Annotated in this window: 48 protein-coding genes and 1 pseudogene; 26 read left to right on the forward strand and 23 right to left on the reverse strand. The window is 71.6% G+C overall.

The window, feature by feature from the left end; translation table 11 throughout:
* Positions 1 to 717: 717 nt before the first annotated feature.
* From AOQ53_RS06100 to AOQ53_RS06110, 3 genes are all read right to left on the reverse strand, one after another.
* A complete protein-coding gene (locus tag AOQ53_RS06100) occupies positions 718 to 2,442 on the reverse strand; it encodes a BCCT family transporter (protein WP_059415653.1) in 1,725 nt (574 codons plus the stop codon).
* 82 nt (positions 2,443 to 2,524) lie between these two features.
* Positions 2,525 to 3,826: a M14 family metallopeptidase gene (locus tag AOQ53_RS06105; RefSeq protein WP_059415731.1), complete on the reverse strand. Its 1,302-nt coding sequence runs from the start codon at positions 3,824 to 3,826 to the stop codon at positions 2,525 to 2,527.
* Positions 3,827 to 3,876: 50 nt separating this feature from the next.
* A complete protein-coding gene (locus AOQ53_RS06110; protein ID WP_059415655.1) occupies positions 3,877 to 5,835 on the reverse strand; it encodes a Xaa-Pro dipeptidyl-peptidase in 1,959 nt (652 codons plus the stop codon).
* Positions 5,836 to 6,036: 201 nt separating this feature from the next.
* On the opposite strand from AOQ53_RS06110, the gene AOQ53_RS06115 reads away from it, so the two are divergent.
* Together AOQ53_RS06115 and AOQ53_RS06120 are read left to right on the forward strand one after the other, a co-directional pair.
* Entirely contained in the window at positions 6,037 to 7,569 is a 1,533-nt protein-coding gene (locus AOQ53_RS06115; protein ID WP_059415657.1) for a M1 family metallopeptidase, read from the forward strand.
* Between the two features lie 252 nt (positions 7,570 to 7,821).
* Positions 7,822 to 8,715: an arginase family protein gene (locus AOQ53_RS06120; RefSeq protein WP_059415658.1), complete on the forward strand. Its 894-nt coding sequence runs from the start codon at positions 7,822 to 7,824 to the stop codon at positions 8,713 to 8,715.
* Between the two features lie 11 nt (positions 8,716 to 8,726).
* Here AOQ53_RS06120 and AOQ53_RS06125 read toward each other — a convergent pair whose 3' ends face one another.
* Both AOQ53_RS06125 and AOQ53_RS06130 read right to left on the reverse strand, forming a co-directional pair.
* Positions 8,727 to 9,206: a macro domain-containing protein gene (locus tag AOQ53_RS06125; RefSeq protein ID WP_059415659.1), complete on the reverse strand. Its 480-nt coding sequence runs from the start codon at positions 9,204 to 9,206 to the stop codon at positions 8,727 to 8,729.
* 42 nt (positions 9,207 to 9,248) lie between these two features.
* The gene (locus tag AOQ53_RS06130) at positions 9,249 to 10,715 is read right to left on the reverse strand and encodes an amino acid permease (RefSeq protein ID WP_059415661.1); all 1,467 of its coding nucleotides are present in this window, start codon (positions 10,713 to 10,715) and stop codon (positions 9,249 to 9,251) included.
* 270 nt (positions 10,716 to 10,985) lie between these two features.
* Here AOQ53_RS06130 and AOQ53_RS06135 point away from each other — a divergent pair, with 270 nt between their 5' ends.
* A complete protein-coding gene (locus tag AOQ53_RS06135) occupies positions 10,986 to 11,702 on the forward strand; it encodes a MerR family transcriptional regulator (RefSeq protein WP_174523236.1) in 717 nt (238 codons plus the stop codon).
* Here the strand turns inward: AOQ53_RS06135 and AOQ53_RS06140 are convergent.
* From AOQ53_RS06140 to AOQ53_RS06155, 4 genes are all read right to left on the reverse strand, one after another.
* The gene (locus AOQ53_RS06140; RefSeq protein WP_059415663.1) at positions 11,688 to 13,874 is read right to left on the reverse strand and encodes a 3-hydroxyacyl-CoA dehydrogenase NAD-binding domain-containing protein; all 2,187 of its coding nucleotides are present in this window, start codon (positions 13,872 to 13,874) and stop codon (positions 11,688 to 11,690) included. The genes AOQ53_RS06135 and AOQ53_RS06140 overlap by 15 nt on opposite strands.
* 34 nt (positions 13,875 to 13,908) lie before the next feature.
* Positions 13,909 to 15,123, reverse strand: coding sequence for an acetyl-CoA C-acetyltransferase (locus AOQ53_RS06145; protein WP_059415665.1), 1,215 nt, complete (start codon positions 15,121 to 15,123; stop codon positions 13,909 to 13,911).
* A gap of 11 nt (positions 15,124 to 15,134) precedes the next feature.
* On the reverse strand, positions 15,135 to 16,280 hold the full coding sequence (locus AOQ53_RS06150; RefSeq protein WP_059415667.1) for a CaiB/BaiF CoA transferase family protein: 1,146 nt from the start codon (positions 16,278 to 16,280) through the stop codon (positions 15,135 to 15,137).
* Between the two features lie 107 nt (positions 16,281 to 16,387).
* The gene (locus AOQ53_RS06155; protein WP_059415669.1) at positions 16,388 to 16,768 is read right to left on the reverse strand and encodes an MmcQ/YjbR family DNA-binding protein; all 381 of its coding nucleotides are present in this window, start codon (positions 16,766 to 16,768) and stop codon (positions 16,388 to 16,390) included.
* A gap of 91 nt (positions 16,769 to 16,859) precedes the next feature.
* Between AOQ53_RS06155 and AOQ53_RS06160 the strand changes: the two genes are divergently transcribed.
* Complete coding sequence (locus tag AOQ53_RS06160) at positions 16,860 to 18,038, forward strand: saccharopine dehydrogenase family protein (protein ID WP_059415671.1); 1,179 nt, start codon at positions 16,860 to 16,862, stop codon at positions 18,036 to 18,038.
* A 27-nt stretch (positions 18,039 to 18,065) separates the two neighbouring features.
* Here the strand turns inward: AOQ53_RS06160 and mmpA are convergent, their stop codons facing one another.
* Entirely contained in the window at positions 18,066 to 18,212 is a 147-nt protein-coding gene (gene mmpA / locus AOQ53_RS06165; RefSeq protein ID WP_010042861.1) for a morphogenic membrane protein MmpA, read from the reverse strand.
* A gap of 178 nt (positions 18,213 to 18,390) precedes the next feature.
* Between mmpA and AOQ53_RS06170 the strand changes: the two genes are divergently transcribed.
* Positions 18,391 to 18,585 carry a hypothetical protein gene (locus AOQ53_RS06170; protein ID WP_059415674.1) on the forward strand — a complete coding sequence of 65 codons (195 nt, stop codon included), beginning with the start codon at positions 18,391 to 18,393 and terminating at the stop codon, positions 18,583 to 18,585.
* On the opposite strand, the gene AOQ53_RS06175 is transcribed toward AOQ53_RS06170, so the two are convergent.
* The 3 genes from AOQ53_RS06175 to AOQ53_RS06185 form a co-directional block, all read right to left on the reverse strand.
* Entirely contained in the window at positions 18,573 to 19,268 is a 696-nt protein-coding gene (locus AOQ53_RS06175; protein ID WP_059415676.1) for an endonuclease V, read from the reverse strand. The genes AOQ53_RS06170 and AOQ53_RS06175 overlap by 13 nt on opposite strands.
* A 120-nt stretch (positions 19,269 to 19,388) precedes the next feature.
* Positions 19,389 to 19,712 carry a hypothetical protein gene (locus AOQ53_RS06180; protein ID WP_010042867.1) on the reverse strand — a complete coding sequence of 108 codons (324 nt, stop codon included), beginning with the start codon at positions 19,710 to 19,712 and terminating at the stop codon, positions 19,389 to 19,391.
* Positions 19,713 to 19,782: 70 nt separating this feature from the next.
* Complete coding sequence (locus tag AOQ53_RS06185) at positions 19,783 to 20,895, reverse strand: WD40/YVTN/BNR-like repeat-containing protein (RefSeq protein WP_059415678.1); 1,113 nt, start codon at positions 20,893 to 20,895, stop codon at positions 19,783 to 19,785.
* 250 nt (positions 20,896 to 21,145) lie between these two features.
* Between AOQ53_RS06185 and ssgD the strand changes: the two genes are divergently transcribed.
* A complete protein-coding gene (gene ssgD / locus AOQ53_RS06190; protein WP_059415680.1) occupies positions 21,146 to 21,562 on the forward strand; it encodes a spore wall synthesis regulator SsgD in 417 nt (138 codons plus the stop codon).
* Between the two features lie 220 nt (positions 21,563 to 21,782).
* Here ssgD and AOQ53_RS06195 read toward each other — a convergent pair whose 3' ends face one another.
* Positions 21,783 to 22,430 carry a GOLPH3/VPS74 family protein gene (locus AOQ53_RS06195; protein ID WP_059415682.1) on the reverse strand — a complete coding sequence of 216 codons (648 nt, stop codon included), beginning with the start codon at positions 22,428 to 22,430 and terminating at the stop codon, positions 21,783 to 21,785.
* 296 nt (positions 22,431 to 22,726) lie between these two features.
* On the opposite strand from AOQ53_RS06195, the gene AOQ53_RS06200 reads away from it, so the two are divergent.
* Together AOQ53_RS06200 and AOQ53_RS06205 are read left to right on the forward strand one after the other, a co-directional pair.
* A complete protein-coding gene (locus tag AOQ53_RS06200; protein ID WP_059415684.1) occupies positions 22,727 to 24,352 on the forward strand; it encodes an ABC-F family ATP-binding cassette domain-containing protein in 1,626 nt (541 codons plus the stop codon).
* A gap of 10 nt (positions 24,353 to 24,362) precedes the next feature.
* On the forward strand, positions 24,363 to 26,654 hold the full coding sequence (locus AOQ53_RS06205) for an ATP-binding cassette domain-containing protein (RefSeq protein WP_059415686.1): 2,292 nt from the start codon (positions 24,363 to 24,365) through the stop codon (positions 26,652 to 26,654).
* Here AOQ53_RS06205 and AOQ53_RS06210 read toward each other — a convergent pair.
* The gene (locus AOQ53_RS06210) at positions 26,638 to 27,834 is read right to left on the reverse strand and encodes an ABC transporter substrate-binding protein (protein ID WP_059415687.1); all 1,197 of its coding nucleotides are present in this window, start codon (positions 27,832 to 27,834) and stop codon (positions 26,638 to 26,640) included. The genes AOQ53_RS06205 and AOQ53_RS06210 overlap by 17 nt on opposite strands.
* Positions 27,835 to 27,868: 34 nt before the next feature.
* A complete protein-coding gene (locus AOQ53_RS06215) occupies positions 27,869 to 28,246 on the reverse strand; it encodes a hypothetical protein (RefSeq protein ID WP_059415688.1) in 378 nt (125 codons plus the stop codon).
* A gap of 255 nt (positions 28,247 to 28,501) precedes the next feature.
* Here AOQ53_RS06215 and AOQ53_RS06220 point away from each other — a divergent pair, with 255 nt between their 5' ends.
* The 3 genes from AOQ53_RS06220 (at position 28,502) to AOQ53_RS06230 (ending at position 31,991) form a co-directional block, all read left to right on the forward strand.
* On the forward strand, positions 28,502 to 29,377 hold the full coding sequence (locus AOQ53_RS06220; RefSeq protein ID WP_236711609.1) for an Orn/Lys/Arg family decarboxylase: 876 nt from the start codon (positions 28,502 to 28,504) through the stop codon (positions 29,375 to 29,377).
* A gap of 653 nt (positions 29,378 to 30,030) precedes the next feature.
* A complete protein-coding gene (gene ddaH, locus AOQ53_RS06225; RefSeq protein WP_059415690.1) occupies positions 30,031 to 30,807 on the forward strand; it encodes a dimethylargininase in 777 nt (258 codons plus the stop codon).
* Positions 30,808 to 31,013: 206 nt separating this feature from the next.
* Positions 31,014 to 31,991, forward strand: a complete 978-nt coding sequence (locus AOQ53_RS06230) for an acyl-ACP desaturase (protein ID WP_059415691.1) — start codon at positions 31,014 to 31,016, stop codon at positions 31,989 to 31,991.
* 147 nt (positions 31,992 to 32,138) lie between these two features.
* On the opposite strand, the gene AOQ53_RS06235 is transcribed toward AOQ53_RS06230, so the two are convergent.
* Positions 32,139 to 32,384, reverse strand: a complete 246-nt coding sequence (locus AOQ53_RS06235) for a WhiB family transcriptional regulator (RefSeq protein WP_059415692.1) — start codon at positions 32,382 to 32,384, stop codon at positions 32,139 to 32,141.
* A gap of 224 nt (positions 32,385 to 32,608) precedes the next feature.
* Between AOQ53_RS06235 and AOQ53_RS06240 the strand changes: the two genes are divergently transcribed.
* Entirely contained in the window at positions 32,609 to 33,394 is a 786-nt protein-coding gene (locus AOQ53_RS06240; RefSeq protein WP_059415693.1) for a VOC family protein, read from the forward strand.
* Between the two features lie 35 nt (positions 33,395 to 33,429).
* On the opposite strand, the gene AOQ53_RS06245 is transcribed toward AOQ53_RS06240, so the two are convergent.
* Positions 33,430 to 34,467 (reverse strand): LacI family DNA-binding transcriptional regulator, encoded by a 1,038-nt coding sequence (locus AOQ53_RS06245; RefSeq protein ID WP_059415694.1) that lies wholly within the window; start codon positions 34,465 to 34,467, stop codon positions 33,430 to 33,432.
* A 104-nt stretch (positions 34,468 to 34,571) separates the two neighbouring features.
* The gene (locus AOQ53_RS06250; protein ID WP_059415695.1) at positions 34,572 to 35,549 is read right to left on the reverse strand and encodes a multicopper oxidase domain-containing protein; all 978 of its coding nucleotides are present in this window, start codon (positions 35,547 to 35,549) and stop codon (positions 34,572 to 34,574) included.
* A 189-nt stretch (positions 35,550 to 35,738) separates the two neighbouring features.
* Here AOQ53_RS06250 and AOQ53_RS06255 point away from each other — a divergent pair, with 189 nt between their 5' ends.
* Together AOQ53_RS06255 and AOQ53_RS06260 are read left to right on the forward strand one after the other, a co-directional pair.
* Entirely contained in the window at positions 35,739 to 38,216 is a 2,478-nt protein-coding gene (locus AOQ53_RS06255) for a ThuA domain-containing protein (RefSeq protein ID WP_174523237.1), read from the forward strand.
* A 47-nt stretch (positions 38,217 to 38,263) separates the two neighbouring features.
* On the forward strand, positions 38,264 to 40,405 hold the full coding sequence (locus tag AOQ53_RS06260) for an OmpL47-type beta-barrel domain-containing protein (RefSeq protein ID WP_236711611.1): 2,142 nt from the start codon (positions 38,264 to 38,266) through the stop codon (positions 40,403 to 40,405).
* Here the strand turns inward: AOQ53_RS06260 and ligD are convergent.
* Entirely contained in the window at positions 40,392 to 41,423 is a 1,032-nt protein-coding gene (gene ligD, locus AOQ53_RS06265) for a non-homologous end-joining DNA ligase (protein WP_059415697.1), read from the reverse strand. The two genes, AOQ53_RS06260 and ligD, sit on opposite strands and share 14 nt — an antisense overlap.
* A gap of 74 nt (positions 41,424 to 41,497) precedes the next feature.
* Between ligD and AOQ53_RS06270 the strand changes: the two genes are divergently transcribed.
* Positions 41,498 to 42,562 (forward strand): ATP-dependent DNA ligase, encoded by a 1,065-nt coding sequence (locus AOQ53_RS06270; protein WP_059415699.1) that lies wholly within the window; start codon positions 41,498 to 41,500, stop codon positions 42,560 to 42,562.
* A 42-nt stretch (positions 42,563 to 42,604) separates the two neighbouring features.
* Here AOQ53_RS06270 and AOQ53_RS06275 read toward each other — a convergent pair whose 3' ends face one another.
* Positions 42,605 to 43,795: a zinc-dependent alcohol dehydrogenase gene (locus tag AOQ53_RS06275; protein WP_059415700.1), complete on the reverse strand. Its 1,191-nt coding sequence runs from the start codon at positions 43,793 to 43,795 to the stop codon at positions 42,605 to 42,607.
* A 176-nt stretch (positions 43,796 to 43,971) separates the two neighbouring features.
* On the opposite strand from AOQ53_RS06275, the gene AOQ53_RS06280 reads away from it, so the two are divergent.
* A complete protein-coding gene (locus AOQ53_RS06280; RefSeq protein ID WP_059415702.1) occupies positions 43,972 to 44,976 on the forward strand; it encodes a DUF3048 domain-containing protein in 1,005 nt (334 codons plus the stop codon).
* 17 nt (positions 44,977 to 44,993) lie between these two features.
* Here AOQ53_RS06280 and AOQ53_RS06285 read toward each other — a convergent pair whose 3' ends face one another.
* Positions 44,994 to 45,458: a MarR family winged helix-turn-helix transcriptional regulator gene (locus AOQ53_RS06285; RefSeq protein ID WP_059415704.1), complete on the reverse strand. Its 465-nt coding sequence runs from the start codon at positions 45,456 to 45,458 to the stop codon at positions 44,994 to 44,996.
* Positions 45,459 to 45,666: 208 nt separating this feature from the next.
* On the opposite strand from AOQ53_RS06285, the gene AOQ53_RS06290 reads away from it, so the two are divergent.
* From AOQ53_RS06290 to AOQ53_RS06325, 8 genes are all read left to right on the forward strand, one after another.
* Positions 45,667 to 46,422, forward strand: a complete 756-nt coding sequence (locus AOQ53_RS06290; protein ID WP_059415706.1) for a CoA transferase subunit A — start codon at positions 45,667 to 45,669, stop codon at positions 46,420 to 46,422.
* Positions 46,422 to 47,066, forward strand: coding sequence for a CoA transferase subunit B (locus AOQ53_RS06295; protein ID WP_059415707.1), 645 nt, complete (start codon positions 46,422 to 46,424; stop codon positions 47,064 to 47,066). Before AOQ53_RS06290 ends, AOQ53_RS06295 begins: the two co-directional genes overlap by 1 nt.
* Positions 47,063 to 48,304 carry a thiolase family protein gene (locus AOQ53_RS06300; RefSeq protein WP_059415709.1) on the forward strand — a complete coding sequence of 414 codons (1,242 nt, stop codon included), beginning with the start codon at positions 47,063 to 47,065 and terminating at the stop codon, positions 48,302 to 48,304. The genes AOQ53_RS06295 and AOQ53_RS06300 overlap by 4 nt, the downstream gene beginning before the upstream one ends.
* A gap of 17 nt (positions 48,305 to 48,321) precedes the next feature.
* Positions 48,322 to 49,095, forward strand: a complete 774-nt coding sequence (pcaH, locus tag AOQ53_RS06305; RefSeq protein WP_059415737.1) for a protocatechuate 3,4-dioxygenase subunit beta — start codon at positions 48,322 to 48,324, stop codon at positions 49,093 to 49,095.
* A gap of 6 nt (positions 49,096 to 49,101) precedes the next feature.
* A complete protein-coding gene (gene pcaG / locus AOQ53_RS06310) occupies positions 49,102 to 49,707 on the forward strand; it encodes a protocatechuate 3,4-dioxygenase subunit alpha (RefSeq protein ID WP_059415711.1) in 606 nt (201 codons plus the stop codon).
* Positions 49,704 to 50,999 carry a 3-carboxy-cis,cis-muconate cycloisomerase gene (gene pcaB / locus AOQ53_RS06315; protein WP_059415713.1) on the forward strand — a complete coding sequence of 432 codons (1,296 nt, stop codon included), beginning with the start codon at positions 49,704 to 49,706 and terminating at the stop codon, positions 50,997 to 50,999. The genes pcaG and pcaB overlap by 4 nt, the downstream gene beginning before the upstream one ends.
* Complete coding sequence (gene pcaDC, locus AOQ53_RS06320; protein ID WP_059415715.1) at positions 50,996 to 52,114, forward strand: bifunctional 3-oxoadipate enol-lactonase/4-carboxymuconolactone decarboxylase PcaDC; 1,119 nt, start codon at positions 50,996 to 50,998, stop codon at positions 52,112 to 52,114. Before pcaB ends, pcaDC begins: the two co-directional genes overlap by 4 nt.
* Positions 52,115 to 52,192: 78 nt before the next feature.
* Positions 52,193 to 52,984 (forward strand): SDR family NAD(P)-dependent oxidoreductase, encoded by a 792-nt coding sequence (locus tag AOQ53_RS06325; protein WP_059415717.1) that lies wholly within the window; start codon positions 52,193 to 52,195, stop codon positions 52,982 to 52,984.
* Position 52,985: 1 nt separating this feature from the next.
* On the opposite strand, the gene AOQ53_RS06330 is transcribed toward AOQ53_RS06325, so the two are convergent.
* On the reverse strand, positions 52,986 to 55,670 hold the full coding sequence (locus tag AOQ53_RS06330) for an ATP-binding protein (protein WP_059415719.1): 2,685 nt from the start codon (positions 55,668 to 55,670) through the stop codon (positions 52,986 to 52,988).
* Between the two features lie 220 nt (positions 55,671 to 55,890).
* Between AOQ53_RS06330 and AOQ53_RS06335 the strand changes: the two are divergent.
* Positions 55,891 to 56,454 (forward strand): annotated as a pseudogene (locus tag AOQ53_RS06335) (MFS transporter); the annotation flags it as partial.
* A 138-nt stretch (positions 56,455 to 56,592) separates the two neighbouring features.
* Positions 56,593 to 56,820 carry a hypothetical protein gene (locus tag AOQ53_RS47635; RefSeq protein WP_059415720.1) on the forward strand — a complete coding sequence of 76 codons (228 nt, stop codon included), beginning with the start codon at positions 56,593 to 56,595 and terminating at the stop codon, positions 56,818 to 56,820.
* The last annotated feature ends 27 nt before the right edge of the window (positions 56,821 to 56,847 follow it).

A 56,847-nucleotide genomic window follows, 5' to 3' on the forward strand; every position in this document is an offset into this window, starting at 1 on the left:
GCCCAGCCCAGGACACCGAGCCAGCCGCCCCTGACGCCCCCAGCCAAGATCCACCCCGGCCGCCCGAACCGCAGTGCCTCCCCGCCGAAACCATCGGGCCGCCCAAACCCCACACGCCCAGGCCACCCGAGCCGCAAGACCCCGACATCCCAGCCGAAGACGTCCAGGGCACCCGCCCGGGAGGCCCCCGGCTGGAGGAGCACCGGCCGCGCAACTCCAACAGCCCCAGCCCAAGACACCCCAGCCGCCAAACACCAATCCCCCGGCCACCCAGGTCGGCAGACCCAACGCCCCCGGGCCAAAACGCCTTGGCTGGCCGCCGCCTGGCCGGCGCGGATCTCGTGACCACCGCCGAGGGCGCCCTGGACCACCACACGCCGCGTGGCAAAGTCCCCGCCGAGGGCCCCGATGGGGACAAGTCGTAGCCGGGTGCCGAGGGCGGTCATCCGCCGCCCTCTCGGTGGCGTCCGTGAGCAGTTCGCCCGCCCGGACCAGGGCCTCCGACCCGGGACAGGGCCCTGACAGCCCCAGCCGAAGAGACCCGTGCCCCCGAACCGCAACGCCCTCGCCGAAGGCACCCCGGCCGGCCCAACCCCCAGCCCAAGACGCCCAAGCCGCCAAACCCCAACGCGCCCGGCCCCAGACCCCAACGTCCCCGGCCGATGTCGGCCGGGGGCGTCAAGTCAAGGGCCCGCTGGAGCCAGTCGGGGCGTGTGGTCAGTGTTTGCCGATGGGGTCGCCCTCGACGTCCGGGCCGCGGCCCGGGCCGACGCGGAACTCGAAGTCGCCGTCGTACTTCTTGTGGCCTTCGATGACGGCCAGTTCCACCGCCTCGGAGCCCATCTGCTCGCGCACCATCACCGGGTCGCGGCGCAGGTCGCGCATGAGGGCCACGCACATGAGGACCATCACGACGACGAACGGGGCCGCCGCGAGGATCGTGAGGTTCTGCAGGCCGGTCAGCGCGTCGCCCTGGCCGCTGCCGACCATGAGCATGATCGCGGCCACCGCACCGGTGACGACGCCCCAGAACACCACGACCAGACGGCCCGGTTCGAGCGCGCCCTTCTGCGACAGGGTGCCCATGACGATCGACGCCGCGTCGGCGCCCGACACGAAGAAGATGCCGACGAGGACCATCACGAGCAGGCTCGTGGCGGTGGCGATGGGGAACTGCTGGAGCACGTCGAAGAGCTGGCCCTCCGGGGTCTGCTCCTTGCCGAGCCTGCCCTGTTCCTGCATCTTCATCGCCGAGCCGCCGAAGACCGCGAACCAGACCAGGCTGACCGTGCTGGGCACCAGGATGACACCGCCGACGAACTGCCGGATCGTGCGGCCCCGGCTGATGCGGGCGATGAACATGCCCACGAACGGCGTCCAGGAGATCCACCACGCCCAGTAGAAGACGGTCCAGCTGCCCAGCCAGTCCGCGACACCCTCCCCGCCGCTGGCCTCCGTCCGGCCGGCCAGCTGGGGCAGGTCGCCGAGGTAGGCGAAGACGGACGTGGGCAGCAGGTCGAGAACGATGATGGTCGGACCCGCCACGAACACGAACAGGGCGAGCACCAGCGCCAACACCATGTTCGTGTTGGACAGCCACTGGATGCCGCGCTCCACGCCCGAGACCGCGGACGCGACGAAGGCCAGGGTCAGCACCGCGATGATCGTGACGAGCAGCCCGGTGCTCACCTTGTCCATCCAGTTCAGCTCCTGCACACCGGAGCCGATCTGCAGCGCGCCGAGCCCCAGGGACGCGGCGGAACCGAAGACGGTCGCGACGATCGCGAGGATGTCGATGACGCGGCCGACGGCGCCGTTCGCGTGCTTCTTGCCGATCAACGGCGTGAACACGGCGCTGATGGTCTGGCGGCGCCGCCTGCGGAAGGTGCTGTAGGCGATGGCGAGGCCCACCACGGCGTAGATCGCCCAGGGGTGGAGCGTCCAGTGGAACAGGGTGGTGGCCATGGCCGTCTCCATGCGCCCACCGGAGTCGGCCGGATCGGTGCCCGGCGGTGCCGCCGAGTAGTGCGACAACGGCTCGCTCACGCCGTAGAACATCAGGCCGATGCCCATGCCGGCGCTGAACATCATCGCGACCCAGGACACCGTGCGGAACTCGGGCTCCTCGCCCTCGGCCCCGAGGTGGATACGGCCGTAGCGGCTGGCCGCGAGCCAGAGGGCGAACACGACGAAGGCCGAGGCGGCGAGCATGAACGCCCAGCCGCCGTTGTGCATCAGCCCGCTGAGCATGCTGGTGGAGACGTCTTCGAGCGAATCGGTCGCCGCGGCTCCCCAGACCACGAAGGCGAGGGTGAGCACGGCCGTGACCCCGAAGACAATTCGGTCGGTTTTGGGACGTTCCTGACCGGGGAGACCCGCTTCCGAACCCGGAAGCGCGGCCCCCTCTTGGTGGTCGCTTTCACTTGGTCGGTCGTGCGTCACAGGCGGCACCTTTCATTGGGACGTAGGAGGACCGTAAGTCCTCCGTAACGCCCCTACCACGTGTGGCGCAATTTCACCCTCCTCAACATTGCGTTTCCGGTTTCCCTGCCGTCAGGTGGTACATTCCGCGCTCGTCGAGCAGCAGCGGCACGAGCGCCCGCAGAGACTGGCGCAGGGGCACGAGCACGCCCTCGGCATCCCGGCGTACGCGCACACCGTGCAGCGCGAGCTCGTCTCCCACCTCGGCGTACTGCGCGGCCGTGAGCCGGTAGCCGCAGGGCGGATTCTCGATCACCTGAGCCGGCTCGGGCGCGTCGTTGTCGGCGCCGCCGACGTAGACGGGGCCGGCGGAGGCGTATCCCGCTAGCCGGGCCCCGCCCGTCGCCGCCTCGACCGCGCCGCGGCGCTGGTCGGCGTATCCGAACAGGCCCTCCAGCGCGTCCAGTTGCGAGGTGACCCGGCGGCGGTTGTTCAGCGCCTCGTCCGCCTGCTCGGCATCGGTGAGCGGGTCCACTCGGCTCTCGATGAGCAATCCGATCCCGTGCTTGATACCGGACATGTTGCGCAAAATGCGCTCCTGACCGTCTCCCGCGACCTGTTTGATCGGCTCGCCGGTCTCGGGGTCGGTCCAGATGCCGTAGGTGCCGGTCGAGTGGCCGGCCCGCCGCGCCGCGGGGCGGACGTACGCCTCGGAGAGGGTCTTCGCCTCGTCGTGGACCCACTCGTGGGTGTTGAGGTTGCGCGGCCACAGGTCGAAGAGAGCCTTGTCGTAGTACGGGGGTGTGGCGCCGTACTCGTGCAGGTCGTAGACGAGGTCGGGACGCTGGTCGCGGATGAGCTCGGCCAGCGCCCGGCCTTCGGCGGTCCGGAGCGCCAGGTGGTCGCGGTTGATGTCCACACCGTCGCCGTTGCCCCGGGTGCCGGCGGCCCGGCCGTCGGGGTTGGCGGTGGGCACGACGAGGACCGTGGTGCGGTCCAGGAAGCGCCGCGTGCGGCTGTCGCGGGCGTACGCGAGGTCGCGCACGGTGGTCAGGCAGGCTTCGCGGCCTGCGGGTTCGTCGCCGTGCTGGCTGCACACGAGCAGCACCTTGTTGGGTGTCGGGTGGGTGCCGACCCGGACCAGCTGGAGCGGGCGGCCCTGCTTCGTCGTACCGAAGCGGGTCATGGAGACGCGGCTGCTCGACCGGTCGACGGCTTCGAGGAAGTCCTGCTCCTCGGGCTGGGTGGTCCAGCGGGCGCCGTTCGTCTGCTCGAAGCCGGTGCGGGGCGGGGAGTCGGTGGCGGCCTGGGCCGGGACGGCGACCAGGGACGCGGCGACGGCCGCGGCGGTCAGCGCCAGGGCACGGACGCGGGTCGCGGTCCTGTCTGCCGCCTTGGGGGCCACGGGCCCGGCCGCGGTGCCGCGGGTCGCGGTCCTGCCTGCGGTGCCGCGGGTCACTGGCTTCCCTCCGGGACGCGGTGAGTGGTGCGCGGATCCCGTACGCCGTCCAGGAGGGTGGCGTCGGGCGTGGCGGACGCGGCGCCCGTGGTGGCGCGGGCGAAGGCGGCGGCTCCGCCGGCGAACGGCACGCGGGCCGAGGTGCGGGACAGGTCGACCGTGAGCTCGGGCGTGTCCGCGGGAGGGTCGATGAGGCCCTTGTCGGTGCCCGCGACGATCAGTGCCAGGCGGTGCCCCTTGGGGACGACGTGGTCGGTCGCCGCCAGGTCGAGGGTGATGGTGTACCGCTTGCCCGGGGTGAGCGGGGCGCCCGTCAGGTCGGAGGCGTGGTTGCCGAGGTCGGCCCAACCGCGGCTGACGATCGTGTAGTCGACGTCGGCGGTCTTCGCCTTCGTCTCCTTGAAGCAGGAGCTGTCGCCGGCGGTGCTCGCGCCCCAGCAGGTGCGGTCGGTGAGGGTGGTGATGCCCTCGCCCGCGTCGGCGTAGTCGCGGATGGTGGCGGGGCCGATGTCCACGAGGACGGCGGAGAGGTGGGCCGTCGGGGTGGAGGGCGTCGCGGTGACGGTGACCTCGGAGGAGCCGGACAGGCGCAGGTCGCGGGTGAGCGGCCTGGTGACGAAACCGGCCTTCTCCGGTGTCGGCTTGTCGATCTGCGCTGCCCAGTCGGTCTCGCTCAGCTTCGGGTCGTCGGTGAAGGCCGCGGTGCCGTGGCCGCGGTGCAGGCCGAGGGTGCCGACGCCTGCCTGGGCGCCGTTGCCAGGGCGCAGGGTGACGGCCCGGGTGCCGTTCGGCGGCCAGGTCCTCGAGGTGGTCCACTGGTCGGGCCGGCGCTCGATGTCGGCCATGGGCTCGCGGTCGATGCCGTTGTCGTAGCCCATGAGTTCGTGGTCGAACCAGCGGTGGAGGGTGTCGACCCAGGCGGCGCGGCGGAAGTCGAAGGGGTCGACGTGGCCGGTCCGGGAGAGCCAGATCTTGCGCTCGACGCCGTTCTTGGCGAGGGCGTCCCACCACCGCCCGACATGCTTCATACGCACGTTGAGGTCCTGCATGCCGTGCACGAGGAAGACGCTGGCCTTGACCTTCCGCGCGGCCCTGACGTAGTCGCGCTCGGTCCACAGCGGTGTCCAGTCGCCGGTGCGCGGGGCGCCGTCGACGAGCTTCTGCTGCACGGCGGCGCACTTGGCGCGGGCGTCGGGGCTGTTGACGTAGTCGGACAGCCATTCGGGGCCGGAGTCGTAGAGCGGGGCGCCCTGCTGGAAGTAGTAGTCGTACCAGGAGGAGATGGCGCCGATCGGGACGATGGTCTTCAGACCCTCGACGCCGGTCGCGGCGACGCCGTTGGCGATGGTGCCGTCCCAGCTCTTGCCGATCATGCCCGTCTTGCCGTTGGTCCAGGCGGCCTTGGCGCGGGTGGTGCCGGTGCGGGTCGTGTAGGCCTTGGCGCGGCCGTTGAGCCAGTCGACGACGGCCTTCGCGGACTGGATGTCGGAGCGGCCGCCGACGTCGACGCAACCATCGGAGCGATTGGTTCCGGCCAGGTCGACGCCGACGAAGGCGTAGCCGCGGGGCACGAAGTAGTTGTCGTAGTACAGCGGCATCTGGGTGACGTCGCCGTTCGCGTCGTACGTCTTCTTCTGGCTCTCGTTGCCGCGTCCGCAGCAGGAGTAGTACGGGCTGGCGTCCATGATGACGGGGACCTTGCGGCCCTGTCGGTCGGGTTCGCGGGGGCGGACGATGTCCACGGCGACGCGGTCGGCCTTGCCGTCTCGGTCGCCGTCGAGTCCGGTGTCCACCCAGACGGCCTCGCGGATGGCGTCGTCGTACGAGTGGACGGGGCGGCTCTCGCGCGGGGCGGCGTGCACCGCCGCGGCCGGGGTGATCAGCGTGGCCAGCAGGGCGGCCGTGGCCCCCGTCGCGAGCGGTCTCCAGGTCATGAAGCGCGTGCGTTTCGGCATGCGGCGGACGCTACATCGGTGAACTCCCGTTCAGAAGAGGGCACCTGACGGACCGGCGTGTCCGGGACGGCCTCCTGGGCCCGGTGTCTCATGTCGGCCGAATGGCGATCGTGTGACAGCAGGGGCCATGGACATGATCAGGGGCACAGGGAGCCAATAGGCTCCGGATAGCCTTCGGGACCCTACGACTTGGAGTTTTGCGTGCACCGCAGAATCATCGCGCCGGGAGCCCTGGCCGCGGCCGTTCTCCTGCTGGCGATCCCGGCATCGGCCGCGCCCCACTCCCCCGGTGCACCGGGTATCGGTGACCCCTACTACCCGGCCTACGGCAATGGCGGATACGACGTCTCCCACTACGACCTCAGGCTCAAGTACCAGCCGGTCACGGACGAACTCGAGGGCACCGCGACCCTCGTGGCCCGCACCACGCAGGGCCTGTCCAGCTTCAACCTGGACTTCCTGCTGGACGTCGGCGAAGTGCGCGTCAACGGCGCGAAGGCGTCGTTCCGGACGTCGGGCGAGCACGAGCTGGAGATCACCCCGAAGACCCCGCTGGCCAAGGGCACGCCCCTCACGGTCGTCGTGCGCTACCGCGGCGTGCCGTCGTCGAAGAAGGCGTACGGCTTCACCAGCTGGCACCGCACCCCGGACGGGGGCGTCGCGGCGAACGAGCCCGAGGCGGCGGCGTGGTGGTTCCCGAGCAACGACCACCCGCTCGACAAGGCGACCTACGACGTGTCCGTGCTGGTCCCGGACGGCACGCAGGCCATCTCCAACGGCACGCTCCAGTCGACGAGTTCACGCCTGGGCTGGACACGCTGGAACTGGCGCTCCGACAAACCGCAGGCCACGTACCTCGCCACGCTCGCGGTGGGGAAGTTCGACATCACGACCGGCACGACCGAGAGCGGCATTCCGGTCCTCAACGCCTACAGCAAGGACCTGGGCGGCCACGCCGGCGCGGCGCGGGCAAGCATCGAACGGACCGGAGAGATCGCCGACTGGCTGACCGGCTACTTCGGGCCGTACCCCTACAACGCGCTCGGCGGATACGTGCCGAACACCACCACGGGGTACGCGCTGGAGACTCAGACCCGGCCGTACTACAGCCCCCGGCAGTTCGCCAACGGGTCGAACATCTCCCTCGTCGTCCACGAGCTGGCCCACCAGTGGTACGGCGACGACGTGTCGCTCAAGCGCTGGAAGGACATCTGGATCAACGAGGGCTTCGCGCGCTACGCGCAGTGGCTGTGGTCCGAGCACGAGGGCGAGGGCACGGCGCAGGAACTCGCCGACTACGTGTACGCCTCCCACCCCGCCGACGACCCGTTCTGGACGGTGAAGCCCGGGGACCCGGGCCCGGAGAACCAGTTCGACATCGCGGTGTACGACCGGGGCGCGCTGGCCGTCCAGGCGCTGCGCAATGAGATCGGCGACGAGGCGTTCTTCGCGATCCTCAAGGGCTGGCCGCAGAAGTACGCCCACGGCAACGCGTCGGTCGCCGACTTCCAGCGGTACGCCGAGGAGGTGTCCGGCAAGCCCCTGGCGGCGCTGTTCGACACGTGGCTGTTCCAGCCGTCGAAGCCGGGGGCGCCGGCGGCTCGGGCCGCGGCGGTTGCGAAGGCCGGCGGGGTGGTGGCGCAGCCGAAGTCGTGGAAGAAGATCGCTGCGACGAACGGCGTGCACGAGCACGCGGGTGCGGAGCACGGAAGCCACGGGGAGCACGCGCACTGAGGTGCCTTGTTCCGCATAGCTGCGGGCAGTCGTGCCGCTTGGGGCGATGGGGTTCCCCCCTGCTCGAGCGAAGCCGAGAGCTTGGGGGAGGGTGGGCGCAGCGGCACCTCGTCGCGCCGAGCTGCGCAACGCCCGCCCAGTCGCGCACGCACCTGGCGTGCTGAACGCCGCCCCTCGGCCTACGGTGGGCCCATACGCACTGGCCGTATGGGCCCGGCGGCATGAACAAGGCTGCCGACGAAGGAGCCGGACGTGCGGAACGTGGCGATCGTCGAGGCACCGTCCGTGCTGGGGCTGCGGCCGACCGGTGTCGAGGATCTCCCGACGGCATTGCTCGAAACCGGGATGGCCGAGGCCCTCGGAGCAGTCCCGGCGGGCCGCGTCGAGCCGCCCGCATACGACCCGGAGCGGGATCCGCAGACCGGGGTCCTGAACCCCGGCGGCATCGCCGCGTACTCCACCGCACTGGCCGACACCGTAGGCGGCGTCCTCGACGACGACCGGTTCCCTGTCGTGCTGGGCGGCGATTGCAGCGTGCTGCTCGGCAACCTGCTCGCGCTGCGCCGCCGCGGCCGGCCCGGGCTGCTGTTCCTCGACGGGCACACCGACTTCTACCAGCCGTCGGCGGAACCGGCCGGCGAGGTGGCCTCCATGGAACTCGCCCTCGCCACCGGGCGCGGCCCGCGCGTGCTGGCCGACCTGGAGGGCCGGGGCCCGCTGCTGCGGGACGAGGACGTCGTCGCTCTGGGGTTCCGGGACGCGGAGGAGTCCGCGGCGTACGGGATGCAGCCGCTGCCGTCCGCGCTGCACGCGCTGGAGCTGGACACCGTACGGGCCCTGGGGGCGGGCGAGGCGGCCCGGCGCGCGGTGGGGCTGCTGACCGGCGACGGCGCGGGCAGCGGGTACTGGATCCACCTCGACGTCGATGTCCTGGACGACGCGGTGATGCCCGCCGTCGACTACCGGCTCCCGGACGGGCTGACCTGGCAGGAACTGGAGACCGTCCTGCGCACGGCCCTGTCCGGCGGCGGTGCCGTCGGCCTCGACGTGGCGATCTTCAACCCCCGTCTGGATCCCGACGGGGCGATCGCGCAGCGCCTCAGCGACTGTCTGGTGCGGGCGTTCGACAGGGATGGCCAGGACTGAGCCGGGGCCGGTCAGTCCCCGTGGTCGTACACCGTCACCTGTATCCCCCGCCGTATCAGCCGCTCCTCGATCAGCGGCTCGACCCGGGACCACTTGCCGCCGGCGAGACCGCAGCCGATACGGGGCATGTGGACGGTCGCACCCAGGTCACCGGCCCTCTCGGCCAGGGTCCCCAGCGCCGTGTCGATCGCCTCGTAGCGGACGGGGACGCCCTTGCTGCCGGTCCTGGTGCCGCGCTGGCCGATCATGTTGGCCACCCACACGTACGGCTCGACCTGGACGAGCTGCACCGCGCCGAGCCCGAAGTCGTTCGCCGCGCGGCCTCGGTGCCAGGCCCGGTACGCCGCCTCCGGCTCGGGCCAGCGGCGCGATATCGCCAGGACGAAGCCCTTGCCCCAGCCCCCGAGGTCGTTGCACACATGGGCGATGACCTTGACGCCCTTCACCGACGGAACGGTGGCGTCACCCCGGACATACCTGATCCCCGACATGACGCCACCGTAGGCCCTGCCACTGACAGTGACCCCGGCCTGCTACTTCGTGAACTGCGACAGCTCCTGGTCGGCCGTCTGCGACACCCGGCGGCGGATGCCGAACCAGCCCGCGACCAGCACGGCCGCGATCAGCGGGATGAGCAGCAGCGTCCTGCGGCCGACCTCGGGGTCGTTCCACATCATGCCGAGGCAGGCCAGCAGGAAGGCGATCGTGGTGATCTCCGTGACCGGGCTGCCGGGGAGACGGAAGGAGGGGCGGGTGACCAGGCCCTCCTTGGCGCGGCGGACGAAGACCAGGTGGCAGATCATGATGATCACCCAGGTGCTGATGATGGCGAGCGAGGCGACGTTCAGCACGATCTCGAAGGCCTGGGCCGGCACGAGGAAGTTCAGACCGACGCCGAGCACGCAGACCGCGCAGGTCAGCAGGATGCCGCCGTAGGGGACCTGGCTGCGGTTCATGCGGGCGGTGAACTTCGGCGCGGAGCCGGCCATCGCCATGGAGCGCAGGATGCGGCCCGTGGAGTACAGGCCCGAGTTCAGCGAGGACATCGCTGCGGTCAGCACGACCAGGTTCATCACGTCGCCGGCCGCCGGGACGCCGATCTTCGACAGCACCGTGACGAAGGGGCTCTGACCGGCCGAGTAGACCGAGCCGGGGAGCAGGAGGGCGAGGAGGACGACCGAGCCGACGTAGAAGAGACCGACCCGCCACATGATCGAGTTCACCGCGCGCGGGACGACCTTCTCCGGCTCGGCGGTCTCCCCCGCGGCGACACCGACGAGCTCCAGTGCGGCGTACGCGAAGATCACGCCCTGCATGACGAGGACGACGGGCATCATGCCGTGCGGGAAGACGCCGCCGTTGTCGGTGATGACGCTCATGCCGGGCGTCTGGCCGCCCACCTCGTGCTGGGTGGCGAGCAGGAAGATGCCGATGAGCATGAAGCCGACGAGCGTCGCGACCTTGATGATCGAGAACCAGAACTCCATCTCGCCGAAGATCTTCACCGAGATCAGGTTCACGGCCAGCACGACCGCGAGGGCGGCCAGCGCGAGCACCCACTGCGGGATGTCGGTGAACAGGCTCCAGTAGTGCGTGTAGAGCGCGATCGCCGTGATGTCGGCGATGCCGGTGGTCGACCAGTTCAGGAAGTACATCCAGCCGGCGACGTAGGCGCCCTTCTCACCGAGGAACTCGCGCGCGTACGACACGAAGGAGCCCGAGGAGGGGCGGTAGAGCACGAGCTCGCCGAGGGCCCTGACCACGAAGAAGGCGAAGATGCCGCAGACCAGGTAGGCGATCGCCAGGGCCGGGCCCGCGTTGTGGAGGCGACCGCCGGCGCCGAGGAAGAGGCCGGTGCCGATGGCGCCGCCGATGGCGATCATGTTGACGTGGCGGGCCTTGAGGTCCTTGCTGTAGCCGGCGTCGCCCGCGTCCGCGGGCACCTGGGCCGCATCGGTACGCGGCGTGGCCGCAGCCGTGTTCACGGCGTCCTTGCTCACGGGTGGTTCCACTCTCTGGATCACCCCGGACGTCGTGGGCCCGGGGTCCGTACAGTGCAATGGCCCGTACCACCCTTGTGACGCGGCACCGACCAAGGCAGCACCTTCCCACACCGATCCGCTCGCATACGGTGACCGGCGTCACAGAGCGTCACCCCTCACAAGGTCCACCAGGGAGAGGCACAGCCGCCACCCGACGTTCACTTCATGGTCATGAAGGGATTGCGGGCGAGGTTTCACAGCACTGGTGAGACAGCGATACTGCTGCACATGACGACCGACACCGAGGAACCGACCCTCACGATCGACGAACTGGCCGCTCGGGCCGGTGTCACGGTGCGCACGGTCCGTTTCTACGGCACGAAGGGGCTGCTGCCGCCGCCGGCGCTCGGTCCCCGGCGTGTGGGGCACTACGGGCGGGAGCACCTGGCCCGGCTGGCGCTGATCGAGGAGTTGCAGCACCAGGGGATGACGCTGGCGGGCATCGAGCGCTATCTGCGCCAGTTGCCGCCGGACCTGAGCGCGCGCGACCTCGCCGTTCACCGGGCGGTGGTGGCCTCCTGGGCGCCGGACACCGTCGAGACGGTCACGCGGGAGGAACTGGAGCGCCGGGCCGGGCGGCCGCTCGGCGACGAGGACGTCGAGCGGCTGGTCGCGATGGGCGTGCTCCGGCCGGCGGACGGCGGGTACGAAGCCGATCTCGGTCTGCTCCGGCTGGGTGTCGGGCTGCTGGACGTGCCGCTCTCCCAGGAGGCGATCTTCGCGGCGCGCAAGGTTCTCATCGAACACTCGCGCGCCGCGGCCCGGGAACTCTCCCGGCTCTTCCGCAGCGAGGTGGCGGAGCGTGACGCGCGGGACGTGCGGTCCCTGTCGGCGCACATGCACCCTTTGGTGGTGCAGGCGCTCCTCACCGCCTTTCAGCGGTCGCTGAAGGAAGAGCTGGGCGAGTGGCTCACCGAACCGTCACGGGAGTCAGGCGCGGGCTGAGTCGCTGAACCGCTCCCCCTTCTCCGCCTTGTCCACGAGCAGCGCGGGCGGGGTGAAGCGGTCGCCGTAGCGCTCGGCGAGTTCACGCGCGCGTGCCACGAATCCGGGCAGGCCGCCCTCGTAGCCGTTGATGTACTGGAGCACGCCACCCGTCCAGCCCGGGAAGCCGATGCCGAAGATCGAGCCGATGTTGGCGTCGGCGACGGAGGTCAGCACGCCCTCCTCCAGCAGCCGGACGGTGTCCAGCGCCTCGGAGAAGAGCATGCGCTCCTGCATGTCCTGGAACGGGATCTGGTACCCGGGCTTGGTGAAGTGCTCGCGCAGGCCCGGCCAGAGCCCGGTGCGCTTGCCGTCCTCCCCGTATTCGTAGAAGCCGGCGCCGCCGCTGCGGCCCGTGCGGCCGAACTCGTCGACCATGCGGTCGACGACGGCCTCGGCGGGGTGGGCCGTCCAGGTGCCGCCCGCCTCCTCGACCGCCCGCTTCGTCTCGGCCCGGATCTTGCGGGGCAGGGTCAGCGTCAGCTCGTCCATCAGGGACAGCACCTTGGCCGGGTAGCCGGCCTGAGCGGCGGCCTGTTCGACCGAGGCGGGCTCGATGCCCTCGCCGACCATGGCGACGCCCTCGTTGATGAAGTGCCCGATGACGCGCGAGGTGAAGAAGCCGCGCGAGTCGTTGACGACGATCGGGGTCTTGTTGATCTGCCGGACCAGGTCGAAAGCGCGCGCCAGGGCCTCCTGTCCCGTGCGCTCACCCTTGATGATCTCGACGAGCGGCATCTTGTCGACGGGCGAGAAGAAGTGCAGTCCGATGAAGTCGGCCTGGCGCTCCACGCCTTCGGCGAGCGCGGTGATGGGCAGGGTGGAGGTGTTGGAGCACAGCAGCGCGTCGGGCGCCACGACGTGCTGGATCTCCTGGAACACCTTGTGCTTGAGGGACGTGTCCTCGAAGACGGCCTCGATGACGGCGTCGCAGCCCGCCAGGTCCTGCACCTCGGCGGTGGGCGTGATGCGGGCGAGCAGGGCGTCCGCCTTCTCCTGCGTCGTACGGCCCTTGGCGACGGCCTTCGCGCAGAGCTTCTCGGAGTAGCCCTTGCCCTTGACGGCCGCCTCCAGGGAGACGTCCTTCAGCACGACGTCGATGCCGGCGCGGGCACAGGAGTAGGCGATGCCCGCGCCCATCATCCCGGCGCCGAGGACGGCGACCTTGCGGACCTGGCGGGGCTCGACGCCCCCCGGGCGGTTGGCGCCGGAGTTGACGGCCTGGAGGTCGAAGAAGAAGGCCTGGATCATGTTCTTCGAGGTCTGGCCCGCGGCCAGTTCCACGAAGTAGCGGGCCTCGATGACCTGGGCGGTCTCGAAGTCGACCTGGGCGCCCTCGACGGCTGCGGCGAGGATGTTGCGCGGGGCCGGGTAGGGGGCGCCGTTCGTCTGCTTGCGCAGGGTGGCCGGGAAGGCGGGCAGGTTCGCCGCGAACTTGGGGTTGGCCGGGGTGCCGCCCGGGATCTTGTAGCCCGGCTTGTCCCAGGGCTGCTGCGACTCGGGGTTGGCGTCGATGAAGGCGCGGGCCTTCTCGAGGAGTTCCTCGTGGGTGGTGGCCACCTCGTCGACGAGGCCGTTCTCCAGGGCGCGGCGCGGGCTGTACTGGGTGCCCTGGAGGAGGACCTTCAGCAGCGCGTCGGCGATACCGAGGAGACGGACGGTGCGGACGACGCCGCCGCCTCCGGGCAGCAGGCCGAGGGTGACCTCGGGGCAGCCGATCTTCGAGCCGGGCGCGTCCAGGGCGACGCGGTGGTGGCAGGCCAGGGCGATCTCGTAACCGCCGCCGAGAGCCGCGCCGTTGAGGGCGGCGACGACGGGCTTGCCGAGGGTCTCGATGCGGCGCAGGTTCCGCTTGATCGCCATGCCGCCGTCGAACAGCTCCTGGGCCGTCTCGGGCGTGACCCGGATCAGGTCGCGCAGGTCGCCGCCGGCGAAGAAGGTCTTCTTGGCCGAGGTGATGATGACGCCCCGGATGGTGTCCTTCTCGGCCTCCAGGCGGTCGGTGGCGGCGGCGAGCGAGTCGCGGAACGCCTGGTTCATGGTGTTCGCGGACTGGTTCGGGTCGTCGATGACCAGGGTGACGAGGCCGGTGCGGTCCTGTTCCCAGCGGATGGTGGTGGACTCAGTGCTCATGTGGAGGTGCTCCGTGTGATCCGTCGGGAGGTGGTCAGATGCGCTCGACGATCGTGGCGACGCCCATGCCGCCGCCGACGCACAGCGTGGCGAGGCCGTAGCGCTTGTCCTGGCGCTCGAGTTCGTCGACGAGCGAGCCGAGGATCATGGCACCGGTCGCGCCGAGGGGGTGGCCCAGGGCGATGGCGCCGCCGTTGACGTTGACCTTGTCCAGGGACAGGCCCATGTCCCGCGCGTAGCGCAGCACGACCGCCGCGAACGCCTCGTTGATCTCGACGAGGTCGATGTCGTCGATGGTGAGTCCGGCCTTGGCGAGGGCCTTGCGGGTGGCGGGGGCGGGGCCGGTGAGCATGATGGTGGGCTCGGAGCCGGACACGGCGGCGGAGACGATCCGCGCGCGGGGCGTGAGGCCGTAGCGCTCGCCGATCTCCTTGGAGCCGATCGCGACGAGCGCGGCGCCGTCGACGATGCCGGAGGAGTTGCCCGCGTGGTGGACGTGGTCGATCTTCTCCACCCAGTGGTACTGCTGGAGCGCGACCGCGTCGAAGCCGCCGAGTTCGCCGATGTCCGCGAAGGACGGCTTCAGCTTGGCGAGGGAGTCGGCGGTGGTGCCGGGGCGCATGTGCTCGTCGTGGTCGAGGACGACGAGGCCGCTGCGGTCCTTGACCGGGACGACGGACTTGTCGAAGCGGCCCTCCTTCCAGGCGGTGGCCGCCCGCTCCTGGGAGAGGGCCGCGTACTCGTCGACGTCGCGCCGGGAGAAGCCCTCGATGGTGGCGATCAGGTCGGCGCCGATGCCCTGCGGCACGAAGTTGACCTGGAGGTTGGTCATCGGGTCGTTGAACCAGGCACCGCCGTCGGAGGCCATCGGAACCCGGGACATCGACTCGACACCGCCCGCGAGGACGAGATCCTCCCAGCCGGAACGGACCTTGGCGGCGGCCAGGTTGACGGCCTCCAGGCCCGAGGCGCAGAAGCGGTTCTCCTGCACACCGGCCACCGTGTCGGGCAGCCCCGCGGCGATGGCGGCGATCCGGGCGATGTCGGAGCCCTGGTCGCCGACCGGTCCGACGACGCCGAGCACGATGTCGTCGACGGCGGCCGGGTCCAGGTCGGGGAAGCGGGCGCGGATCTCGTGGATGAGTCCGACGACCAGGTCGATGGGCTTGGTGCCGTGCAGGGCGCCGCCCGCCTTGCCGCGCCCGCGCGGGGTGCGGATCGCGTCGTACACATACGCTTCGGTGCTCACGAGGAGGCCTTTCACTGAGGGTTGCGGGACGACGGCACAAGCCCGGGGACGTCCCAGTCCCGGGCGACGTCCGCCGTGTCGGCGCCCGGCCGGGCCGGGCCGGTGCGGACGGAGGTCGGGGTCGCGGAGAAACGGGGGGCCGGGGCGGGCTGGGTGATGCCGCCGTGGTCGGTGAAGGTGCCGCGGGCGGCCAGGTGCGGGTGGTGCGGGGCCTCACGCAGCGACAGCACGGGCGCCACGCACGCGTCGGTGCCGTCGAAGACGGCCGTCCACTCGTCCCTGGTGCGCGTCTTGAAGCGGGCGGCGACGTGTTCGCGCAGCTCACCCCACCGGGTGATGTCCTTGCGGGCCGCGGCCTGGTCTTCGATGCCGAGGAGGGAGAGGAACTCCTCGTAGAACCGCGGCTCCAGGGCGCCGACGGCCATGTACCGGCCGTCGGCCGTCTCGTACGTCCCGTAGTACGGGCAGCCGCCGTCCAGGAGGTTGGCGCCGCGGCGGTCCTGCCAGCCGCCGGCGGCGAGCATGCCGTGGATCATCGTGGCGAGGTGGGCGGTGCCGTCGACGATGGCGGCGTCGACGACCTGGCCGGTGCCGGTCGCGCGCGCGTGGTGGAGGGCGGCGAGGACGCCGACGACGAGGTAGAGGGAGCCGCCCGCGTAGTCGCCGAGCAGGTTGGCCGGGACCGATGGCGGCTCGTCCGGCCGGCCGATCATGCCGAGCGTGCCGGTGGGGGCGATGTACGCGATGTCGTGCCCGGCGCGGTCGGCGAGCGGGCCGTCCTGGCCCCAGCCGGTCATCCGCCCGTAGACGAGGGCCGGGTTGCGGGCGTGGCAGGGCTCGGGTCCCACGCCGAGGCGCTCGGCGACGCCGGGGCGGTAACCCTCGACCAGGATGTCGGCGCGGGCGGCCAGGCCGATCACCTGGTCAGGACCGTCCGGTGCCTTCAGGTCGACGACCACCGAGCGCTTGTTGCGGTTGGTGACGTCGTACGCCGGGTCGATCGCGAGGCCGGGGCCGCCGGGACGGTCCACGCGCACGACGTCGGCGCCGAGGTCGGCCAGGAACATGGCGGCGAACGGGCCGGGCCCGATGCCGGCCAGCTCGAGGACGCGCACGCCGGTGAGCGGGCCGTGTCCTGGCGTCCTTGCCGTGGTCATCCAGCCCCCTGCTGTGACACATCCGATGTAACACCAGTGATGCTAAGAACGGGTTCCACTGGGCACAAGACCCGAACGAGCAAGCGCTTAGCAATCTGCCCGACGGGTCAGCTCCCGTCCAGCTCCGCTATCAGCCGCTTGGGCGCGATCACCCGGTAGCTCTCCTCCACCCAGTCGCAGAGCACCTCCGCGGCCGGGGCACCCTGCTGCCCCAGGGGGATGCTCACCCAGCCCGCCTTGCCCAGGCCGTAGCCGGCGGGCTCGGCTCCGGGACACGCCAGCGCGTGCGCGTGCGCCGTCTCGTCCTTGAGCTTCACCGTCACACCAAGGGGGTAACTGCCGTCCTCGACGCCGAGGAAGACGAACACCTTCTTGTTGACCTTCGCGACGGACTCGCCCCAGGGGAACTCCTCGACGGCACCCGGCAGCCCCAGCGCGAACGCGCGCACCTTCTCCCACTTCTTCAGGGCATTCCTGGGCACGGCCATCGTCGTCCTCCGGGCTCGTCGTCGGGCTCCGCACTCCTCACGCTAGCCTCGGCCACCGACAGCGGCACGGGCTGCACGACCGAGGGGTGTCATGAGCAGGCTGAACAGGACGGACCGTCCGTACGACATCGTGCTCTTCGGAGCCACGAGTTTCGCCGGAACGCTCACCGCGGAGTACCTCGCGGCCCACGCGCCCGAGGGGCTGCGGTGGGCGATCGCGGGCCGCAGCGCGGAGAAGCTGGAGCGGCTGCGGGAGCGGCTGCCCGGCGGCGCGGAGGTCGGGGTGCTGCGGGCGGACGTCTCCGACCCGGCGTCGGTGCGCGCCCTCACCGAGCACGCGCGCGTGGTGGGCACGACGGTCGGCCCGTACATCACGTACGGCGAGGAACTCGTCGCCGCCTGCGCGGACACCGGGACCGACTACCTCGACCTCTGCGGCGAGCCCGAGTTCGTGGACCTGATGTACGTGCGGCACGACGCACGCGCGCGTGAGACCGGGGCACGGCTGGTGCACGCCGCCGGTTTCGACTCGGTCCCGCACGACCTGGGCGTGTACTTCACCGTGCAGCAGCTGCCCGAGGACGTGCCGCTGACCGTGGAGGGCTTCGTGACCGCCGACGCGGCGTTCTCGGGCGGGACCTTCGCCTCCGCTCTCAACCAGTTCGCGCGGCAGCGGGAGATGGCGGCCGCCGCGCGGGACCGGCGGCGGCACGAGCCGCGGCTGGTGGGCCGGCGGGCGTCGGCGCCGGTGGGTTCGCCGCGGTTCGCCAAGGAGGTCGGCGCGTGGGCGCTGCCGATGCCGACCATCGACCCGCAGATCGTGCGGCGCTCGGCGTCGGCACTCGAGCGGTACGGCCCCGACTTCCGCTACCGGCAGTACGCGGCCGTCCGGCACCTGCCCGTCGCGGTGGGCGGTGTCGCGGCCGTCGGCGCCCTGGTCGCGGCGGCCCAGGTGCCGTCGGCGCGGCGCTGGTTGTCCGGCCGGCTCAGGCCCGGAGACGGGCCGAGCCCCGAGAAGCGGGCGAAGAGCTGGTTCTCCCTGCGCTTCGTGGGCGAGGGCGGCGGCCGGCGGGTGTACACGGAGGTCTCGGGCGGCGATCCCGGCTACGACGAGACGGCGAAGATGCTCGCCGAGTCGGCGCTGTGCCTGGCCTTCGACGATCTTCCGAAGACGGCGGGGCAGGTCACCACGGCGGTGGCGATGGGCGACGCGCTGACCGGCCGGCTGCGCGCGGCGGGCATCCGCTTCCGCGTCGTGTCGACCCGCTGAAGGGACCCCGAGGGGTTCCGTTCCGGCCTAGAGCGGCCACTCGGCGATGGTGTAGATCATCCCGGCGATCCAGCCGAGCCCCGCCAGCACGGCGAGGATCAGCCCTATGGTGACGGCCCGCTCGACCGTCTGGGTCGGGCCGGCAACGGGCTTGGGGGCGCGGTGCGTTGTCATGCGCCCCAGCCTGCCGACGGGGGCGGGGCCGGGCATCCGTACAGGTACTCAGAGCCGGTACTCAGACCTGCCGCCCGCCCTGCGCGGGCCCTCCTCTCCGGTTTGAGACTTTCTGCCTTCCGCTCCTGGCGACATCTCGAAAAGTGCCACAAAGGAGTTCAATGAAATCATTGAAGGCATGAAGTTCCTTCTCGAAGTCACCATGGACGACGCGGCGTTGACCGAGGACCCGGCGGGCGAGCTGGGCCGGATCCTCAGGTACTGGGGCGGCAATCTGCGCCACTACGCGCTCCGGCCCGGGGACGGATCGCTCGTCTACGACTCGGAGTACCGCGAGGTGGGCAGCTGGAGCGTGACCGATCAGGCGGAGTAGGTCTCCCGCAGCGCCGTCCGGCAGAGCGCGTCCGCCCTTCGCGTGGTCTCCGGGAGGCGGTACCCGGGTGTCAGCGCGAGGGTGTGGGCGCAGGCGTTCGCCAGGGTCACGCGGTGGCCGACGGAGACGAAGACCGGCTTGACGCCGTCGCGCGTGCGCAGGGCGCGGCCGACCTCCTCGGAGCCGGCGAGCAGCGCCGCGGTGCTGCCGCGGGGGGTGTCCGGGTCGTCGTAGGTGAAGGTGAAGGGGTTCTTGGCGACGCCGATCGTGGGCAGGCCGGTCAGGACGCCGAGGTGGCTGGCGAGGCCGAAGCGGCGGGGGTGGGCGAGGCCGTAGCCGTCGCAGACGACCAGGCCGGGCGGACACGGCAGGGCGTCGAGGGCGGCGAGGACCGTGGGGATCTCGCGGAAGGCGAGCAGTCCGGGCACGTAGGGGAAGGAGACCCGGCCCACGGCCGTGGCCTCGGCGACGACGTCGAGACTCGACGCGTCCAGGACGACCGCGGCCGCCGCCACGACGTCCCGTTCGTCGTCGTAGGCGACGTCGACCCCTGTCACATGGCCCGTCCCGGGCGGCGGCCCCGGTTCGTCGAGGATCACACGCTCGCGGAGTTCGTCCTGGACTGCGCGGGCCTGTTCCTCGGTGGCGGGCCAGTCCTCGGGGATGCGTACGGTCGTCGTCATGGTGCCCCTGAGCCTATGGGCTGCCGAGCCTATGCGCCTGAGGCTGCGGGCTGCTGAGGCTGCGGGCTGCGCGAAGGCCGGCGGGACCCGGGAGTCCCGCCGGCCCAGGGGGTGTGCGAATCACTTGCCCAGCGCGCGCTGGAGCTGGCTCTTGTTCATGTTGGAACGGCCTTCGACGCCGCGGCGCTTGGCCTCCTGGTACAGCTGGTCGTAGGTGGGCCCCTGGGAGCCCTGGCCGGAGCGCTGGCCGCCGCGCTTGCCGGACGACATGTCCTTGGTGGAGGTGCGGCTGGCCGTCTTCGACTCACCGGAGCGGGCGCGTTCCTTGTTCACCGTCCGCGAGGCGATCTCCTTGGCGCGGCCGGTGCTCTCGCCCCGGTCCTGCGCACTCTTCTTGATGTGCTCGTACTGGCGCTCCCGCTTGGAGCTCGAACCGCGTGGCATGACCGCTCACTTCCTTTCAGCTTCAGTGAACGAGTACCCACACTGCCAACAATCAGGGCATACCGCGCGCTCAATGCTCCAGGCGGGCAACCCGCCCCTTTTCACCAGCGGCCCAGCACCCTTGGTCCGGGGTGCAGTCGACGGTGTCGTAGGAGCCGGTGTCGACCGTGCGCCAGGTGCGGCCGCCGTCCGTGGTGAGGTCGGTGCCGGTGGGGCCGACGGCGAGGGCGGCGGTGCGGCTGTGCGGCAGCCAGGCGACGCCGGAGCGGTAGGCGGGCGGGGGTGCGGCGGCGGGGCGCCAGGTGCGGCCGGCGTCGCCGGTGCGCGCGGCGGCGTTCGGTGAGGGCCGTCCGGGGGTGAAGTCGCCGCCGACGGCGAGACCGTGGGCGCGGTCGCGGAAGGCCAGGGCGAAGACACCGCGGGCCGGATCGCCCGCCGGGAGGGGCGTGTCGGTGGCCGTCCAAGTGTGTCCCCGGTCGTCGGAGTGCAGCACGCGCGCGTGCGCGGCCCCGCCGGTGGCGAGCCAGACGTCCTTCGGCCCGGAGGCGACCAGACACTGGCCGCTCGCGGCGAATCCCGCCTCACCCTCCTGCGCGGCCGGCATGCCCTCGTCCGGCAGCACCTTCCAGGATCGTCCGCCGTCGCGGGTCGACAGGATGCGGAACTTCCCGTCCACCGGGTCGCTCATCGCGAGGCCGTGGCGGCGGTCGAAGAAGGTGAGGCAGTCGTAGAAGGCCTTCGGGTCGGGGTTGCGGAAGGACTCCGTCCAGGTCCCTCCGCCGTCGTCGGTGCGGTACACGCGGGACGCCTCGCCCTCGCCGATGGCCAGGACCACGGCCCGCCGCGCGTCGAACGCCTCGACGTCCCGGAACTGCAAACCCGCCGCGCCCGGAGGCGAGACGTTCCGCCAGGTGGCGCCGCCGTCGGTGGTGCGCAGGACGGTGCCGCCGGTCCCGGCGAGCCAGGCGGTGTTCCGGCTGACGGCGGCCAGGCCGCGGAACCGTACCTCCGGGGTGCCGGTGTCCTTGAGCTCCCAGTGCGGCACCCGGCGCTCCGGCTGGTGCGCCTGCGCCGGTACGGCTGTCAGGGCCGCGAGTGCGACCAGCGCCGCCGCCCCCGCCGCCGCTCCGGTCGCCCTGCTCAGTGTCCGACCCGTCCGTCGCGTGCTCCCCAAACGCCTCATGGCCGGCGAAGCTAGCCCACCCCCCGGGAGCCGTCCAGATGGCCTCACCCCGTGCCGCGGGTGGTCCGGTGGACGCCACAAGTGCCCTGCAAAGAACACGAGGAGAGCCACATCACTCTGGTGCATGAACGCGGTGACAGAGGTCACTCGCACTTCGTGTGCACGGATTGGCTGATTCCGTCGTCTCTTCCAGTGCCCGGCCTCATCCGCCCGGAAGTGTCCCGTCCAGCCGTCACAAGGGAGCAAGGCGTTGTCCATCGTCATCGAGCAGCCCGTGGAGGCCCGCCTCGTCGCCGCCGCGCCGCGTATGCCCAGCATTCCCGCGACGCTCCACTACGACCGACGTGATCCGTTCGCCGTCCGCATGACCTTCCCCGCCCCGGCCACGCTGGAGGGCGTCGAGGTCTGCTGGACCTTCTCCCGCGAGTTGCTCGCCGGGGGCCTCAGGAACGCCGAGGGCCACGGCGACGTACGGGTGCGGCCGTACGGCTACGACCGCACGGTGCTGGAGTTCCACGCTCCCGAGGGCACCGCCGTCGTGCACGTCCGTTCCGGCGAGGTGCGCCGGTTCCTGGAGGCCACGAGCGAGCTGGTGCCGATCGGTCTGGAGCATCTCCAGCTGGATCTGGACCACGGCCTGGCGGAGCTGATGCGGGACGCGTGCTGAGCTGACGCGTGCTGGACTGACGTCGCCGTGTCCGGCAGCTCCCGCGCGCCCCGGGGTTGAAGGTCCCCTGCTCGAGCGAAGCCAGGAGCTGCGTCGGGCAGGACCAGCGGGGCCCCGGCGAGGGCAACTCGACCAGCGGTTGATGGGCCACGGTCGGCAGGAATCCGGCGCGGAGGCCCAGCGCCCCGAGGTTCTCGACGGCCTCGGCGGCTTCCGCGGATCAGCGCGGAGCCGTCGCCGTCGCGGCGAGCGCCGTACGGATCTCGCGGACGATCTCCCTGAGCCCGGGCTCCGACGCCACGGCACGCTCCGCCAGCTCCCGCACGCGCGGCTCGTGGGCGCGGACGTCCTCTCCGGGGAGCAGTTCCGCCGAGGCGGCCAGCGTCACGAGCGCCGCGTCCCGCTCGGAGATCCGGGCGACCGGCTGCGGCCCCCGGAGGACCTGACGCGTCTCCTCCCGCAGCGCCTCCACGGCGGCGACGCGCTCCAGCGCGTACTCCACGGACGGGAACACCCCGAGGACCCGCTTCTTCTCCGCCCGCAGGCACCCCTCGGCCACCAGCTGCTCCCGCACCGCGTCGAGGGTCACCCGCGAGCGCAGCGTCACCCAGGTCCGCCAGGGGTGCGGGCACGACTCGCGGACGAGTTCCAGCAGCCCGTCGAGGACGGCGTCACCCGTGCCGGAGTCCAGGTCGACCGGCGTGGCGATGCCGTCCTCGTCGACGAGCAGGCCGCGCCGGGCCAGCTCGGTGAGGGCACCGGCCCGTACCGGGCCGAGCAGGTGGACGGTACCGGTGTCCGCCGACCGCGCGGGGTCCCAGGCCAGCAGGCAGAGCCGGGCCGGCAGCGAGAGCGGGCCGTTGGGCACGGGGCCTCCTCGGGGAGGGAAGATCGGGTCTCACGTTAATTCGTTGACAGGCCCGACGCCCCCTCGTACGTTGTACAGCGTCCTGTTGCCGCCGATTGGAGAAGGACGTTGCTCGTCTGAGGTCCTGAGACACCGCGTCACCCACACCAGGTGGGTGCGCTGCGTGCGACCTCGGCGTTCGAGCCGTCCTCCGGTACAGGGCTTTTCTCATGCCCCTGGAGCCCTCCTCCCTGGTCGCAGGTGTCTCGACACGCGTTTGCCCCTGACCGCATCAAGCAACCGCGAAAGAGGCCCGCATGCCTACTTCCATCACTGTCACCTCCCTCGCCTTCACCTGGCCCGACGGCACCCCCGTCTTCGAGGACCTCGACGTCTCCTTCGGTCCGGGCCGGACCGGCCTGGTCGGCGTCAACGGATCGGGGAAATCAACCCTGTTGAAGCTGATCGCCGGTGAACTCGCCCCGGCCGACGGCACCGTCCGCATGGCCGGCGAGGTCGGGTACCTCCCGCAGAACGTCACGCTCGACACCACCCTGCGTGTCGACGAGGCGCTCGGCATCGCCGACCGCCGGGCCGCGCTGCACGCCATCGAGGCCGGCGACGTGGCCGAGGCGCACTTCGAGACCGTCGGCGACGACTGGGACGTGGAGGAGCGCGCCCTGGCCACCCTCGGCGAACTGGGGCTCGGACACGTGGAGTTGGACCGCACGATCGGCGAGGTGTCGGGCGGCGAGTCGGTGCTGCTGCGGCTGGCCGCGCTACTGCTGCGCCGGCCCGACGTGCTGCTGCTCGACGAGCCGACCAACAACCTCGACCTGTACGCGCGCAGGCGGCTGTACGCGACCGTCGAGTCCTGGCCGGGCGTGATGGTCGTCGTCAGTCACGACCGGGAACTGCTGGATCTCGTCGACCAGATCGCTGACCTGCGCTCCGGGGAGATCACCTGGTACGGCGGCAACTACTCCGACTACGAGGAGGCCCTCGAGATCGAACAGGAGGCGGCCGAGCGCATGGTGCGCGTCGCCGAGGCCGACTTCCGCAAGCAGAAGCGCGAACTGACCGACGCTCAGGTCAAGCTGGCCCGTCGCAAGCGGTACGGGCAGAAGATGTGGGACCAGAAGCGTGAGCCGAAGATCGTCATGGGGGCGCGCAAGCGCGCGGCGCAGGAGTCCGCGGGCAAGCACCGGATCATGCACGAGGAGAAGCTCGCCGAGGCCAGGGAGCGGCTGGACGAGGCGGTGGAGGCCGTGCGGGACGACGACGAGATCCGCGTCGACCTGCCGTACACGGCCGTGCCGCCGGGACGGACCGTCCTGACCCTCCAGGATCTCGGGCTCCGGTACGGCGCCCGTGTTGCGGGCGGTTTCGAGCTGCGCGGTCCCGAGCGGGTCGCGTTGATCGGGCGCAACGGCGCGGGCAAGACGACGATGCTGCGCACGATCACCGGGGAGCTCGCTCCCGAGTCGGGCGAGGTGACGGCGCACGTCCCGCTGCGGTTCCTGCCGCAGCGGCTCGACGTCCTCGACGGGGAGCGGACCGTCGCCGAGAACGTGGCCCGGTTCGCGCCGGCCGCCACCAACAACCGGGTCCGGGCCCGCCTGGCCCGCTTCCTGTTCCGAGGCGCCCGGGCCGACCAGAAGGCGGCGACGCTGTCCGGCGGCGAACGCTTCCGGGCGGCGCTGGCCGCGCTGATGCTGGCCGAGCCCGCACCGCAGCTGCTCATGCTGGACGAGCCGACCAACAACCTCGACATGGCCAGCGTGCGGCAGCTGACCACGGCCCTGGAGTCGTACGAGGGGGCGCTGATCGTCGCCAGTCACGACCTGCCGTTCCTGGAGTCGATCGGCATCACGCGCTGGCTGCTGCTGGAGGACGGAGAACTGAAGGAAATCACGCCAGAGGCTGTCGGGTTTCCCGCCTAGCGTCGGTGGCATGACCGACTTCCTGCACGATGTCATCACCCTGACCGGAGCCCGCGAGAACAACCTCAAGGACGTCACCCTCCGCATCCCGAAAGGCCGGCTGACCGTGTTCACCGGCGTTTCGGGGTCGGGGAAGTCGTCCGTCGTCTTCGACACGATCGCGGTGGAGTCGCAGCGCCAGCTGAACGAGACGTACCCGTGGTTCGTCCGCAACCGGCTGCCCAAGTACGAGCGGCCGCACGCGGACGGCATGGAGAACCTCTCCCCCGCGATCGTCGTCGACCAGCGGCCGGTCGGCGGCCACTCGCGGTCGACCGTCGGCACCATGACGGACATCTACTCGGTGATCCGTGTGCTGTTCTCCCGGCACGGCGTCCCGAGCGCCGGGCCGGCGACCGCGTACTCGTTCAACGACCCGTCGGGCATGTGCCCCGAGTGCGACGGCCTCGGCCGGACGGTACGGCCCGACTGGGACCGCATCCTGGATCCCGAACGCTCCCTCGCGGGCGGGGCGGTCCGCTTCCCGCCGTTCGCCGCGGGCACCTGGCAGGGCCAGGCCTATACGAACAGTGCCGACCTGGACCCGGACAAGCCGGTGGGGCGGTTCACCGCCGCCGAGCGCGAGTTCCTGATGCGCGGACGGCCCGGCAGCAAAGTCACCGTCAACGGCAGCGGCGGCACCTGGACCACCGACTACGAGGGGCTGGCCGACCGTTTCGAGCGGCTGTACCTGAAGCGGGACCTGTCGGCCATGAGCCAGAAGACCCGCGACCTGGTCCGGGAGTTCCTGGTGGAGGGCACCTGCCCGGCCTGTCAGGGAGCGCGGCTCAACGCGGCGGCGCTCGCCACCCGGATCGGCGGCCGGAACATTGCCGACTGCACACGGATGCAGGTCACGGACCTGATCGCCGTACTGAAGGAGATCGACGACCCGGTGGCCGGGCCCATCGCGGGAGCGGCCGTGGCCGCGCTGGAGCGCGTCGAGGCGATCGGCCTCGGCTACCTCAGCCTCGACCGGGAGACGGCGACCCTCAGCGGCGGGGAGGGGCAGCGGCTGAAGACGGTGCGGCACCTGGGCTCCAGCCTGAGCGGGATGACGTACATCTTCGACGAGCCGAGTGTCGGCCTGCACCCGCGCGACGTGGGCCGTCTCGGCGATCTGCTGCTGCGGCTGCGCGACAAGGGCAACACCGTGCTGGTCGTCGAACACGACCCGGACGTCATCGCGCTGGCCGACCACGTCGTCGACATGGGCCCCGGGGCCGGCGCCGAGGGCGGCCGCGTCGTGTTCGAGGGCCCGCCGGGCGAACTGGCCGCCTCGGACACGCTCACCGGGCGCTGTCTGCGCCGCCGTACGGCGGTCAAGGAACAGGTACGGCAGGCCGACGGCGAGCTGTGGGTCAAGGGCGCCGGCCGGCACAACCTGCGCGACGTGACCGTGCGGTTCCCGGCCGGTGTGCTCACGGCCGTGACCGGGGTGGCGGGATCCGGGAAGAGCACCCTGGTCGGGGAGTTCACCGCCGCCCACCCCGACGCGGTGGTCGTCGACCAGTCGTCGATCGGAATCTCCGGCCGGTCCACTCCGGCGACCTACCTGGGGATCATGGACACGGTACGCAAGATCTTCGCCCGCGAGACGGGAGCCGAGGCGGGCTTCTTCAGCTTCAACTCCAGCGGCGCCTGCGGCACCTGCGAGGGCCGGGGCATCATCTACACCGACCTCGCCTTCATGGACCCGGTGACGACGACCTGCCACGACTGCGAGGGGCGGCGCTTCAAGGAGGAGGTGCTGCGGCTGACCGTGCGGGACAGCTCCATCGCCGACGTCCTGGAGATGACGGCCGAGCAGGCGCTCGGCTTCTTCGACGACCCGGGCGTACGGCGCCGGTTGCGCGCCCTGCGGGACGTCGGACTGACGTATCTGACGCTCGGCCAGCCCCTTTCCACGCTCTCCGGCGGCGAGCGGCAGCGCATCAAGCTGGCCACGCGGCTGCACCGGACGGGCGCGGTCTACGTGCTCGACGAGCCGACGACCGGGCTGCACATGGCAGACGTGGAGGGACTCGTCGCCCTCCTGGACCGGCTGGTCGACACGGGCAACACGGTCGTCGTCGTGGAACACAACCTGGACGTGATCGCCCGGGCCGACTGGGTGATCGACCTCGGCCCGGACGGCGGCCGGGACGGCGGCGAGGTCGTCTTCGAGGGGACGCCGCGACAGCTCCTTGACGCGCGGGGGTCGTTCACCGGGGAGCACCTGCGGCGGGCGGTGGCGGCATCGGCCGTCACCGTGCCGGTGTGAGCTCCCCGGTGAGCGGGACGTCCGGGAGCGCCGTGTTGCTGACGACGGCGAGGCGCGGGCCGCCAGGGCCGTGCTGCCACTGCCCGCCGACCAGCGGCAGCAGGGCGATGTTGGTGGTCGGTCCGCGGGTCCAGTCGAGGGTGCCGGCGATGGTGTCGAGGGTCGTCCCGGCGAGGGCCTGCGCGACGGACGCCCGGTCGGTGGGGTCGGCCGCGACGGAGAGGGCGTGGTGGGCGGTCTCCACGAGGGCGTGGGCGAGGCCGAGGGGCTGGAGCCAGCCGGCGCCGGTGTCCTGCCGGTAGGCACGGGCCAGTTCGGCGCAGGTGGTGCCGTCCAGGCTGGAGCGGTAGGGGTGGCCGGGGCTCCAGTAGACGAGGGTGGCCACGCGCGCGTCGGCGAGTTCGCCGTGGACGTCGGGGGCGGGGGTGGTGTGGGTGTGCGGGTAGGTCAGCCAGCGCGAGCAGGTGATCAGCCGCGGACGCAGCCCCGCCTGGCGGGCCTGGCGGTGGAAGAGGGCGAGGTCGGTGGCGGTGGCGGCGCTGGTGACGAGGCCTGCACCGTGCTCCCGCAGCCGCCCGACCTGTGCGTGGAAGCCGTCGGCCGGTTCCCGGTAGGCGCCCAGGTCGACCAGGGTGTGCCCGCGGGCGGACGTCACCGGGGCGAAGCCGTAGCGGTGATGGCGCAGCAACTGCCCTTGCAGGTCGTCGTTCCACAGGCAGCCGACGGCGCCCGCGTCGTCGACGCGCTTCCACAGGTCGGCGAAGACGGCCGCGATGTCGTCCAGTCCCCACGCGAAGTGGTACGTCCACCGGAAGCGGTGCCCCGGCTCGGCACCGCGCGCGTCGACGTACGCCTGCCACGGGAACGTGGTCGACACACAGGGGATCCCGGACTCTTCGCAGGCGTCGGTGACGGCGGGCAGCACCCGGGTCCCGGCCATGGTGAGCACGAGGTTCGCCCCGTCGGCGCCGGCCAGGTCCCGTACGGCCCGCCGGGCCGCACCGGGATCCGAGCGGCTGTCGCGCACGGCGACGGTCACGTCGTGGCGGCGGCCGCCGTTGCGGACCTGCCTCAGCAGGGGTGCGAGCCTGCGCAGCACATAGGACAGCGGTGACCCGAGAGGGGCCAGTCGACCCGTCAGTGGCGCTACCACGCCCACGCACAAAGAAGGTGACGACATCGAGGCCCCTCTCTTCACTGAATCGGTGCGGCCGTCAGTGGCCGGAGCGGTCCTTGGTCACGCAGGTGGTCTCGCTGAACACCGCCACCGTCTCGTTGCCGCAGTTGTTGCTGTGGCCGGAGGCGTTCCGGGCGAAGAGCAGGTTGGACAGGACACCGCCGCTCGGGCCCGCCTGGTCCCCGCCGCCCTTGCCGTCGTCCTCGGTGACACAGGTGCGCTCCTTGAACAGCGCGACCTTGCCCGTGCCGCAGAGGTTGGCGTGGCCGGAGGAGTTCCTGCCGGAGACGTTGGACAACACACCGCCCGCCCCCGCGTCGCCGTCCCCGGCATGGGCCGTGGCCATGCCGGCGGGAACAGCCATCAGCATCCCCGCGATCGAGGCCACTACCGCGATACGTCGCGTGCCGTACATCTCTGTCGGTTTCCTTCCGCTGGACCGGTCCTGGCCGGTTCGGCCGGGATCACTTCGCCTAACGACGCCTCCGTAGATCGGCATGGGCCGCGACCAGGTGAATCATCTGCAAGACGGTTGATCAGGTACTCCGACGTGATGCCGGGTGCGCGGGCGTTGACGCGTCAAGGTGCGGTCCGCGCCGTGGACCGATGGGGTGGTTTGGCGCTCCGCCGGCCGATCAGGCGTGCGGGCCCGCGAAGACTGGGGTGCGGGGTGGCGCGGGGCCACCGGGAGGGGGCGGACCTGCTGCGGACCGAGCCGTCCTGCTGGCATCTGGAGCCCGGCGCGGACTGGCACGGCTTCCCCGGGCTGACCGACGGCTACTGCATGCTCGACCCGATCAAGGTCACGCTGACCTGCCCGGGGATCAGTGCCACGGGCGAGGTGTCCGACCGGGGCATCCCCGCGCGGGTGCTCACCGCGTATCTGGGGACGCGGGGCATCGTCGTGGAGAAGACCGACGGCTACACCACGCTGGTGCTGTTCTCCATGGGCATCACCAAGGGCAAGTGGGGCACGCTGCTGGACGCCCTGATGGACTTCAAGGACCTGTACGACGGTGACGCCCCGCTCGACCGTGTACTGCCCGCACTGGTCGCCGATCACCCGCGGCGCTACGCCGGGCTGACCTTGAGCGAGCTGTGCCAGGAGATGCACGACCATCTGCGCGCGCTCCGCCTGGCCGAGCTCCTCGACACCGCCTTCCGGCAACTGCCGGAGCCCGTCGTCCCGCCCCAGCCGTGCTACCAGCGCCTGATCCGCGGCGGCACGGAACGGATCCGCCTGACCGACGCGCCCGGTCGCGTCGCCGCCGCCATGGTCACCGTGACACCGCCCGGCATCCCCGTCGTCATGCCGGGCGAGAGCGTCGGCGCCGCGGACGGCCCGCTGCTGCGGTACCTGACCGCGCTGGAGTCCTTCGACCGCCGCTTCCCCGGCTTCGGCAGCGAGACCCACGGAGTGGTCCGCGACCCCGACACCGGCGACTACCTGATCGAGTGCCTCCGCCCGGACACACCCGAGCGTGCCGACGGTACGACGACGCCGGCACAGCGAAGCGCCCCGGAGGGCGCCGAGCCGGTGGGGTGAGTCCGGGACGGCGACGGCTGACGCCGGGCCGCCCGGCCGGCTGCCGAGGTTCGGCCTGGCTGGCGGCCTGCGGCAGCGCGCTTTGGGCTGACCACCGACCGGCGTCTCGGCGGAGCACCCAGGCGATTCCAGGTGCGGGTCCGCTGCCGACGTGGCCGGCTGCCGGCCCGGGTCTGCGTCCGGCCGGTCCACCGCCCCGCACCGCTGGGGCGGGGGGGGCCACCCCGTGCCGGCAGCGGACCGGCCCGGGACCGGCACTCGCCCGGATACCGCTGATGCGCCGGGCCCAGAACCGCCCAGGCCAGGTGCCGCCCGGGTCGGCACCCGCGTCGAATGCCCCCACTGAGACGCCAGGCCTGGAACCGCCCAGACCAAGGGCCACCCGGGCCGACGGAAACAGCCCGGCATCAGCACCCGCCCGAACCCCCCGCTGAAACGCCTGGCCAGGTACAGGCAGGCGCGGCTGAAGGCGCTCCCCCCTGCCGCCCGTCGAGGTACCGGACCGCCCCACCCCCTCCCTCCCACTCCCCCGGGGGTGTCGTCACTCGGCGTCGCCCTGCATGATGGTCGGCTGACGCCCGATGGGTTCCGGCCGATCCCGGAGGCTCCGTCGGCGCTGTCCAGACACGTCCATCCGATACGGAGTCACGCTCGTGCCCAGCAAGAAGGCCCTCGTCCGCCGCCCCAGCCCGCGTCTTGCCGAAGGGCTGGTGACACACATCGAGCGGGAGAAGGTCGACGCCGACCTCGCGGTCGAGCAGTGGGAGGCGTATGTGAAGGCCCTGCGCACGCACGGCTGGGAGACCGTCGAGGTGGACCCGGCCGACGACTGCCCGGACTCGGTGTTCGTCGAGGACACGGTCGTGATGTACAAGAACGTGGCGCTGATCGCCCGCCCGGGCGCCGAGTCCCGGCGTGAGGAGACCGCCGGGGTCGAGGAGGCCGTGGCCGGTCTGGGCTGCTCGGTGAACTGGATCTGGGAGCCGGGCACGCTGGAGGGCGGCGACGTACTGAAGATCGGCGACACCGTGTACGTGGGCCGGGGCGGGCGCACCAACGCCGCCGGCGTCCAGCAACTGCGGGCCGCGTTCGAGCCGCTGGGCGCGCGGGTCGTCGCCGTACCGGTGAGCAAGGTGCTGCACCTGAAGTCGGCGGTCACGGCGCTGCCGGACGGGACGGTCATCGGGCACATCCCGAAGATGGACGTGCCGTCGCTGTTCGCGCGCTTTCTGCCGGTGCCGGAGGAGGCCGGTTCGCATGTGGTGCTGCTCGGTGGTGACAAACTGCTGATGGCGGCGAGCGCGCCGAAGACCGCGGAGCTGTTCGCGGACCTGGGGTACGAACCGGTCGTCGTGGACATCAGCGAGTTCGAGAAGCTCGAGGGATGTGTGACGTGCCTCTCGGTGCGGCTGCGGGGGCTGTACGCCTGACGGCTGGGCACTCCCCCTGTGCGGACCCTCGACCTGCGGGTCCGGGAGGCTGTGGAGCACGTACGGGCGACACCCCTGATCAGCCGCCTTTACGGCGCTCTTAACCTACGGCATCGTAACCTACGGAAACGTAGCCTACGGAAACGTAGCCTACGATGCCGTAGGTTACTGCTCACCGCTCGTACGCATGTCCCCCTGGAGAGTCCATGACGATCACCACTCCCCACCTCGGTAGCCCCGCCGGCGCCTGGACCGACGCTCAGCTGCTGTACGCCCTGGAGGAAGTGGTCGAGAAGGAACTCAACCGGCATCTGCAGGTCGCCAAGGACTGGATGCCGCACGAGTACGTGCCCTGGAGCGACGGGCGCAACTTCCCCGGCCTTTTCGAGGACGGCGAGGCCTGGGACAAGGAGCAGTCCAAGGTCACCGAGATCGGCCGCATCGCGCTCGTCGTGAACCTGCTGACCGAGGACAACCTGCCCAGCTACCACCACGAGATCGCCTCGCTCTTCGGCCGCGACGGCGCCTGGGGCACCTGGGTGCACCGCTGGACGGCCGAGGAGGGCCGGCACGGCATCGTGATGCGGGACTACCTGCTCACCTCGCGCGCGGTCGACCCGGACAAGCTGGAGCAGTTCCGCATGTCGCACATGAGCGAGGGCTTCGAGTCGGACAACCGGCACTCGATGCTGCACTCGATCGCCTACGTCGCCTTCCAGGAGCTGGCCACCCGCATCTCGCACCGCAACACCGGCCACCAGTCCGGCGACCCGGTCTGCGACCGCATGCTGGCCCGCATCGCGACCGACGAGAACCTGCACATGGTCTTCTACCGCAACCTCCTCAAGGCGGCGTTCGAGCTCGCGCCCGACCTGACCATGCAGGCCGTGCGGGACGTGGTCGTGAACTTCCGGATGCCCGGCCACGGCATCCCCGGGTTCGAGCGCGCCGCGGCCCAGATGGCGATCGGCGAGGTCTACAACATGCGCATCCACCACGACGATGTGCTCCAGCCCGTGCTGCGCTTCCTGAAGGTGCTGGACATCGACGGCCTGGGCGCCGAGGGCCGCAAGGCGCAGGAGGAACTCGGCCTGTTCATGGGCGGCCTGGACGCCGAGGCGTCGAAGTTCGACGAGAAGCTGGCCGCGCGCAAGGCCCGCATGGCGGCCCGGGCCGGCGCCTGACGGCCGACCCGGCACATCCGGTCCCACGGACTGCGAGGCCCCGACCGCCACGAGCGGCCGGGGTCTCCTCGGCGTTTCAGCGCCCTGCTCCCCGGCAGGCCGCCACCCGCGCGACGCGCGATGGCCTGCGGACGATGCGGCACACGGCTACCGCGACGTACGCCGCAGCTCCAGCCGCTCCTTCTCCGACAGACCGCCCCAGACACCAAAGCGCTCGTCGTTGTCCATCGCGTACTCCAGGCAGGCGTCACGGATCGGGCACATGCCGCAGATCCGCTTCGCCTCCCGCACCGAGCTGCCGGGCTCGGGGAAGAAGAAGTCCGCCCCGGTCTGCGCGCACAACGCCTCCTGCTGCCAGGCGAGTTCGGGCGAGATCATGGTGTCGATGTGCATGGTCAGAAGCGTTCCGGACGGCGAAAAACGTTCGATCAACGCGGGATCAACACCGCACTGACGGGCCTCCGGCCACCTTGATGGTCGCCCGCCGGACGGGCCGACGCACGGCGGCGCGCGGAAACCCGGCATCACGCCCTGACGGCGCTCCGGCGGCGCTTGTCAGTGGGCGGTGCGAGACTCGGCAGAGCAGACGAACGGGCTCCAGCGCGAGGAGGGCGACGATGCTCACCACCCGTTATGTGACCGGCGCTCCGAACTGGATCGATCTCGGCACACCCGACATCGAGGGCGCCGCCTCCTTCTACGGCGACCTGTTCGACTGGGAGTTCCAGCCCGGCGGACCCGAGGTCGGGGGCTACGGCCTCTTCCAGCTGGGCGGCAGAACCACCGCCGGTGGCATGCAGACCACCCCGGAGCAGGGCCCGCCCTCCTGGACGGTGTACTTCCAGGCCCCGGACGCGGACGCCACGGCGCGGGCGGCCGGGCAAGCGCGCGGGTCGGTGCGGATGCAGCCCATGGACGTGCAGGACCTGGGCCGCATGGCGATCCTCGCCGACCAGGCGGGGGTGCCTTTCGGCCTCTGGCAGCCGGGCCGCAACAAGGGCCTGGACGTCGTCCAGGAGCCCGGCTCTCTGTGCTGGCTCGAGCTGTACACGGCGGACGTCCCGGCCGCTGCCACCTTCTACCGCTCCGTGCTCGGCCTGGAGACCTTCGGCGTCGACTTCCCCGGCGGTACCTACACCACCTTCGCCCCGGCCGGAGAGGGCGAGGACGCCATGTTCGGCGGCGTCGTCCCGCTGGCCGGCGACCCGGCCGAGGAGGAGGCGCACTGGCTGCCGTACTTCGAGGTCGCCGACACGGACGCCACCGTCGCCCGGGCCCGGGAACGGGGCGGCACGGTCCGCATGCCCGCCACGGACCTGCCGGGCGTGGGCCGCATCGCCAAGCTCACGGACCCGTACGGGGCGCGTTTCGCGGTGATCCGCAGCGTGCCCCAGCCGGGCTGAGGCACGCCCGCCGGATTACACGGACGCCCGCCGGCCTACGCGGACGCCCTCCGCACCAGCGTCGTAGGCAGGACCACACTGGAGGGCGTGCCGCCCACGCCCTCCTGCGGAGTGCCGCGGTCGAGCCCCCGCAGCAGCAGTCGGGCCATCAGGCGGCCCATCTCCTCGATGTCCTGACGGACCGTCGTGAGGGGCGGATCGGTCTGTTCCGCGACGGGCAGCATGTCGTCGAAGCCGATCACGGCGACGTCGTCGGGGACACGGCGTCCGGTCTCGCGCAGGACGCGCAGCGCCCCCGAGGCCGTGAGGTCGTTGGCGGCGAACACCGCGTCCACGTCCGGGCAGCGGTCGAGGAGCTCGCGCATCGCCCGCTCGCCGCCGGCCGGGGTGAAGTCGGCCTCGGCGATCAGCCGCGGGTCGGCGTCCACCATGACGTCCCGGTAGCCGTCGAGCCGGTCGACGGCGGACGTCTGGTCGAGGGCGCCGGTGATGTGCGCGATACGGGTGCGGCCGAGGCCGGCCAGGTGGCGGACGGCGTCGCGGGCACCGCCGCGGTTGTCGCTGTCGACGTACACCACGCCGCGCCGGTCTCCGCTCCAGCCGGGACGCCCGCCGAAGACGGTGGGGACGCCGGCCCGCTGGATCAGCTCCGGCAGCGGGTCGTCGAGGTGCAGGGAGAAGACGAGGGCCCCGTCGACATGCCCGCCGGCGAGGTACCGGCCGACCCGGGCGTGGTCGTCCCGGCCCTCCGTGAGCAGCAGCACGAGCTGGTTGTCGTGGGCCGTGAGTTCCTTGCTGATGCCGCGCAGCTGGAGCGCGAAGAACGGGTCGGCGAACACGCGGGTCTCCGGTTCGGCGACGACGACCGCGATCGCGTCGTGCCGCCGGGTCACCAGGCTGCGGGCCGCCTGGTTGGGCACGTACCCGAGCTCCTCCACCGCCTTGCGGACCCGCTCGACGAGGATGTCCCTGACCCCGTCACCGCCGTTGACCACGCGCGAGACGGTCGCCCGCGAGACACCGGCCCGGGCGGCCACGGCCTCCAGGGTGGGACGCGGCGCTGTGTCGGTCACTTCGGGGCTCCTCACCTGCGGTTGCGGATCAGGATAGCCCCGGTGGCGGAGTGTGGTGAGAGCGCTCTCCAGCTGACCGGAGAGCGCCCGGGCTCACGCGCCCGTCAGTGTTCGTGGCCGCCCCCCGGCGGCTCCTTGCCGTGCTCGTGCGGGTCGTAGCCGGGAATCGTCCCGTCCGGCTTCTTCACCAGGAACAGGCCGACCATCCCCATGTCGGAGTGGCTCTGCACGTGGCAGTGGTACATCCAGGCGCCGGCGCCGACCCCCTCCCCCGCGATGACCTGGAAGCCGAACGAGTCGGCCGGGCCCGTGATCTTGTTGTCGATGACCTGACTGGGGTCGTCGGGGCCGGTCAGCATGCCGGTGCGGTTGTCCGCCCAGCGGTGACCGTGCATATGGAACGTGTGGTAGAACTCGCCGTGCGTGATCACGACGAACTCGACGCGATCCCCCACCGTGGCCTCGAAGTCGGGCCCGGAGTGCGGCGGCCTGTTGTTGATGAGCATGTCGTTGAACACGACCGTGTGCGTGCGGTCCGGCAGGACGTCACCCTTGCGCCGGACGATGACCGGGCCGTACAGGCCCTTCTGGAGTCCCTGCGTGCCGTGGTCCGTGCCGACGACGTGGTCGTGGTAGTGCCAGTAACCCGCGCTGCCCGCCCGCCAGGTGCCGTCCTTGCGGCGGCCGGGGGCGTGGGTGCGCCAGGTGTAGGTGCGGGTGCCGCCCGGCTCGACATGGCTGCGGTTCAGCTTGGTGCCGTCGCTGGTGATCTCGTAGTCCAGGCCGTGGACGTGCAGGCTCACCGCCACGTCCATGGTGTTCTCGAACTCGATGTGCAGCGTGTCGCCCTCGTTGAGCTCGATCAGCGGGCCGGGGACGGTCGCCTTGCCCTTCTCCAGGCCGTAGCCCATCTGTCCGTCGGCGAGCTTCTCCGCGTACAGCTTGATGCGTCTCACCTCACCTCCGGCCGGTGCCGTCTTCGCCGGTCCGGTCGCGCTGGTGGCCTCCGGCGCCACGGACAACGATGTCGCGACGGCCGCGCTCCCCAGCAGGACCCGCCGGTTGAAGCTGCGTCTGTCCATGCGGAACTCCCCACCCTGGTAAGGCCTTTACGGAGACGTACCTGTGATGAACCTGTGAGACGGTACCGGCCACGCTCCCGTTTATCCACGCTCGAGACAAAGTTGGGGCCATCACGGCCATAGGTATTGGCGAGCCGTGCAAAGGGGTTTAGCTTCCTTGGCGGTGTTGCTGTGACCGAGGAGGTGCCCATGCACTTACGAGGGTTGAGCAAGGGAAGACGTGTCCGGGCGGCCTCCTTGGCCGCCGGAATCGTGACCGCAGGACTGCTGTCGGGGCCCGCCAACGCGGGCCCGTATCCCGAACCCGCGCCGACAACGATGTCGATCAAGTCGCCGCCGGGCGGCGCGAATGTACGGGTGCTGATCTTCCACGGCTCCGCGGCGGCCGGGCAGGAGTCGCCGGTCGTGAACGCCGGGATCGAGGCCATCGAGGACATCGGGCTGTCGGGACCGGCGAACCGGCGTTTCAAGGTCCAGGCCACCGACGACGCCTCGGTGTTCACCGACGGGACGAAACTCGGCCGCTTCAACGCGATCGTGTTCCTGACCGGCGGGGGCGACGTCCTCGACGCGGAGCAGGAGGCTGGACTGGAGGCCTACATGGAGGCCGGCGGCGGTTTCGTCGGCGTCCATGACGCGGCGCGCGCGGAGCCGTACTCGGACTGGTTCACCGGACTGGTGGGCGCCCGCCCGGCCGCGTCGAGCCCCGCGGCCGTGCAGCGTGCGACCGTCGAGGTCGGCGACCGCCGGCACCCGGCCACCAAGGACGTGCCGGTGCAGTGGAAGCGCCCCGACAAGTGGCTGAACTGGGTCAGGAACCCGTCGGGTGACGTCCATACGGTGGCCCGGGTCCGGGAGTCGACCTACCAGCCCGGTGCAAGTGCCAACGGCTGGGACCATCCCGTCAGTTGGTGCCGTGACTACGACGGCGGCCGCTCCTTCTACACCGGCATGGGCGGCACGGTCTCGTCGTACGACGAGACCGACTTCCGGGCCCATCTGCGGGGCGCGCTGATGTGGACGACCCGGCTGGAGCAGGCCGACTGCAGGGCGACCATCAACGCCAACTACGCGGCGGAGCGGCTGACCAAGCCCAACCAGCCGGGGCGCAACGACCAGATCGGCGAGCCGCACGGGCTGGTCACCGCGCCCGACGGCCGGGTGTTCTACATCGGCCGGGGCGGCGCCGACTCCTCGCAGCCCGTGGTCACCGACTGGAACAACCCCGGCATCGGCAAGGGCAAGGGCGAGATCCACGTCTACGACCCGAAGACCAAGCAGGTCACGCTCGCCGGAGCGCTCACCGTCTTCGGCAACAAGGGCGGCGGCGACGAACTGGTCAAGGTCGAGGAGGGGCTGCTCGGTATCGAGCTGGACCCGGGGTTCGAGCAGAACGGCTGGGTGTACCTGCACTACACGCCCCACTCGCAGATCAACCGCGACACGCGGATGGCCGAGCGGCGGGTCTCCCGCTTCACGCTCGACCAGGCCACGAACAAAATGGACCTGAGCAGCGAGAAGGTGCTGCTGGAGTGGCCGGTGCAGATCCACAGTTGCTGCCACTCGGGCGGCGGGATGGCCTGGGACTCCAAGGGCAACCTGTACATCGCCACCGGTGACAACAACTCCAGTAACTTCAGCGGCGGCTACTCGGGCAACAACCCGCAGCCGAACTACAAGGGCGTCTCCTTCGCGGACGCGCGCCGCACGGCCGGCAACACCAACAACCTCAACGGCAAGATCCTGCGCGTCCACCCGGAGCCGGACGGGACGTACACGCTCCCCGAGGGCAACCTCTTCACCGGGAAGGAGACCGACGAGGGCGGCGGCAAGACGCGCGGCGAGATCTATGTGATGGGGGTCAGGAACCCCGCCCGTATCTTCGTCGACAAGTCGACCGACGTGCTCTACGCGGGCTGGGTCGGCCCGGACGCGAGCGCGCCCTCGACGACCTGGGGTCCGGCCAAGTACGACACGTTCGCCGCCATCACCAAGGCGGGCAACCGTGGCTGGCCGTACTGCATGGGCAACAAGCAGCCCTACCGGGACCGCAATCTGCCGGACCCGTCCCAGCCGCTCGGCTGGTACGACTGCGACCACCCGAAGAACGAGTCGCCGAACAACGACGGTCTGGTCAACCTGCCGCCGGTCACCGGCAACAACATCTGGTACTCACCGCAGGGCGGCGCGCCGGACTACCCGCGGGACGCAAGCGGTGTCCCGTCGTACAAGCCGGAGGAGGCGACGTACCGGCTGCCCTGGCTGAAGGGCGGCGGGCAGGCCGCGATGAACGGGCCGGTCTACCGGTACGGCACGGCCGCGGCGGACAGTGCAGTCAAGTGGCCCGCGTACTGGGACGGCAAGTGGTTCGTCGGTGACTTCTACGACGCCGACCAGCCGCGCAACGCGGTGCTCATGGACCCGAAGACGCAAGGAGACGGCGGTCTGCCGGTGCACTCGGAGTCGCTGAAGAAGATCGTGCCGATCGGCAACGACGGCATCAAGAACCTCATGGACTGGAAGTTCGGTCCGGACGGCGCGCTGTACGTCCTCGACTACGGCCGCGGCTTCTTCACCTCGGACTCCAAGTCCGCCCTGTGGCGGGTCACCTACAAGGGCGGCGGGCCGACCCCGGCCGCCGGCCGGCTGGCGAGGGGGACCGAGTGATCCGGCAACGAAGAATCTGGGCCGCCCTGCTGGCCGCCCTGCTCGTGATGCTCGGCGCGCAGGCGATGCCCGCCGCCGGGCAGACGGAGGCGCCGGCCGCCGAACAGGTGCTCACCTGGACTGCCGGCAACGACATCGACAAGTACCTCTCGGCGCCGAAGACGGCGGTCGCCGGCGCGGCGACGATCGTGTTCGAGAACAGCGTGGCCACCGGCAACACCACGGGCATGCCGCACACGCTGACGTTCGTGACCAGTGATCCCGAGTTCAACAACGATGTGCAGCTCAACATCCTGGCCAATCCGAACGACGCCCAGGGCGGCAAGCACACCGCCCAGGTCACGCTCACGCCCGGCCGGTACTTCTACCACTGCACGATCCCCGGCCACGGCCAGATGCAGGGCATCCTCGTGGTGACCGAGGGCACGGGCGAGGACACGACCGCGCCCGAGGCGTCGGCGCACGTGAGCGGGACGCAGAACACGCAGGGCGAGTACGTCGGTTCGGCGAGCGTGACGCTCCACGCCACCGACGAGGGCGGCTCCGGCGTCGGGAGGATCGAGTACGCGATCGGCGACGCGGGCGCCTGGCAGCCGTACACGGCGCCGGTCGTCGTCGACCAGGTCGGCGCCCATGAGGTCCGCTACCGCGCGTTCGACAAGGCGGGCAACGTCTCCGCCGAGAAGAGCGTGCAGTTCACGGTCGTGGCGCCGCAGTCGGACGACACGACCGCGCCGGAGACCTCGGCGACGGTGAGCGGCGAGCGCGACGCCGACGGGGCGTACATCGACATGGCGACGGTCACCGTCTCCGCGTCCGACACGGGCTCCGGGGTCAACACGATCGAGTACGCGGTCGGCTCCGGCGCCTGGCAGCCGTACACGGCGCCCGTGATGGTGCACGAGGCGGGCGCGCACACCGTCCGCTACCGCGCCACCGACAAGGCGGGCAACGTGGCGGCCGAGAAGAGCGTGCGGTTCACGGTCGTCGCGGCGCCGCCGCAGGACACGACCCCGCCGGTGACAGGCGTGACCGTGGAGGGCACGAAGAACTCCGACGGAGCGTACGTCAACAGCGCCCGGGTGACCGTCACGGCGACCGACGCGCACGGCTCGGGCGTCGAGAAGATCGAATACTCGCTGGACGGCGGGCCGTACCTGGCGTACACGGCTCCGGTCGTGGTCGACCGGGCGGGCGCGCACACCGCGGCGTACCGGGCGACCGACAAGGCGGGCAACACCTCGGCGGCGCTCACCGTGACCTTCACGGTGGTGTCCGGGCACGTCCCGGCGCCCGACTGCCCGGAGTACGACGAGCGGCTGACGGTGATCGTCGGCACGGTCGACTCGGGCGTGCGCAACCGGGTCACCGACAACCGCTGCCGGATCGACGAGCTGATCGAGGACGAGAAGGAGTGGACGTCCCAGGCGCTGTTCCTGAAGCACGTGACGTCCGTCCTCGACGCGCTGCTGAAGGAGGGCGTGATCGACCAACGCGAGTACAACGCCATCCGCAAGGCGGCCCGCCAGTCCGGCATCGGCAAGCCGGGGCAGACCGAGGGCTACCGGGCGATCTTCGACGGCAGCACGGAGTCCTTCGGCAAGTGGCAGCAGGTGGGCGGCGGTTCGTTCGGGCTGAACCCGGACGGGACGATCACCTCCAGCACCACCACACCGGGCATGGGCATGCTCTGGTTCCCGCAGCGCAAGTACGGCGACTTCTCGCTGCGGCTCCAGTGGCGTGACGACGCTCCCGGCACCGGCAACGCCAACTCGGGCGTCTTCGTGCGCTTCCCGTGGGTCCACGACCACCCGGAGGAGTCCCGCCCGGAGTGGGTCGCCATCAAGTACGGGCACGAGGTGCAGGTGCTCGACCGGCCCGACGGCGACATGTACAAGACGGGGTCGGTCTACGGCTTCGACCGCGTGGGGCTGGCCGGCGCGGGCGTGACGCAGAAGGGCACCTGGAACGACTACGAGATCCGTGTGGTCGGCCAGCACTACTCGGTGTACCGCAACGGCGTGCTGATCAACGAGTTCGACAACACCGGCGGCCAGGAGTTCACCCCGCCCCGCTCGGACGACCCGGGCACGGACGGACGGCGGTTCGCCTCCGGCTACATCGGCCTCCAGGTGCACGGCACCACGGACGTGGTCTCGTACCGCGACATCCGGATCAAGGAGTTGTAGGCCCGCCGGGCGTCTTCCTGGCCCTGCTCGGCTGTACCCGCCTCGGTTCCCCCGGCATCTTGGGATACTCGGGCGGGTACGGCAGGTCTCCCAGCCCGTGGTCGTGTTCGTCGCGGCGGGCGAGGTCGAGCAGGGCCTCCAGGGAGTAGCGGTGGTTGTCCATGTCCGCGTGCACGTCGCCGAGTTCGGCGAAGCGCGCGGGCATCGTCGCGAGGTCGAAGTCCCGGGGGTGCGCGACCCCCACCTCGTCCCAGCGCAGGGGGGCGGAGACGGGGGCGTGCGGGCGGGGCCGTACGGAGTAGGCGGAGGCGATCGTGCGGTCGCGCGCCGTCTGGTTGTAGTCCAGGAAGATGCGCTTGCCCCGCTCCTCCTTCCACCACTTGATGGTCACCTGCTCCGGCATCCGCCGCTCCACCTCCCGGCCGACGGCGATGGCGGCGCGCCGGACCTGGGTGAAGGTCCAGCGGGGTTCGATGGGCACGAAGACGTGCAGGCCCCGGCCGCCGGAGGTCTTGGGGAAGCCGCGCAGTCCGCCGAACTCGTCGAGTACCGCCCGCAGTTCGTGGGCGGCGCGGACGGCGTCCTCGTAGTCGGTGCCGGGCTGCGGGTCGAGGTCGATGCGGAGTTCGTCCGGGCGGTCGACGTCGTCCCGGCGTACCGGCCAGGGGTGGAAGGTGAGGGTGCCGAACTGGGCGGCCCACACCACGGCACCGACCTCGGTGGGGCACATCTCGTCGGCGCTGCGGCCGCTGGGGAAGGTGATGTGCGCGGTCGGGATCCAGTCGGGCATGTTCTTCGGGGCCCGCTTCTGGAAGAAATTCTCGCCGTTCACGCCCTCGGGGTAGCGCTCCAGGGTGGTGGGCCGGTCGCGCAGGGCGCGCAGGATGCCGGGGCCGACGGCCAGGTAGTAGCGGGCGAGGTCCAGCTTGGTGAAACCGCGCTCGGGGAAGAAGACCTTGTCCGGGCTGGACAGCCGTACGGTCCGGCCGCCGACCTCCAGTTCCACCGCGTCACCCATGCGAGCCACGGTAGGCCTGCCCCGCACACCTCGCACATCGGGCGCTCTTTGGCATATGGGCGCAGAATCGGACCATGGATCTGCCGGTGATGCCCCCTGTGCTGCCGATGCTCGCCAAGTCCGTGGCGGCGATCCCGGCGGGCATGCAGTACGAGGCGAAGTGGGACGGGTTCCGGGCGATCGTCTTCCGCGACGGGGACGAGGTCGAGCTCGGTAGCCGTACCGGGAAGCCTCTGACCAGGTATTTTCCCGAGCTGGTGACGGCCGCGCGGGAGCGGTTGCCCAAGCGCTCGGTGGTGGACGGGGAGATCGTGATCGCACGGGAGGGGCGGCTGGACTTCGATGCACTGACGGAGCGGATCCACCCGGCGGACTCGCGGGTGCGGATGCTGGCCGAGCGGACACCGGCCTCGTTCGTCGCCTTCGATCTGCTGGCGCTGGGGGACGAGTCGGTGATGGACGTCCCGCTGACCGACCGGCGGGAGCTGCTGGCCGGGGAGCTGTCGGGGGTGACGGCGCCGGTGCACCTGGCTCCCGCGACCACCGACATCGAGGTGGCGCGGAACTGGTTCGAGCAGTACGAGGGGGCGGGTCTGGACGGGGTCATCGCCAAACCGCTGACCGTGCGCTACCGGCCGGACGAGCGCGCCATGTTCAAGATCAAGCACGAGCGTACGGCGGACGTGGTCGTCGCCGGATACCGCCTGCACAAGAGCGGCCCCGTGGTGGGCTCGCTGCTGCTCGGCCTGTACGACGACCGGGGCACGCTCCAGCACGTGGGCGTGTCCGCCGCGTTCCCGATGAAGCGGCGCGCCGAGCTGGTGGAGGAGCTGGAGGCGCTGCGCATGGACGATGTCCAGGGGCATCCGTGGGCGGCCTGGTCCGACGAGGCGGCGCACGAGAAGGCCCGTCTGCCCGGGGCACCGAGCCGCTGGTCGGGCCGCAAGGACCTGTCGTGGGTGCCGCTGAGGCCGGAGCGGGTGGCCGAGGTGGCGTACGACCACATGGAGAACGGGCAGCGCTTCCGCCACACCGCCCGCTTCCGCCGCTGGCGCCCGGACCGGACTCCGGAGAGCTGCACGTACGCGCAGCTTCAGGAGCCGGTCCGCTATGACCTGGCGGAGATCTTCGGGGCCTGAAGACTCAGGGGCTGCTCGAAGACTCAGAGGCCGCTCAGGGGCTCAGGGCTGCATCAGCACCTTGACCGCGCCGTCCTGTTTGCGCTGGAACATCTCGTACGCGTGCGGCGCCTCCGACAGCGGCACGCGGTGGGTGGCGAAGTCCTCGACGCCGAGCGGGTCCTCGTCGGTCAGGTACGGGATGATGTCGTCGCTCCAGCGGCGGACGTTGGCCTGGCCCATCCGCATCTGGATCTGCTTGTCGAACAGGGTGAGCATCGGCATCGGGTCGGCCATGCCGCCGTACACGCCGGACAGCGAGATGGTGCCGCCGCGCCGCACCAGGTCGATGGCGGTGTAGAGGGCGGCGAGGCGGTCGACGCTGAAGCGTTCGGCGAGCGGGCCGCCCAGCTTGCGGGGCAGCATCGCCGAGGCCTGCTGGGCGAGCTTGGCCGCCGCGCTGCCGTGGGCCTCGGTGCCGACCGCGTCGATCACGGCGTCGGGGCCACGGCCGTCGGTCTCGTCGCGGATCGCGGCGACGAGTTCCTTCTCGTTGTCGAAGGACCTGAGGTCGTACGTCTCCACACCGCGCGAGCGCGCCCGGTCCAGCCGCTCCGGGACCAGGTCCACGCCGAACACCCGCCCGGCACCCCGCACCTGGGCGACGCGGCAGGCCATGTCGCCGATGGGGCCGAGGCCGAGCACGGCGATGCTGCCGCCCTGCGGGACGTCGGCGTAGGCGACCGCCTGCCAGGCGGTGGGCAGGACGTCGGAGAGGTAGACGAAACGGTCGTCGGGCGGACCTTCCGGCACCTTGATCGGGCCGTACTGCGCCTGCGGGACGCGCAGGTACTCGGCCTGGGCGCCCGGTACCGCGCCGTACAGACGGGTGTAGCCGAACAGGGCGGCGCCCATACCCTCGCTGTGCACCTGGGTGGTCTCGCACTGGGTGGGCAGGCCGGTGAGGCACATCCAGCAGTTGCCGCAGGCGATCTGGAACGGCACCACGACCCGGTCCCCGGCCTGGAGGTCGGGGACGCCGGCGCCGACCTCCTCGACGATGCCGATGGGTTCGTGGCCGAGGATGTCGCCGGGGGTCATGAACGGCGTGAGCACTTCGTACAGGTGCAGGTCGGACCCGCAGAGCCCGGTGGAGGTGACGCGGATGACCGCGTCCGTCGGCTCCTGGATCTCCGGATCGGGCACGTTCTCCACCCGGACGTCCCGCTTGCCCTGCCAGGTCACTGCCCTCATCGCCTCGCGCTCCCTCCGTCAGCTTGCGCGTCGGTGGTCCGGCCAGGCCCGGGTACCCGGGCGTCCCGCGCTGAACCTTGAGCCGATCGGCGGCCGAAGCGAAGATCATCCGTCAAAGACGATCGAATATAGCTACTAATGGGAATATAAGTACACAATCAAGGCGCATCGATGACATGAGGCCGGTGGCGACGGTGGGCAGGGAACGAGGGGCGCGCGGTCGGCGCGCCGCGACGACAGCGGCGCTGCTGGCCGCCACGGTGACGGCCGCCCTGGCGGTGGGCTGCATCGGCGAGGGCGGTCGCGGGGACGACGGACGGGGCTCCGCCCGCGAGTCGGAGCAGGGCACATCGCCATCGGCGACCGGCTCCTCCGTGCTCGCCGTCAAACTCGACAACGCCGCCGCGGCCCGGCCGCACACCGGCCTCGACGCCGCTGACGTCGTGTACGCGGAGCAGGTCGAGGGCGGGCTGAGCCGGCTGATGGCGGTGTACGCGACGCAGTTGCCGAAGACGGTGGGGCCGGTGCGCAGCGCACGCGAGTCGGATCTGGAGCTGCTGCGCCAGTTCGACCGGCCCATCCTCGCCTTCTCCGGGGCGCAGAAGAAGCTCCTGCCGCTGATCGACAGGGCACCGCTGCGCGCGGAGACGCCGGGCAGCGCCTCCGACGCCTACTTCCGCGGCTCCGGCAAGCCCGCCCCGCACAACCTCTACCTGCGGCCCGAACGGCTCGCGCCCGAAGCACCGGGTAAGGCCGCCCTGACCACCGGTTTCCGCCACGGCTCCGCCCCGGCCGGCGGCACGGCGACGGCCTCGCAGACGGTGCGCTACCCGGCGGCCCGTTTCACCTTCACCTGGTCGGACTCCCGGGACCGCTGGCTGGTCGGCATGGACGGCGCGCCCGCCACGACGGCCGACGGGAAGCGGGTGGCGGCCGCGACGGTCGTCGTGCAGTACGTGAAGGTGCGCAAGTCGGCCTTCCGCGACTTCCTCGGCAACAACACGCCGTACACCGAGACGGTGGGCTCCGGGAATGCCAAGGTGCTGCGCGACGGGCGGGCCTACGACGTGAACTGGAAGCGCGAGGACGCCACGGACGGCACCGCGTTCACCGCCGGCGACGGCACACCGGTGAACTTCGCGAAGGGCCAGGTGTGGGTGGTGTACGCCAAGGCGCCCTGACCTGCGGGCCGCGCCGGTCAGCCGGGCGCCACCAGGGGCTCCCCCGGGTTTCGCAGCCCCTCGGCCGCGTCCGCGACACGCCGGATGAGGTCGAAGAACACCGTCCGCTCCTCGGCGGTCAGCGGGGCGAGGAACACCTGGTTCATCCGGGCGGTGCGCACGGTCAGCTTGCGGTGGGTGCGCACGCCCTCCTCCGTGAGGTGCAGCAGGAAACGGCGGCCGTCCTCCGGGTCGCGGACCTTGTCGAGGAGTCCGCGCCGGCCGAGCCGGCTGATCACCTCGGCGATGGTCGACCGGTCCAGGCCCACCCGCTCCCCCACCGTGCGCTGGTCCAGCCCGGGCTCGGCGACGAGGGTGTTGAGGACCGCGTACTGGGGCGAGGTGATCTCCTCGGAGACCATCGTGTTCCACAGCAGGTAGTGCGCCTGCTGGAGCCGCCGGGCCAGGTGCCCGGGGTGGGTGGTGAGGTCCGCCGCCGCCATGTGCACCCCTTGCTCAAGTTCGTTTGTGCACTGAACAATACCCGGCCACTCCTGGACTGTCTGCCGTCCGCGCAAGGTGCCATCGACCGATACTCCCAGCTCTTGACGCCTCGCCGTCCCGGTGGCAGCGTGAGGGTGGCTTCGCGGAAATACTCAGTGCCCTGACTAAATCTGCGTCGGGACGCTCGGAAGAGATGGGGCTTCTCGGATGGACAAGGTGGTCGCCACAGCCCTGGAGGCGGTGGCCGACGTCCCGGACGGCGCGTCGCTCGCGGTGGGCGGTTTCGGGCTGAGCGGTGTCCCGAACGTGCTCATCGGGGCACTGTACGAGCGCGGGGTGGCCGGGCTGTCGGTGGTCTCCAACAACTGCGGGGCGATGGAGTCGGGCCTGGCGGTCCTGCTGGCCGCCGGCCGGATCGCCCGGGTGACGGGTTCCTACATCGGCGCCAACAAGGAGTTCGCCCGGCAGTACCTGGCCGGTGAGCTGGAGGTCGAGCTGATCCCGCAGGGCACGCTGGCCGAGCGGCTGCGGGCCGGCGGCGCCGGGATCCCCGCCTTCTACACCCCGGCCGGGGTGGGCACGCAGGTCGCCGAGGGCGGACTGCCGTGGCGCTACGACGGCTCCGGGGGTGTCGCGGTGGCCTCGCCGGCGAAGGAGGTCCGGGAGTTCGACGGGACGGAGTACGTGCTGGAGCGGGGCATCCGGACCGACTTCGCCCTGGTCCGGGCCGCGAAGGGCGACCGGCACGGCAACCTGGTCTTCAGCAAGTCCGCCCGGAACTTCAACCCGCTGGCCGCGATGGCGGGGCGGGTCACGATCGCCGAGGTGGAGGAGCTGGTGGAGCCCGGCGAGATCGACCCGGACGCGGTGCATCTGCCGGGGATCTTCGTGCAGCGGGTGCTCGCGCTCACCCCCGAGCAGGCGGCGGACAAGAAGATCGAGCAGCGGACGGTGAGGTCCTGATGGCCTGGAGTCGCGAGGAGATGGCCGCACGGGCAGCACGGGAGCTGAGGGACGGCCAGTACGTCAATCTCGGCATCGGCCTGCCCACGCTCATCCCCAACTACCTCCCCGAGGGCGTCGAGGTCGTCCTCGAATCGGAGAACGGCATCCTGGGCACGGGCCCCTACCCCACCGAGGACGCCGTCGACCCGGACCTGATCAACGCCGGGAAGGAGACCGTGACGGTCCTGCCGGGCGCGTCCTTCTTCGACTCGGCGCTGTCCTTCTCGATGATCCGGGGCGGGCACATCGACGTGGCCGTGCTCGGTGCCATGCAGGTGTCCGCGCGGGGCGACCTGGCCAACTGGGCGATCCCCGGCAAGCTGATCACCGGGATCGGCGGGGCGATGGACCTGGTGCACGGCGCCCGTACCGTCATCGTCGTCATGACGCACACCGCCAAGGACGGCTCGCCGAAGATCCTCACCGAGTGCGCCCTGCCGCTGACCGGCAAGGGGTGCGTGAACCGGATCATCACCGACCTCGGCGTCCTCGACGTCACCGACGACGGGCTCGTCCTGGTCGAGACCGCGCCGGGCGTGACCGCCGCCGAGATCGTCGCCAAGACGGATGCCGAAGTGACCGTGCCGGAGGCCGTGAAGTGAAGGACGTCTACATCGTCGACGCGGTCCGCACGCCGATCGGCCGCTACAACGGCGCACTGGCCGGCGTGCGCCCGGACGACCTGGCCGCGCACGTCATCCGTGAACTCCTCGCCCGCACTCCGCGGTTGGACCCGGCGCGGATCGACGACGTCTACTTCGGCAACGCCAACGGCGCCGGCGAGGAGAACCGCAACGTCGGCCGGATGGCCGCCCTGCTCGCGGGCCTGCCCACCTCCGTACCGGGCGTGACCGTCAACCGGCTGTGCGCGTCCGGCTTGGAGGCCGTGATCCAGGCTGCCCGTGCCATCGCGCTCGGCGACGCCTCGATCGCGCTGGCCGGCGGGGTCGAGTCGATGACCCGGGCACCGTACGTCCTGCCGAAGAACGACAAGCCCTTCCCGGCCGGACACACCGAGCTGTACTCCACCACCCTCGGCTGGCGCATGGTCAACCCGCGCATGGAGCCGCAGTGGACGATCCCGCTGGGCGAGAGCGCGGAACTCATCGCCGACAAGCACAAGATCGGCCGGGAGCAGCAGGACGAGTTCGCGCTTGCCTCCCATGAGAAGGCCGCACAGGCTCAGCGGGCCGGTGTGTTCGATGCCGAGCTGGCGCCCGTGACGATTCCGCAGCGCAAGGGCGACCCGGTCGTCTTCGCCGCCGACGAGAGTGTCCGTGCGGATGCCTCCCTGGCGGCGATGGCCAAGCTGAAGCCGTCGTTCCGTAAGGCGAGCGAAGCGAGATGGGGGTCCCCCCGGCCGGAGGCTGGGGGAGGCACGGTGACGGCGGGCAACGCGTCGCCGCTCAACGACGGTGCGGCGGCGCTGCTGCTCGTCGACGAGGAGGGGCTGAAGGCCACGGGGCGCGAGCCGCTGGCCCGGATCCGTGCGACGGGTGTGTCGGCGACCGACCCGCACTACTTCGGGCTCGCCCCCGTCGAGGCTGTCAACCGGGCGTTGGCCAAGGCGGGCAGGGGATTTGGCGACCTGTCCGTACTGGAGCTGAACGAGGCCTTCGCCGCGCAGGTGCTGGGGTGTGTGGCCGAATGGCCCGAGTTCGATCCCGCGATCCTCAATCCGCAGGGTGGTGCGATCGCTCTCGGGCATCCGCTGGGTGCGTCCGGGGCGCGGCTCGCCGGCACGGTTGCCCATCAGCTGGCCCGGCGCGGCGGCGGTGTCGGTGTCGCCACGCTGTGTATCGGGGTGGGCCAAGGACTCGCCCTCGTCCTCGAACGTTGACGAAACCCGGGATCACCATGACTCTCACTCAGCACGACATCGACCAGGAGATCGCGGCCGAGCGCGCCGCGTACGAGAAGCGGCTCGCCGACGGCGGGCCCGTCGAGCACCAGCCGCGTCGCGACTACGCCCCGTACCGCTCCTCGGTGCTCCGCCACCCGAAGCAGCCGCCGGTCACGATCGACGTCAGCAAGGACCCGGAGCTGGTGGAGCTGGCCTCCCCGGCCTTCGGGGAGCGGGACGTCACCGAGATCGACAACGACCTCACCCGGCAGCACGACGGCGAGCCGATCGGCGAGCGCATCACCGTCTCCGGGCGGTTGCTGGACCGCGACGGCCGCCCGGTGCGCGGCCAGCTCGTGGAGATCTGGCAGGCCAACTCGGCGGGCCGCTACGCCCACCAGCGCGAGCAGCACGACGCCCCGCTGGACCCGAACTTCACCGGCGTGGGCCGCACGCTCACCGACGACGAGGGCCGCTACCACTTCACCACCATCCAGCCGGGGCCGTACCCGTGGCGCCAGCACCTCAACGCCTGGCGGCCGGCGCACATCCACTTCTCGCTCTTCGGCACCGCGTTCACCCAGCGGCTCGTGACGCAGATGTACTTCCCGAGCGACCCGCTGTTCCCCTATGACCCGATCATCCAGTCGGTGACCGACGACGCGGCCCGGCAGCGGCTGGTCGCGACGTACGACCACGGCCTGTCGGTGCCGGAGTTCTCGATGGGCTACCACTGGGACATCGTGCTGGACGGCCCGAACGCCACCTGGATCGAAGAAGGGCGTTGACCTGCCATGACGAAGATCGACACCAGCAGGCCGGAGAGCGTGCTGCCCACCCCGTCGCACACCGTCGGCCCGTTCTACGGTCACGCCCTGCCGTTCCGCGGCGGCGAGGACATCGCGCCCCTCGGGCACCCGGACACGGTCACCGTGCACGGGTACGTCACCGACGGCGCGGGCGATCCGCTGCCGGACGCCCTGATCGAGCTGTGGGGCGCGGACCCGGACGGCAACGTGCCGACGGCGGACGGTTCGATGCGCCGCGACCCGGCGTCGGGCGGCTTCCTGGGGCGCAACGGCGTGGAGTTCACGGGCTGGGGACGGATCCAGACGGATGCGAACGGTCACTGGTACGCGCGCACGCTGCGCCCCGGTGCGCGCGGGCGGAGCGCCCCGTACATCAGCGTGTGCGTCTTCGCGCGGGGGCTTGTCGTGCACCTGTACACCCGCATCTACCTGCCGGGCGACGAGGCGGTGCTCGCCGCCGATCCGCTGCTGTCCCGGCTGGAGGACGGACGCCGCGACACGCTGATCGCCGTGGCGGAGGCGGGCGGCACGTACCGTTTCGACATCCGCCTTCAGGGCGAAGGCGAGACGGTCTTCCTGGAGTTCCAGTGACAGCTGCCCCTGGCGACACCGGCCTGCTCGCCCCTGGGTGGGCCGGCTCGGCGGCATCGTCCGCCACGAGCGACCACGCCTATCTGCGGGCGCTGCTCGACGCGGAGGCCGCGCTGACCCGGGCCCAGGCGGCGCTGGGGCTGGCCCCCGCCGAGGCGGCGACGGCGGTGACCGAGGCGGCCGGTGGCGGCGCCTTCGACGTCCGGTCCCTCGCCGAGCGGGCCCGCGCGGGCGGCAACCCCGTCATTCCCCTGGTCGCGGAGCTGACGAAGGCTGTCGGCGAGGAGTACGGCCCCTATGTCCACCGGGGCGCGACCAGCCAGGACATCATGGACACCGCGACGATGCTGGTCGCGGTGCGCACCCTGGACCTGGCCCTCGCCGATCTCGGCCGCACGGAACAGGCGCTGGCGCGGCTGGCCGCCGAGCACCGTGACAGCGCGATGCCGGGGCGGACGCTCACCCAGCACGCCGTACCGACGACGTTCGGGCTGAAGGCGGCCGGATGGCGGGCGCTCGTCCTCGACGCGCGGGACCGGGTGAGGGCCGTAAAGGACTCGCTGCCCGCCCAACTCGGGGGCGCGGCGGGCACGTTGGCGGCCTTCGGGGCGTACGGGGCGACCGACCCGGCCGCGCTGCCGGCGGCCTACGCCCGTGAACTCGGCCTCCGGGCACCCGAGCTGCCCTGGCACACCCTGCGGACGCCCGTCGCCGATCTCGCCGGGTGCCTCGCCTTCACGGCGGGCGCGCTCGGCAAGCTCGCCGTGGACGTCCTCACCCTGTCGCGCACCGAGATCGCCGAGGTCGCGGAGAGCAGTGGCGGGGGCTCGTCCGCCATGCCGCACAAGTCCAATCCCGTACGGTCCACCCTCGTCGCCTCCGCCGCGCGGCGGGCCCCGCAGCTCGCGGCCACGCTGTACGGATCGCTTGCGGCGGAGGACGAACGGCCGGCCGGGGCCTGGCACGCGGAGTGGGAGCCGCTGCGGGACCTGCTGCGGCTGGCCGGCGGGGCCGCCCGGGACGCCGTCGAACTGGCGGAGGGACTGCGGGTCAGGCCCGAGGTCATGCGCGAACACCTGGATCTCACCGGCGGGTTGATCGTCTCCGAGCGGCTGTCCGCCGAGCTGGCCCCGGTGCTGGGCCGCGTCCGCGCCAAGGAACTCCTCACCCGGCTGGCCTCCGAGGGGCGCCCGCTGGACCGGGCACCGGAGCTGGCGGACGCCGACCTCGATCCCACCCACTACACCGGCTCCGCCGGAGCCCTCACCGACCGTGCTCTGGAGCGACGTTGACACTCCTCGACCACCGTGCCGAAGGACCCGTTTCCGCGCCCCCGCTGCTGCTCGGGCCCTCCCTCGGCACGTCGAACGCCCTGTGGGACAAGGTGGCCCCCGAGCTGTCGATCGCCCACCGGGTGGTCCGCTGGGATCTGCCGGGACACGGCGGCTCGGCGGCCGACCTCATCAGCGCGGGCGCGACGGTAGGTGACCTCGCCGACCTGGTGCTGGCGCTCGCCGACTCCCTCGGCATCCAGCGGTTCGCGTACGCGGGTGTGTCGCTGGGCGGGGCCGTGGGGCTGCACCTCGCGGTGCACCGCCCGCAGCGGCTTTCGTCCCTCGCCGTGATCTGCTCCTCCGCGCACTTCAACGGGTCGAAGCCCTGGGAGGAGCGGGCCGCGCTGGTACGGCGGGAAGGGCTGGCCGGGCTGGCGGAGAGCGCGGACGCGCGCTGGTTCACGTCCGGTTTCACCGTGCCGGAGCTGGTGGACGACCACCGTCGCGCCGACCCGGACGCGTACGCCGCCTGCTGTGACGCGCTCGCCGCGTTCGATCTGCGGGACCGGCTGCCCGAGATCACCGTACCGATCCTGCTGGTGGCCGGGCGGGACGATCCGGCGACACCGCCCGCGCATCTGCGGGAGATCGCGGACGCCGTGCCGGGCGCGGCGCTCGTGGAGATCCCGCGCGCCTCGCACCTGGCGCCCGCGCAGTGCCCGGAGGCGGTTCTGACCGCGCTGCGCGCGCACTTCGGCGGGCCTGCCGGGCGCGGTATGGAGGTGCGGCGCGAGGTGCTCGGCGACACGCACGTCGACCGGGCGCAGACCCGGCAGACCCCGTTCACGGCGCGTTTCCAGGACTTCATCTCGCGCTACGCCTGGGGCGAGATCTGGACCGACCCGACACTGTCGCGCCGCGAGCGCAGCATGATCACCCTCACCGCCCTGGTCGCGCACGGCCACTACGACGAACTGGCCATGCACGTCCGGGCGGCCCGCCGCAACGGGCTCACGCCGGAGGAGATCGGCGCGGTGCTGCTCCAGACGGCGGTGTACTGCGGGGTGCCGGCGGCGAACTCGGCGTTCGCGACGGCACAGCGGGTGCTGGCGGAGGAGGACGGCGACTCCTAGGCGCCGGAGGGTGTCCCTGCCGGTCGTAGGCTCGGCGGCAGCTCGCTGCCGCCCGCGTGGCGTGCCTACGGTGGGGGCATGTCCACCATCCTGATCACCGGCGCCACCTCTGGGCTCGGCCGGTACGTCGCCTTCGAACTCGTCCGCTGCGGGCATGTCGTCCTCGTCCACGGCCGGGACGCGGGCCGCACCGAGCGGCTGGCCGGGGAACTGCGCACCGAGGGGGACGCCGAGGCGTTCGTCGCCGACCTGGCCTCGCTGGCGCAGGTGCGCGAGCTGGCCGGGCACGTCGCCGACGCGCATCCCGAGCTCGACGTGCTGGTCAACAACGCGGGCGTGGGGTCCGGGACACCCGGTGCGGGCCGTGAGCTGAGCGCCGACGGGCACGAGTTGCGGCTGGCGGTGAACTATCTGGCGCCGGTCGTGCTGACCCGGGCCCTGCTGCCGGTGCTGCGGGCGAACGCGCCGGCGCGGATCGTCAACGTCGGCTCGGCCGGTCAGGAACCCCTCGACATCGAGGACCCCGAGTTCACCCGCGGCTACGACGGCGCGTCGGCGTACTGCCGCAGCAAGTTCGCGCTCGCCGCGCACACCTTCGCGCTCGCCGGGGAACTGGACGGCACCGGCGTCTCGGTGAACGTGCTGCACCCGGCGACCTACATGGACACGGCGATGGTCCGCGAGGCGGACGTCACGCCGTGGAGCACGGTCGCCGACGGGGCGGCCGGTGTGCTGGCCCTGGCCACCCGGGACCTGGGCAGCGGCCGGTACTTCGACGGGACGAGCCCGGCCCGGGCCCATGAGGCGGCGTACGACCCCGGGGTGCGCAAGCGACTCGCCGCGGTGACCGACCAGTTGCTCGCCGCCTGAGCTACCCGGGTCCGGCACCCGCCTTCAGAGCGGCCCGTGCCCGCTTGGCCAGTCCGTCCGCGCCGCAGGAGACCGCCAGGTCCAGGCCGCGGTCGAGGTCGGCCGCCGAGCGGGCGGCGATGCCGTACTCGATGCGGGCCGCCGCGTGCTCGTACTGGCAGGGCGAGGACTCCAGGTAGGCGACGGCCTGGGCGGCGAGGCGGACCGCGCGCTGGCCGGTCTCCAGGGCGGCGGCGCAGCGCAGGGCCTCCCCTATGGCGGTGTTCGTGCCGAAGCGCTCGGCCTGGCGGCGGACGTCGACGGCGAGCCGGGCGGCGCGGGCCGGGTCCTCGGTGGCCAGGGCCCGGGCGAGGTCGGCCGCCCAGGGGACGAGCACCGGGTTGTGGTGGCCGCGCGCGGCTGCCGCCTTCCCGGCGGCTTCCAGTTCGTTGACGCAGTCCTTGGTACGGCCGACAGCGAGCAGCAGCCGGCCGCGCACCACCCGCGGGTCCGGAAGCACTATGGTCGACGGGTAGGGCGGGGCGAAGCCGTACCGCTCCGCGACGTCGCAGGCCTCGTCCACATGCCCGCGGGCGAGCGGCGTGTCGACGAGATTGCAGGTCACGGTCCAGTACAGGGGCAGTCCGCGACCGACCCGCTCGGCGAGGGGCAGCGCCTCGCGCAGGGACTGTTCCGCGTCCTCGAGGCGGCCGCGCCTGCGGTGCGCGACGCCGACGTAGGCGTGCGCCAGGGCGAGGTGTCCGCCGGTCCAGCCGGCGATCTCGTACGTACGCACGGCCTCGTTGAAGAGGCTTTCGGCCCGGTCGATGCGGTCGGTGAAGGCATACGCGTTGGCCAGCATCAGCAGCAGTTCGATGCCCCACTCGCTGCCGGTCCACCCGAGTCCGGGAGCCAGACGGCCGTTGACGAGGGCGCGGTCGCACAGCTCGACGACCTCCTCGGCGTTCTCCCCGCGCATCAGGGCGTCGAAGCCGCGCAGGATGAGCAGCGCACGTTCGGAGTTGTCCCGGCCGGTGCAGGTCCGCGCGAGCTCGGCCAGGCGCTCGGAGCGGCCCGGTGAGACCACCTCACCGGCGTGGATCCCCTCCCACATGATGCGCACGGCCTCCAGCCGCATCCGGGCGGGCCCGGGTTCCAGCCGGGCCGCCTCCGAGTCGACCATGCGGACGGCCTCCTCCAGCTGGTCGTTGTGGACCAGCGCCTGGGACAGGCGGACGACGGCGTCCACCCGGTCGTCGCCGTTGAGGCCGGGCATGCCGAGCGCGGTCCGCAGGTGGCCCATCGTCCTGGCGGGCACGGTCAGGAGGGTGGCGCAGCCCAGTTCGTACAGGACGTGTGCGTGGACCTCGGGCCGGGGCGGTTCCTCCAGCGCGCGCTCCAGGCAGCGGCGGGCGGCGTCGGGGGCGCCGACGGCGAGGTGCTCGCGGGCGGCCTCGCGTAGTTGGCCGACGAGTTCCTCGTCGTCGTCCGGGTGGACTTCCAGGAGGTGGCGGGCGGCGGCCGCGGCGCCGTGTCCCTCGTCGGTGACGATGCGGGCGGCGATGCCGTGCATGGCGGTGCGCAGGGCGTCCGGGATGGAGTTGTAGACGTCGGTGGCGATCAGCGGGTGGACGAACTCCAGGTCGCCTTCGCCGGTGCGGCCGGTCGCCGGGTCGGGGGCGGTGAGGATGCGGGCGGTGCGCAGCAGTTCGGCGCAGCGGCGGGCGTCGTCGGGCCGCAGGGTGGCGAGCTTGGCGACCAGGTCGATGGAGATGCCGGTGCCGAGGATGGCGGCGGCCCAGGCGAACCTGGTGGCGTCTATGCCGAGTTCCTCCAGGCGGGCGACGAGGCCGCCGCCGCGGGCCGAGCGGTTCAGCTCGCGCAGTTCCCCGGCTCCGGCCTCGACCGGTTGGAGTTCGCTGTCCCGCACCTTGGCGAGGAGTTCGACGGTCTCGTAGGGGTTGCCGGCGGTGACGGCCCAGACCTCGCGGCAGAACGCGGCGTCGGCGTGCTCGCCCAGGGTGTCGCGGGTGAGTCCTGCGGTGGCGTCCGGGGTGAGGGCGCTGAGGGTCGTGACGGGGCCGTCCGCGGCGGCGGCGACGGTGTCGAGGTGCCGGGCGCTCGCGCCGGAGACCTCGCCCGGGCGGCGGGTCACCACGACCAGGACGGACATCTCGTCGAGGCGCTCGGCGAGCCCCGAGAGCCAGTGCAGGGTCTCCTGGTCGGCCCAGTGGGCGTCGTCGATCAGCAGCACCAGCGGCCACTCCCGGCGGGAAAGCCGGCGCACGGCGGCGACCAGGCCGTCGCACACGCCCTGCGGGTCGGCCTGGCGGTCGCCGGGGTCCGCAATGCCGAGGGCGGGGCCGGCGATGTCGTACCAGTCGCCGAGGTACTCGCGTGCCTCCTCCGGCAGCATCGACACCAGTGCCGGTTGCAGCAACTGCCGTACGACGTAGAAGGGGACCGACCTGAGGGTCTCGCCGCCGCGTGCCGACCAGACCGTGCAGCCGCGTGCCTCGGCGATGCGGCGGGTTTCGGCCAGCAGCGCGGTCTTGCCGAGTCCGGCCTCGCCACGGAAGACCAGCAGTCCGCCGGACGAGGAGCGGTCCTCGCAGAGCCTGTCGACCGCCCGCGCGACGGCGGCGACTTCCTCGTCGCGCTCCCACAGGGAAGCCGAGGCGCCGGCCGTGGGCCGTACCTCCGTCATCCCGCTACCTCCCCAAGTCGCACGAACGACGTACAGACGTCGAGCGTAGTCCTCCGATTGCCTGAGTGGAGGGCTGTCCGGGCACCAGTTGCCGTGACGGGTGACACGGGGTGCGTCCGGACGACGCGACCGGCCCCTTTCGGGGTCAACGGGGCGCGGCAGCACGGGAGGTGACGTTCATTCACCAGGAACGGGACACACACGGCGCGGCCGCCGGGCGCTGGTCGCGGATCGGTGGGCGATCTCATCGAGTGGTACGGGTTCGGCGTCTACGGCTGCTTCGCGACGATCATCGCGGCGCGGTTCTTCACGGCGGAGGGCGGCAGCGAGGCAGGGGCGCTGGTGAAGACGTCGTTCGCGCTGGCGTTCTTCTTCCGGCCCATCGGTGCGGCGCTTCTCGGGCGCCTGGGCGACCGGGTCGGCCGGCGTCCGGTGCTGGTCCTGGTGATCACGCTGACGACGGTCGCGACGACACTGATCGGCGCGTTGCCGACCTACGCGCAGGCGGGTGGCGTGGCGCCCTGGCTGCTCACCGTCCTGCGGGTACTCCAAGGGTTGTCCGCCGGTGGGGAGTTCGGCGGGGCGGTGTCGGTGATGACGGCGTTCGCTCCCCCAAGCTCTCGGCTTCGCTCGAGCAGGGAGATACCCCCATCCGGGCAGGCGAGGGTTGTACGGGTCGTTGCAGTCGTTCACGGTGGCGCTGGGGCTGCTGGCCGGTGTGGGAGCGGCAGCGCTGCTCGCCACGCTGCTGGCGACGGGGCAGTCGGTCGCGTGGGGCGGACGGGAGCGGTGCTGGTCGTGGTCCGCGCGGTGGCGGACGCCGTGCGGCCGGTGGGCGCGAGGGAGGCCGTCGCTTCGGGCGGCGGGACCCGCAACCCGGTACTGACGAGGATGCTCGCAGAGTTGCTGCCGGGGGTTGGCGGTGCGGACCTCGGACGAACTCGGGCTGCCGTCCGACGCGAAGGAGGCCTACGCCTTCGCGGTCCTGGGGTTTCCTGACGCTGTACGGCCTGCCCGGCCTGCCCGGCATCGGGCCCGCGAGCACGGTGCCCTGCATCCGAGCGTGCTCGAGTCGGTGACCCCGGGCCGGGACGGGCTGCGGCTTCCCCGCCGGCCGACCGGAGTCCCGACGCGTCTGCTGCTGGACTGACGCGATCCGTTCGGCTCCTCTCATGCC

This window comes from Streptomyces azureus (assembly GCF_001270025.1).
Taxonomy (GTDB): Bacteria; Actinomycetota; Actinomycetes; order Streptomycetales; family Streptomycetaceae; genus Streptomyces; species Streptomyces azureus.

What these genes read in the sequence shown, in the direction of transcription:
- AOQ53_RS06285 (WP_059415704.1), bottom strand. Translation starts at nt 45,458, where the DNA reads ATGGCGGCGGCGGACCTCACCACCCACCCCGGGCACCTGGCCCGGCGG.
- AOQ53_RS06200 (WP_059415684.1), top strand. Translation starts at nt 22,727, where the DNA reads ATGCCTACTTCCATCACTGTCACCTCCCTCGCCTTCACCTGGCCCGAC.
- AOQ53_RS06155 (WP_059415669.1), bottom strand. Translation starts at nt 16,768, where the DNA reads ATGGCCGTGCCCAGGAATGCCCTGAAGAAGTGGGAGAAGGTGCGCGCG.
- AOQ53_RS06275 (WP_059415700.1), bottom strand. Translation starts at nt 43,795, where the DNA reads ATGAGGGCAGTGACCTGGCAGGGCAAGCGGGACGTCCGGGTGGAGAAC.
- AOQ53_RS06175 (WP_059415676.1), bottom strand. Translation starts at nt 19,268, where the DNA reads ATGACGACGACCGTACGCATCCCCGAGGACTGGCCCGCCACCGAGGAA.
- AOQ53_RS06135 (WP_174523236.1), top strand. Translation starts at nt 10,986, where the DNA reads ATGACGACCGACACCGAGGAACCGACCCTCACGATCGACGAACTGGCC.
- AOQ53_RS06230 (WP_059415691.1), top strand. Translation starts at nt 31,014, where the DNA reads ATGACGATCACCACTCCCCACCTCGGTAGCCCCGCCGGCGCCTGGACC.
- AOQ53_RS06140 (WP_059415663.1), bottom strand. Translation starts at nt 13,874, where the DNA reads ATGAGCACTGAGTCCACCACCATCCGCTGGGAACAGGACCGCACCGGC.
- AOQ53_RS06185 (WP_059415678.1), bottom strand. Translation starts at nt 20,895, where the DNA reads ATGAGGCGTTTGGGGAGCACGCGACGGACGGGTCGGACACTGAGCAGG.
- AOQ53_RS06280 (WP_059415702.1), top strand. Translation starts at nt 43,972, where the DNA reads ATGAGGCCGGTGGCGACGGTGGGCAGGGAACGAGGGGCGCGCGGTCGG.
- AOQ53_RS06330 (WP_059415719.1), bottom strand. Translation starts at nt 55,670, where the DNA reads ATGACGGAGGTACGGCCCACGGCCGGCGCCTCGGCTTCCCTGTGGGAG.
- AOQ53_RS06290 (WP_059415706.1), top strand. Translation starts at nt 45,667, where the DNA reads ATGGACAAGGTGGTCGCCACAGCCCTGGAGGCGGTGGCCGACGTCCCG.
- AOQ53_RS06295 (WP_059415707.1), top strand. Translation starts at nt 46,422, where the DNA reads ATGGCCTGGAGTCGCGAGGAGATGGCCGCACGGGCAGCACGGGAGCTG.
- AOQ53_RS06110 (WP_059415655.1), bottom strand. Translation starts at nt 5,835, where the DNA reads ATGCCGAAACGCACGCGCTTCATGACCTGGAGACCGCTCGCGACGGGG.
- AOQ53_RS06240 (WP_059415693.1), top strand. Translation starts at nt 32,609, where the DNA reads ATGCTCACCACCCGTTATGTGACCGGCGCTCCGAACTGGATCGATCTC.
- AOQ53_RS06270 (WP_059415699.1), top strand. Translation starts at nt 41,498, where the DNA reads ATGGATCTGCCGGTGATGCCCCCTGTGCTGCCGATGCTCGCCAAGTCC.
- AOQ53_RS06205 (WP_059415686.1), top strand. Translation starts at nt 24,363, where the DNA reads ATGACCGACTTCCTGCACGATGTCATCACCCTGACCGGAGCCCGCGAG.
- AOQ53_RS06150 (WP_059415667.1), bottom strand. Translation starts at nt 16,280, where the DNA reads ATGACCACGGCAAGGACGCCAGGACACGGCCCGCTCACCGGCGTGCGC.
- ligD (WP_059415697.1), bottom strand. Translation starts at nt 41,423, where the DNA reads ATGGGTGACGCGGTGGAACTGGAGGTCGGCGGCCGGACCGTACGGCTG.
- AOQ53_RS06235 (WP_059415692.1), bottom strand. Translation starts at nt 32,384, where the DNA reads ATGCACATCGACACCATGATCTCGCCCGAACTCGCCTGGCAGCAGGAG.
- AOQ53_RS06260 (WP_236711611.1), top strand. Translation starts at nt 38,264, where the DNA reads ATGCTCGGCGCGCAGGCGATGCCCGCCGCCGGGCAGACGGAGGCGCCG.
- pcaH (WP_059415737.1), top strand. Translation starts at nt 48,322, where the DNA reads ATGACTCTCACTCAGCACGACATCGACCAGGAGATCGCGGCCGAGCGC.
- AOQ53_RS06215 (WP_059415688.1), bottom strand. Translation starts at nt 28,246, where the DNA reads ATGTACGGCACGCGACGTATCGCGGTAGTGGCCTCGATCGCGGGGATG.
- mmpA (WP_010042861.1), bottom strand. Translation starts at nt 18,212, where the DNA reads ATGACAACGCACCGCGCCCCCAAGCCCGTTGCCGGCCCGACCCAGACG.
- AOQ53_RS06255 (WP_174523237.1), top strand. Translation starts at nt 35,739, where the DNA reads ATGCACTTACGAGGGTTGAGCAAGGGAAGACGTGTCCGGGCGGCCTCC.
- AOQ53_RS06250 (WP_059415695.1), bottom strand. Translation starts at nt 35,549, where the DNA reads ATGGACAGACGCAGCTTCAACCGGCGGGTCCTGCTGGGGAGCGCGGCC.
- pcaG (WP_059415711.1), top strand. Translation starts at nt 49,102, where the DNA reads ATGACGAAGATCGACACCAGCAGGCCGGAGAGCGTGCTGCCCACCCCG.
- AOQ53_RS06170 (WP_059415674.1), top strand. Translation starts at nt 18,391, where the DNA reads ATGAAGTTCCTTCTCGAAGTCACCATGGACGACGCGGCGTTGACCGAG.
- AOQ53_RS06180 (WP_010042867.1), bottom strand. Translation starts at nt 19,712, where the DNA reads ATGCCACGCGGTTCGAGCTCCAAGCGGGAGCGCCAGTACGAGCACATC.
- AOQ53_RS06160 (WP_059415671.1), top strand. Translation starts at nt 16,860, where the DNA reads ATGAGCAGGCTGAACAGGACGGACCGTCCGTACGACATCGTGCTCTTC.
- AOQ53_RS06125 (WP_059415659.1), bottom strand. Translation starts at nt 9,206, where the DNA reads ATGTCGGGGATCAGGTATGTCCGGGGTGACGCCACCGTTCCGTCGGTG.
- AOQ53_RS06210 (WP_059415687.1), bottom strand. Translation starts at nt 27,834, where the DNA reads ATGTCGTCACCTTCTTTGTGCGTGGGCGTGGTAGCGCCACTGACGGGT.
- AOQ53_RS06325 (WP_059415717.1), top strand. Translation starts at nt 52,193, where the DNA reads ATGTCCACCATCCTGATCACCGGCGCCACCTCTGGGCTCGGCCGGTAC.